A 53620-nucleotide genomic window follows, 5' to 3' on the forward strand; every position below is an offset into this window, starting at 1 on the left:
CGCACCAGTTGTCCAAGCTGGAAGCCCTGGAGGGCAACTGGACAGAAGGCAACACCGGCTTCGTCCTGTTCGCGATCCCGGACCAGCAGGCCGAGCGCAACCTCGCGGAGCTGAGCATCCCTTGCCTGGGCAGCGCGATCAACCGCGACCTGACCTGTCGGACGGCGATCCCCGGACTCGAGCTGACGCCGAAGGCTGATCGGCCCGACATGGCTGCGGTCTTCTGGGGATTCCGGGTCATGTTCCTGGCTGCGCTGCTGATGTTCGGCACCGTCTTCTACGCGACTGTCCTGCGCCTCCGCCGAAAACTGTGGACCTCGAGACGCTTCCACCGGTTCCTGCTCTGGACGACACCGGTGGGCATCCTCGCCGTTCTGGGCGGCTGGGCCACGGCTGAGACGGGTCGTCAGCCGTGGGTCGTGTTCGGTCAGCTGCGCACCGCGGACGCGGTCTCGCACCTGGCGCCCAGCGAGCTCGTGTTCTCCGTGGTGGGTTTCTCGTTGCTGTACGTCGTGATGCTGGTCGCGTACCTCGCCTACATCGTGCACACGGTGCGGATCGGCCCCGACCAGGTCGCTCCCGACGAGCGACACCCGACCCTCGACTCGGTACCGACGGCGAGTCTGGCCGGCGGGAGGGCGAACTGATGGCCACGGTCTGGTTCCTGCTCATTCTCCTGTGTCTGCTGATGTACGTCGTACTGGACGGCTACGACCTGGGTATCGGCATCGCCACCTTGATCGAACCGGACGCGAGTTATCGGCACGAGATGCTCGAACAGGTCGCCCAGGCCTGGGACGGCAACGAGACGTGGCTGGTCCTGCTCGGCGTGAGCCTGTGGGCCGGCTTCCCGGCCGCGTTCGGCACGATCCTCCCGCACGCCTATCTGCCGGTCATCGTCATGCTGTTCGCGCTGATCGTTCGCGGCGTCAGTGTGGAGCTGGCCTCACAGGCTCATCCCGCGCCTCGCTGGGAAAGGGCGTTCGGCGTCGCCTCGCTGATCGCGGCGCTTGCTCAGGGCATCGCCGTTGCGACCCTGACAGCGCACGTGACCGTGGTGGACGGGGCATTCTCCGGTTCTTCGTCAGGCGCGATCAGTTGGTTCTCGGCGCTGTCCGCCGTAACGGTCACCTGTGGCTATCTGGCGCTCGGGTACGCCTACACGAAGTGGAAGGCGACCGGTGAACTCCGTGCCCGGGCGGGCCACCGCGGCGTGGTCAGCGCAGTCCTGGCGGTGCTGCTGGTTGTCGGATGCCTCATAGCTGTGGGTGCGACCGCCACACCGCTCAGCATGCACGGTCCTGCGCGGGTCATCGCCTTCACCGGGCTCCTCCTGTTCGCCGCGGTCGGCGCGGTGACGGGCGTGATGACCTCGCGGCCGACTTCGCCGTACGACGGCCTCCCGCTCGCGGGCCTGGTCACCGCCGTCGTGGCACTCGTCGTTGCCCTGGTGGTGGCTCGCTATCCGGTGCTCGCTGCACCGGACCTGACCCTCACCAGCACAGCAGCACCGCCCGGCACGCTGGCGTTTCTCGCGGTCGGGATCGGACTCAACGTGCCACTGATCCTCTTCTACAACTGGTTCGCTCACCACGCCTTCCGAGGCAAGGCCCCGGCCAACCATCTCTCGAACGGAACGACAGGAGACGCTCGATGAGCGCTCGAACCCAGGGCGGACGCACAGCGCGCCGATTGCTCACACGGACGATGCTGACGGTCGTCGTTGTCGTTGTCGCCTTGTTCCTCTATTGCGTCTGCCAGGGGATGTTCTCCGGCTATCCCAAGGATCACGGCCATCTGCTGAGCACGGTGGGCATGCTCCTCATCGCCCTCGTCGGCGGGATCGCCTGGATTGTCGACGAACATCGGATGCACGATGACGACTGACCAGGCCGGAACGGCAACTGCGCGGTGGCTTGCTGCAGCCGCGAAGCCGGGCCGCCGGTGGCTGCTGAGTGCCGCCGGCTGCCAGGCACTGGAGACGGCGTTCACCATCGTCCAGTGGGCTGGTCTGGCATTGATCGCCGGCGAGGTTCTTGCCGGCGATCGGCCGAGCCGGCTGGGATTGTGCATCCTCTTCGGCGGTGGTCTCCTGGCGGCTGGAGCTGTCTGGAGTTCGGCGCGGTTCCAGGCAGTCGGCCGCCGGCGCATCGCCCACGCCATTCGGCGGGGCCTGGTGGCCGGGCTGCTACCGGCCGGGCAGCGGCATGCGGAGCCCGACCCCTCGACGGCCGCGCTCGCAACGGTGGAGTTGGCCGACGACATCGCCGACTTCCATGCGCGGAGCCTTCCCCAGCGACGGTCCGCTCCGGTGTCGATGGCGCTGATTCTTGGTATCACCGCGATGCTGCAGTGGCCGGCCGCAGTGATCCTGCTGCTGGCGAGCTTGCTCATCCCGCTGAACATGCGGCTTGCGGGCCTGTTCGCAAAGGAGGGCGCCGACGCCCGGGCGGCGGCCGGCACCAGGCTCGCCGCCGTCGTCCTCGACAGCTTCCGAGGTCTGCCGACGCTGCGGAACATCGGGGCGCTGGAACGACGCCACTCCGAGCTGGCCCGTGCGTCCGATGACCTGAACGCCACCACCATCGCGGTCATCCGGCGGGCATCGCTGTCCGGAGCGGTGATGGACGTCGTCATCACCTTCTCGATCGCGGCGAACGCGACGTACATCGGTCTCGCCCTGCTGGGCTACGTGCGGATCGGCGCTGCGCCCGGCATGACTCTGTTCCGTGGCCTGCTCGCTCTGCTGATCTGCCCGATGTACTTCCAGCCGCTGCGGACCATGGCTGCGGCGTTCCACAGCCGGGAACGGGCACTGTCGGCGGTACCGGCGATCAGCGGTTTGCTGGTCGAGCCTCCTTCGAATGCCGAACGTGTACCGCCCGCGGTCGAACCCGTAACTGTTGTCGTGAACAACGCCTCTCTTCGGTTCCCTGCATCCGACGAGCCAACGCTGAATGGTGTGAACCTGACCGTTCAGGCGGGATCATGGACGGTCGTGGCCGGACCGTCGGGCGCAGGCAAGACCACATTGCTGTCGCTGATTGCCGGCGTACGCACTCCGAGTCACGGGACCGTTCAGTGGCTGACTCCGACCGGTGGGTCGGCGCCGTGGCTCGGCGGCTGTGCCTGGATCGGTCAGCAGACGGTACTGCTCCCGGGATCGATCGGCGACAACATCCGGATCGGACGACCGGACGCCGGCCGGGCGGAGATCGAGAAGGCGGCCGCCGCGGCCGGGTTGGCCGAGGTTCTCAGACGGCTTCCGCAAGGCCTGGACACGCGGCTGGGGGAGGGCGGCTGGGGTCTGTCGACCGGCGAGGCGCGCCGCATCGCGATCGCCCGCGCGTTCCTCGGCGACGCGGGTCTGTGGGTCCTGGATGAGCCGACCGCGCATCTCGACGCGGACACCGAGGCCCAGATCATTGTTGCCCTACGCAACGCCACCCGGGGCCGCACCGTCATCGTGGCCACGCACTCCGCGGCTCTCGCCCGATCCGCCGACCTCCTGTTCGGTCTGACGGACGGGACGATCCATACCGTCCGCGAGGCGATGCAGGTATGAAAGCAAAGGCACTCGCCTCGTTCGGCCTGCTGCTGGCCGTTCTCGCGGAGGCCTGTTCCGTCGGGCTTCTCGGACTCTCCGGATGGTTCATTGCAGCTTCAGCTGTGGCCGGAGCCAGTGCCTACAGTGCGTTCTCCTACCTCGCGCCCAGCGGTGGGGTGCGCGCCTTCGCGCTCGGCAGGATCGCGACCGGCTATGCCAATCGGGTTGTCTTACACGCCGCGGCACTACGACGGATCAGCGCTGCCAGGCTCGCCGTGTACGACCAAGCCGCCGGTTCCGAAGGCACCGGTTGGTCCGGCCGGTCGCTGGATCGGGTCATGGCCGACGCGGACACCACCGGCATGGCGGTCATCCAGGCCACTACGCCTGTGGTCGTTGCCGCCGCGATGACGGCGGGGGGCTGCGTTGCAATCGTCCTCGCCGGCTGTCCACTCGCGGCGCTGACGCTGGCTGCAGCCGTGATCGCCTGTGCCGTCCTCGCAGTGGCTTCTGCGTGCCGGACGGATGACACGGCCCGTACCCGTGGTCTGCTGAGGACCGAACTGGTGACCGCGGTCGAGGCATGGCCCGAGATGGCGTCGCTGGGCGCTACAGACCAGTTGGCGCACCGCACTCTGCAACGCCTGGAGGCCTTCGAGGGTGGGCGAAACCGCGACGCTGCGACAACCGCGCATGCTCTGGGCGGCGCCCGCGCAGTGACGGCTGCCGCGCTGCTGCTCACAGTGCTGCTCACCGCGCGGTCCGGCGCCACGATCGCGACGTTGGTCTTCGTCGGTCTGCTCGCCGCCGGTGTCATGGCCAACGCCGAGCGTCTGGTCGCCGCCACAAGCGCGTGGATCCAACTCCGCCAGGCCAAGGCCCACCTCGCGGCAGCCGGAGAGGACGAAACCTGCCGGCCGGAGGTCGCCACGACCTTCCGGGCGACGTACGACGGTCGCAGCCTCGCAGTCTCCGGATACCAACTGCCGGAGACACCCACACGGGATGAACGCGAGATCGCATTCACCGTCGCCACCGGCCAGACCCTCGTCATCACCGGCCCGTCCGGCAGCGGAAAGACCACTCTCATCGCCGCCATCGCTACAGCGCTGCGGCGACAACCCGGTCCCGCCGTCGTCACCGCCGTACTGGCCGACGACTATCTGTTCACCGGCACGATTGCCGACAACTTCCGCCTGGCCAACCCCGCCGTGAACCACGCCGAAGTCACCGACCTGCTGATCGCTATGGACCTGAACCGCGCCGGACTGGAACCGCAAACCACCATCGGCGTCGGCGGGCGCAACCTGTCCGGCGGCGAACAGCGACGACTCCACCTTGCCCGCGCGCTGGCCACCGAGCCCGACGTCCTCCTCATCGACGAGCCGACGACCGGCCTGGACGCGGACACCGCCAGGCAGATCCTGCACGCCGCACGCCGCCGGCGGCCGCACGCGATCCTGCTGCTGGCGATGCACCAGCCGCCACCAGACACGCACCCTCTCGGCCCTCACTGGACCGCACTGTCGGTCGAATGAGCAGCGGAGCCCGCCGGCGGCACTGGCGGCGACCTTGTGGGTTGCCGTCCGACGCGACCGCCACCGCTCCGTACTCACGCAATGGGCCACAAACCTCCTCGGTTGTGGAACGCCATTGAAGGACGGGCGTACAGCGTCGTACAACGCGCGAACCTGCCGGTAGGTCATCGACCGATAGCTTGGGCAAGTTGTCGGCCTGAGTTCTTACGCGGCACCACGGGCCCTCACTCGTGGGACAGTTGCCGAACGATGACGATCTTCACGTTTCACCTTGCGGAGCTCCGTCCGGCGACGACGGCGGGGGCGTTGTGGAGGGCGCCGGCTGTGTCTTCCACGCCTGGGTTGCGGTATGCCGAGTGCCTGGCGCTGATGCGCCTCGGTGCGCCGACGGTTTCGCCGGCTCGGATGCAGTTGCGTCGGATGGTGATGTTCGCGCGGTGGGAGGACGAGGCGGCGGTCGAGACGTTTCTGGCGGATCACCGGTTGGGCAGGGAGTTGGCTGCGGGTTGGCATGTGCGTATGCAGTTTCTTCGTCGTTGGTCGCGGCTTGCGGCGCTGCCGGACCTGCCGGCGAGGGCGGGGGAGTGGGATCCTGCCGAACCTGTCGTGGCGGTCACGTTGGCTCGGATGCGCCTGCTGGAGGTGCCGAGGTTCCTGAAGTGGGGCAAGCCGGTGGAGCGGCTGGTTCGTGACCATCCGGGGGCCACGTTGGCGCTGGCCGCGATGCGCCCGCCGCGGACGATTTCTACGTTCTCTGTTTGGCGGACGGTGGGCGAGATGGAGGAGATGGTGCACGGCCATAGCAGTGTTCCGGAGCCTGACCGTCATGCTGCCGCGATGGCCGAACGCCGGCGCAGGGACTTCCACCATGAGTTCGCCACGCTCCGGTTCCGGCCGCTGTCGGAGCACGGTTCGTGGCAGGGGCGCAGCGGCATCGTTCCTCGCTAGACCCGGCACGTTGTCCCACGCCTGGAAGAACGGAATGATGCGGCCCATGAAGTACACGGTCTCCATCGAGATCGCCCTGCCGCGGGAGACGGTGGTCGGGCTGCTCGAGGACCCGGCACAGCGGCCGAAGTGGCTGCGGGGTCTGGTGCTGCACGAGCCGCTGAGTGGGGAGGACGGGCAGCTGGGCACCAGGTCGCGGGTCGTGATGCAGATGGACCGGCGGAGGTTCGAGGGCACCGAGACCATCACACGCCGGGAGTCGGCAGACCTGCGCGAGCTCCAGACAACGAGCGTCGTTCACTTCGACCGCGAGATCGTCGGCGAGGGCATGTGGAGCGCCGCGCGCGAGCGGCTGACCGAAGCCGGCCCGGAAACGACGCTGTGGGAGAGCGAGAACGAATACCGGTTCAGCGGTTTTCTGATGAAGCTGGTGGGACTTGTGATGCCCGGCGCCTTCCGCAAGCAGTCGCTACAGCACATGCAGGACTTCAAGGCGTTCGCCGAGCACGGAACGGACGTCCGCGAAGCCACGAACTGATCCGCCCTGACCGGTCAGGCGTCTGACGGCGTGTCGTGTAGATCGTGCCTTCACTGATCGCAGCTTTGTAGACCGGCGTACTGACGATTGATCGCATCGGCTGCGCTGTGCCTTGACTCAGGCACCGCTCGCGCGTTGGTGGGTGCAACTTTCGGTGGGCTGGGTGCATCGAGGCTGTTGTAGGGGGAGAGCGCAGCGACGGGCAGATGCGGTGTGGAGGGGGTGATGAGCCTGGTCGCCGGTTCTTGGCTGTCACGCTCGGCCTGATTTCTCAGGTCGGGACTTCTTCGATGAGGTACGACGGTGAGCGGACCGCCCACGCGGAAGGCCGCGGGCTCGCCGGAGGCACGACGCACGGTCTGGCTTGGACACTGCCTGGCTGGTGCGTCCTGCAGGACCGGGCGGGAGAGGCGTCCCGTCCAGGTGTAGTCCCAGGGCGGGTGTAAGGGGGTCCGCCCAGGGCGTGAGCCTTGGCTCTGGTGATTGCGGCCAGAGCCTCGTGACCGTCGCTGTTCTCTGGCGACGGTGGGGGAGGACGACTCATGCGATTCAAGCGCACTGCCGGTGCGGCTGTAGGAATCGCCGCTCTGGTCCTGGGGGCCGGAGCGGCGGCAGGTGAGACCAGAAGTCCGGCGGCGCCGTCGCCCGGCATCCTGATCGTGGAGGCGCCGGAAGGGCCGGGCGAGGCGCAGTTCGTGCCGGGGCAGTCCAACGTCGTACCGGCGACTGGACCGGTGGCCACGGACGTCGGGCAGAACAAGATGCAGTCGCTGGCGGCGCCGTTTTATGCGTGTCCTGGTTTCAGTGGGTTGCAGACCACGAATCCGTTGGCGAACCTCTACAAGGATGTGTTCACGTGGGGGCCGTACGCGCCGTACAGGGTGGGTAACGGTGGCGGGAACATCAACTGGGCGCTGAACCCGTACAGGAACGCCAGTTGGTACATGTGGTTGCACTCGTTGCGGTGGCTCGGTCAGGGGATTACTGCGGCGGGTCAGGGGGATTTGACCGCGCTGACGCGGGTGAACACGATCGCGTACGACTGGTATCGGGACAATCCGTATTCGTGGAAGGGCAACGTTGGTGCGTGGGAGTCCACGATGCACCGGACGAATGTGCTGATCTGCCTGCGGCAGGCGATCCTGTCCGGGCTGCAGGTGGGCGCGGTGCCGACCCGCTACGCGTGGGTGGATGCCGCGCTGTTGAGTCATGCGCGGTTCCTGACGAACTATTGGAGCGGGGCGTGGAATCACGGGACCGACGAGTCCATCGCTTTGTTCGGGGTCGGTGTCACGTTGAGCCGGGCCGATTACCGGAATCTGGCGCAGCAGCGGTTGGCGGCCGCGATCACGACGTCGATCGATGCGCAAGGGTCGACGAACGAGCAGTCGACGGGGTACGCGGCGTTCAACTACTCGCTGTGGGGGCGGGCGATCGCGGTGTTGCAGAACGGCGGTGTCGATCCCGGTACGACGATGGTGACCCGGCGGGCGTTGCTGGCCAAGTGGCTGGCTTTGGCGACGAACTCGCTGGGCAAGCTGCACCAATTGGGTGACACCGAGTTGCAGGCGACGTACCCGTGGGTGGGGACGCCGATGGAGTACGCGGGTTCGCTGGGCACGAGGGGTGCGGCGCCGCCGTGGCGGGTCGGGGTGTATTCGGCGGGCTACGTCTTCGGCCGGACGGGTTGGGGCACCGATGCTGCGAGGGGGTTCAGGGGTGAGTCGACGTACAGCATCAGGTACGGGCCGGCGCGGGCGTTCCATGGGCACAGCGATCACACCAGCATCACCTACACGGCGCGGGGCCGCGACATCGTGATCGACGGCGGCTATGCGGCGTACTCGGCCGGCGTGTGGCGTGCCTGGGTGGTCAGTGCGGCGGCGCACAGTGTGCTGACGACGCCGCTGGCGAAGGCGACGAACCCGGCGACGAGGCTGACGGCGTACTCGGTGAAGGCGAACGCGGAGTCGTACACGTTCACCGATGCGCCGGGGACCGGGGTCAGCCGGGTGCGTTCGGTGCTGGTGCTGAAGGACCCGGATCTGATCGTGACCTGGGACCGTGCGTCGGCGACGACGGCGCAGGCGTTCCAGACGCTGTGGCACTTGCCGCCGGATCAACGGGCCAGCGTGTACTCCCGGACGACCGCGGTGGCGATGGCGGCGGGGGACACGACCAGAACGGTGGTGTTCCAGCTCCCGTTCAAGCAGGCGCTGCCGCCCGGCGCGACCCTGATCAAGCAGGCCCAGACCAACCCGATCCAGGGTTGGCACTACCCGAGCAGCTACGTTCGCAAGTCGGCGCCGACGATCATGATGGCCCGGTCCGGCCGGACCGCGTCGATCCTGTCCTTCATCGTCCCGGTGCGCGCCAGCGGGTCGGTCACCTACACCACCCGGTGGTCCGGCACGACGTTCATCATCAACCTCAACGTCGGCGGCGCACGTGCGGCGATCGCCATCTCCGGCGGCGGATCCCTTTACCGGGCGGGCTAGCAGCCTGAGTTTGCGCCAAACCTAGTGCCCTCCGGTCCTTCGACTGGATGGGCACTAGGTTCGGCCTGCACCGGACCGCTTCGATCTCGTTAGGGTGCTGGGCAGGATGGATCGACGCAGGCGAAGGAGATGCAGATGACCGAGGCCACGACTCGTTCGATCGAGGTACCGGGCGCCGTACTGACCTATGACATCCGGCCCGGCAGTGATGCGGACAAGATCCCGCTGGTGATGGTTGCGTCGCCGATGGCCGCCGCCGGGTTCACGACGTTGGCCGGCCACTTCACCGACCGCACGGTGGTCACCTACGACCCGCGGCAGAGTGAGCGCAGCGAGCTCACCACCGATGCGGATCCCACCCCGGAGACCCACGCCGACGACATCCATCGAGTGATCGAGGCCGCGGTGGGTCCTGGTCCTGTCGATGTGCTGGCGAGCAGCGGCGGCGCTGTGAACATGCTTGCATTCGTCGCCGCGCATCCTGACGTGGTCCGCATCCTGGTAGCTCACGAGCCGCCGCTCGTGTCGGCGTTGCCCGACCGCGAGGCAGCGTTCGCAGCAGTCCACGATGTCCGGAACACCTACGAGCGCGATGGCCTGGGGCCGGGGATGGCGAAATTCCTGATCCTGGTCATGCACAGCGGCGAGATCCCCGCCGACTGGACGGATCGGCCTGCTCCCGACCCGGCCCAGTTCGGGTTGCCGACCGACGACGACGGCTCGCGCGAGGATCCGATGCTCGGTCGCGGACACATCGTCAACACCACCGGGTACGAGCCTGACTACGACGCGATCAGGGCTGCCCCGACCCGGGTCGTGCCGGCGTACGGCATCGAGTCGGACGGGCTGATCACGCAACGCGCCACGATCGCCGTCGCCGATGCGCTCGGGGTCGAGCCGACGATCTTCCCGAGCGACCACGGCGGTTTCCTGGGCGGGGAGTACGGGCAGACCGGCGACCCGGACGCCTTCGCCACCCGGCTACGCGAGCTGCTCGACGGCTGACCTCCCGAAGCAACGCCAAGTCTGATCCGCCCGTCTTGCCACAGACTTGCGGACGGCATCACCCGTGGCCGGGGGAGTCAGAGGGAGCCGGCGAGCCAGGACCAGGCGACTTCGAACTTTGCTTCGAGGCGGGTGCGGACGGCGTCGGTGACGATGCGCTCGAGGCGGGGCCCGAGGACGGGCGTCGAGGCCGTGACGTGGAGGTCGAATTCCTGGGTGGTGGAGTGACCGGTCGGGACCAGGACGGTGCGGCCGACCAGTTTCACGCGGGCGCCTGCGAGTTCGCCCTCGACGTGGGCCTCCCGTGCGCCGTCCTGTCCCGCCGGGTGCCAGGTCTTGGTCTGGACGAGGTTCAGCATGTCGCCGACGAATCGTCGTGCGACGACTGGTACGTCGTCGGTGGCGGTCTCCCATTGCACCCGGAGCAGTACGTCGTCGCCTGCGTTGCGGACGGCAACGTCGTAGGAGTGTGCGCTGAACCTCCGGAACACCTGTTCCTGGAACGTCGCGTCCGTGATGAGCGCGAACACTTCCTCGGGTGTCGCGTCGTACGACGTGATCAGGTTGAGATCCATCGACCCATCATCCCAGCGAACAGGCCGACCAGGCAGATCCGCGGCATCCGTCGCTGACCCCTGCGCCCGATCCTGCATCCCATCTCGCCGGTGGCTTGCACGGCCGGCGGCCGGACGGTGCTGCCTAGTGGGTCGGCCAGACGACTTCAATGAGGTGGTCGTCGGGCTCGAGGTTCCAGGCCGGGCTGGTGTGATTGGTCCAGCGCGGCTCGCCGTCGAGGGTCAGGCCGTTGTGTTCGGCGTACTCGCGGAGGCGTTGCACCACGGCCTTACCCGCGGTGAGGTGGATGTCGTCGCGGTAAAGCGCGGAGACCGCCTCGGTTGCCGGCAGCAGGCTCCTGCGCATGCCGTCGGTGGTCACGGTCGTCGGCGCCCCAGACATCCGTCAAAACTGTCAGGCCGGCTGCGCGTAGGTCAAGTGCTCTTGATCCGGTGAAGGGGCTGGACCGCATCCGCATCGAAGGTCGCGATTCGGCCGTGAGGTGCAACCTCGAACCAGGCGTCGCCGAGGCCAGCCGCCCGGTTCTCGCGACGGGTCGGAGTACTGGTCACACTCCAGTGACTTCGTAGCGCAAGGGGTCGCTCCCGTTGTTGGTGCTGGCGGTTGGGCGACCGGCTCAGGTCAGGTCGTGGGGTGTGTCGGCCTCGGCGTTGATTCCGTGTTCGCGGGCGAGGTGGAGGAGGCTGTCGAGCTCGCCGGCGTAGACGCGTTCGGCGTCGAGATCGCCGGCTTCCTGGGCTGCGCGGACGGCCTCGCGGGCGTCGGTGATCCTGCGGTGGAGCTCGTCGGCGAACGCGTTCATGGTCTCCCGTCCCGGGGTGCCGGCAGTGGGCTGTCGCGTCAATCTACACATCAGTTGCAGAATTCTTCAATTCATGATCGCATGGATTGAGGATGGCGTGAAGTGATGGGAAGGCGTGCGCGATGACGACACCGCTGCACCAGCTGAAGGCGGAGTTCTTCAAGACGCTGGGGCATCCGGCCCGGATCCGGGTGCTGGAGTTGTTGAGCCAGCGTGAGATGGCGGTGAGTGAGTTGCTGCCGGAGTTGGGTCTGGAGGCGTCGAATCTGTCGCAGCAGCTCGCCGTACTCCGTCGGGCCGGTCTGGTCACGACGCGCAAGGAGGGCTCGCAGGTCTACTACTCGTTGACGAGTCCGCATGTGGCTGAGTTGCTGGCCGTGGCACGGACCATCCTCACCTCGGTGCTGACCGAGCAGGCCGAGTTGCTGGACGGGTTGAAGGCAGACGCGCAAGCGTCGGGCCGGGCGCGGGCGCGGGTGCGGCGGGCGGTGCGGTGAGGGCGCTGCTGCGGAAGATTCGGTCGACGGGCAGGGTGGCCGAGCCGGCCCCGGAGCGGTCGGGCGGCCGTGACGAGGCGTTCGCCGGCTCCGTTCAGGTGCGGCACGTCGATGCGGGGTCGTGCAACGGGTGCGAGGTGGAGATCGGTTCGGCGTTCGGGCCCGTGTACGACGGTGAGCGGTACGGCGCCCGCCTGGTCGCATCCCCGCGGCACGCCGACGTGCTGCTCGTGACGGGCCCGGTGACCCGGAACATGGCCGAACCGCTGCGCAAGGCGTACGACGCCACCCCGGCGCCGAAGCGTGTGGTCGCGGTGGGGGACTGCGCACACGACTGTGGCGTGTTCGCCGGCGGATACGGGGTCGAGGGTGCGGTCGCTGATGTGATCCCGGTCGACGTCGTCGTACGGGGATGCCCGCCGGAGCCGCCGCAGATCATCGGGGCGTTGCGAGATCTGACCGGGCGATGACGATCGGTTGGGCGCTGCTCGGCGTACTGCTGGGCGCTGGACTCGGTGCGCTGGGCGCTGTCGCCGCAACTCCGCGACCACGTGCACTCGTCGCGGGCCTTGCCACGTGCGCTGTCGGAGCTTTCGGCGCACTGGCCGGTGTGCTGGCGCTGAGCGGCGAGACGTTCGCTGCGGCCGTTCCGCAGCTGCTGCCGTTGAGCGAGGCCGCGATCGCAGTCGACGCGCTGTCCGGTGTGTTCTGTGTACTGATCGGTGGAGTCGCCATCATCGCCGGGTTGTACAGCATCGGCTACTCCGGTGGGGATCACGCGGATGGCGTCGGTGCCGGTTCGCGGACGGCGCAGGGGCTGCTGCCGGTGTTCGTGGCGACGATGATCCTGGTCCCGGTCGCGGGGAACGTGACGACCTTCCTGGTCCTGTGGGAGCTGATGGCGCTCGCGTCCCTGGCATTGGTCTTCGCCGAGCACAGGGTGCGGCCGGCGGTCCGCGACGCCGGAGTCTGGTACGCCGCGATGACGCACGCCGGCCTGGTGGCGATTCTGCTCGGTCTCGTGTTGTTCGCGTCGAACGCCGGTGGCGAGTCGTTCGAGACACTGCGTTCCGCGGATGTCTCGGCGTCGATCCGCGCTGTCGTCTTCGTTCTTGTCTTCGTGGGGTTCGGGTCCAAGGCGGGCCTGGTTCCGCTGCACGTGTGGCTGCCGCGCGCGCATCCGGAGGCGCCGAGCCCGGTGTCGGCGTTGATGTCGGCGGCGATGGTGACACTCGGCCTGTACGGCGTCCTGCGTGTGGGCTTCGACCTTCTCGGTGGTGGCCCGCGCTGGTGGTGGCTGCTGGTGCTGATCGTCGGCGGGGTCTCTGCGCTGTACGGCGTACTGCAGGCCAGCGTCGCGGTGGATCTGAAGCGCCTGCTGGGCTACTCGACAACCGAGAACATGGGCCTGATCATGCTCGGGGTCGGCGCGGGTGGAATGTTCGCTGCCGACGGCAACCGGACGCTGGCGAGCCTGCTGGTCGGCGCCGCGCTGCTGCACGCGCTCAACCACGCCGGGTTCAAGACCGTGTTGTTCCTCGGTGCGGGATCGGCGCTGCGATCGACGGGCACGCGCCATCTCGACAGCCTGGGCGGCCTGGTGTCGCGGATGCCGGTGACGACGGCGCTGTTCGGCGTCGGTGCACTCGCTGCCGCCGCGCTGCCTCCGGGGAACGGGTTCGTTTCGGAGTGGCTGTTGTTGCAGGGCCTGATCCACGGTCTACCCGGTGCGGACGCGGTCGTCGCGGTGGCGATGCCGCTGGCTGTCGGTGTGGTGGCGTTGACCGCGGGCCTGGGGGTGGCGACTTTCGTCAAGGCGTTCGGGGTGGGATTCCTGGCGCGGCCGAGATCCGCGGCAGCGGCAGCGGCGAAGGAATCGCCGCGGACGATGCTGGTCGCGATGCTGCTGGGGGCAGTCGCCTGCGCTGTGCTCGCGATCGTGCCGGCCGCGGTCGCTCCTGCGTTGACGAAGGCCTTGGCCGTGCTGCCGACGGTCGAGGTCGGTGCGCCGTTGAGCGGTGTGGTGACGTTGCGGCTGACAGGGATCGAGGGGTCGATGTCGCCGCTGCTGATCCTGGTTGGTTTGCTCCTTGCCGCGTTTCTGGTGGTGGCGCTGGTTCGCCGTGGGTTGCCGCGTCGCGAGTCGCTGGTGTGGGGCTGCGGCGGAACCAGGCTGGATCCGCGGATGGAGTACACGGCGACGTCGTTCGCGGAGCCGCTGACCCGGGTGTTCGACGACGTGCTTCGCCCGGAGTACGACGTCGACGTCACGCATCATGTGGAGTCGCAGTACCTGATCGAGAGCGTCCGCTACCGGCAACGTGTCGACGATCGGCTGGAGGCGGTGCTGTATCCGCCTGTCCTTGCCGGCAGCACCCGGATCGGCGCGACCCTGAGCCGGCTGCAGAACGGAAGCGTGCACAGGTATCTCGCGCTCGGGCTGCTCGGTCTTGTCGCCGTCCTGGTCGTCGTGGGGCTGACCACATGAGCGTCGTCGGAGTCGTCGTCCAGCTCGTTGTGCTGATCGTGCTGGCTCCTTACCTGATCGGCCTGATGAGGCAGGTCAGAGCAGTCCTCGAAGGCCGGGCGGGCGCCGGCATCGGGCAGCCGTGGCGGGACCTGCGCAAACAGTTCCGCAAGGAGCCGATCACCCCTGAGGGGTCGAGTTGGGTGTTCGCCGCGGCTCCTGTCGTCCTTGTCGCGTCGACGCTGGTGATCGCGGCGGTGGCACCGTTCATCGCGACGATGTCGCCGTTGGACGGGGTCGCGGACCTGTTCGCGGTCGTCGCGCTGCTGCTGCTCGGCACCGTCGCCCTGGCCCTGGCCGGTCTGGACACCGGTACGGCGTTCGGCGGGATGGGCGCGAGCCGGGAGATGACGGTGGCAGCCCTGGCCGAGCCGACGATCCTGCTGGCCGGGTTCGCCTTGTCCGCGCGGGTCGGGTCGACGAACCTGTCGGCCATCGTGGAACGCGGCCAACAGTCGCCTGGCGACGTGTTGTCGCCGGCCACGTTGCTGGCCGCGGTTGCGCTCGCAGTGGTAGTCATCGCGGAGGCCGGCCGGCTGCCGGTCGACAACCCGTCGACTCATCTGGAGCTGACCATGATCCACGAGGCGATGGTGCTCGAGTACGCCGGTCGCGACCTCGCGCTGGTCGAGTTCGCGTCGGCGCTGCGGTTGACGGTGCTGCTGGGGTTGTGGGCGAACCTGTTCCTGCCGTGGGGAGTCGCCGCCGAGGCGTCGGTTGGGGCGTTGTTGCTCGGTGTCGTGGCATTCGTCGCGAAGGTCGCCGTACTGGGTGCCGTGCTGGCCGCTGGTGAGGTGTTCATGGCGAAGCTGCGGTTGTTCCGGGTGCCGGAGTTGCTCGCGGGGTCGTTCCTGTTCGGTGTCCTTGCTGTCTCGTCGTCCTTCTTCCTGGCGTGATCGTGATGACCCAGTTGCTCTATCTGATCTGCGGCGGCCTGCTGTTGTCGTCGGTGCTGGTGTTGTGGCGGCGTGAGCTGTCGGCGATCGCGCGGTTGCTGGTGGTTCAGGGACTCCTGCTGGGCGCGCTGGCCGCGGTGCTGGCGGTGCGACTGGGCAGTTTCGAGTTGGTGCTGGTCGCGATCGGTGTACTGGCATTGAAGGCGGTCGTCGTACCGGGCATCCTGCGCAAGGTGCTGCGGGACAGCAGCGAGGCGCGGGAGACCGAGCCGCTCATCAACGTGACCGCGTCGATCGTCGCCGCGGCGTTGCTGACGTTGCTTGCGTACGCCGTCGCCCGGCCGCTCGTGCGGCTGGCGCCGTCGGCCGAGACCGAGGCAGTTCCGGTCGGCCTGGCGATGGTCCTGCTCGGCTTCTTCGTGCTGGTCACGCGGCGGCGGGCGCTGTCGCAGATCGTCGGATTCCTGCTGCTAGACAACGGTATCGCGACGACGGCGTTCCTGATCACCGGGGGAGTGCCGGGGATCGTCGAACTGGCCGTCTCGCTCGACGTGTTGCTGGTCGTGCTGGTGTTGCAGGTTCTGACCGCGCGACTGCGTGCGACGTTCGGAGGGACGGACATCGACGAGCTACGGGAGCTGCACGACTGATGAGTCTCACCGGTGTCCCGGCGGTGCTGCTCCTCGCCGCCCCGATGATTGCCCTGGTCCTCGCTTCCGCCGCAGCGCTGCTGATGGGCTGGCGGCGATCGGTGGCTGTCGCGACCGTCGCGGCAGCTGCAGTCGTCCTGGTTGTCGGTGTGCTGGCAGCGGCCTGGACCGCCGGCGGCGGCGTGGTTGCTGCCGGCACCTTGTTGCGCATCGATGCGTTGTCGGGCGTGATGCTGATCGTCATCGGCGCGGTCGGTGTGGTGGCGACCTGGGCAGGTATCGGCTATCTGGACGGCGAGCTCGCGTCGGGTCGCACGGATGCGGCGGGTGCTCGGCGGTACGGCGTACTCGTGCCGCTGTTCCTGGCGTCGATGGTGTTCGCGGTGTCGGCGAACAACCTGGGGCTGCTGTGGGCCGCGGTCGAGGCGACGACGATCGTCACCGCGTTCCTGGTCGGGCACCGTCGGACCAGGAAGTCTCTGGAGGCGACCTGGAAGTACGTGATCATCTGCTCGGTCGGCATCGCGCTGGCGTATCTCGGGACGGTGCTGGTCAACTACGCCGCCAAGCAGGCGGGCATCACCGAGCACGGGACCCTTGACTGGACCGAGCTCGTCGCGCACGGCGGCGAGCTCGACCCGGGCGTGATGAGGCTCGCGTTCGCGTTGCTGGTGCTCGGATTCGGCACCAAGGCCGGGTTGTTCCCGATGCACAGTTGGCTGCCCGACGCGCACAGTCAAGCGCCTGCGCCGGTCTCCGCGCTGATGTCCGGCGTACTGCTGCCCGTGGCGGTCTACGCGCTGGCCCGCTATCGCGTGATCGCGGTCGCCAGCGTCGATCCGCGGTTCGTCCGGGGGCTGCTGCTGGCCGTGGCGCTGGCATCTCTGCTGCTCGCCGCCGGGTTGCTGCTGGCACAGCGTGATTACAAGCGGCTGCTGGCCTACTCGAGTATCGAGCACATGGCGCTTGCTGTCGTCGGTGTCGCGATCGGCACGCCGTTGGCGATCGCTGCGACGCTGCTGCACATCGTCGGCCATGGACTGGGGAAGGCGGTGCTGTTCTGCGGAGCAGGGGAGATCCTCGCGCGTGAGGGCAGTACGCGGATCGATGCCGTCCGGGGGTTGTTCTTGCGCGCGCCGATGCTCGCCGGTCTCTTCGCGGCTGGACTGGCGGCGCTGCTCGGGTTGCCGCCGTTCAGCCTGTTCGTCAGCGAGATCGGGCTGATTCGCGCGATGATCAACGAGGACGTCGGCTGGGCGGCCGCCGTCGTCCTGGTATTGCTGCTCGTGGTCTTCGTCGCGGTCGTCGCGAAGGCCGCCGGTCTGCTGCTGGGGCCTGGTCAGCCACGCGAGGTGGCTGGCGGAGCGAACGTGACCGCGCTGCCTGTGATGACGGTCGTGCCGTTGACGGCCGGGCTTGTGGCCCTCGCCGTACTGGGGATTGCGGACTGGCCGCTCGGCCAGCTGCTGCAGACTGCCGGCCTGATCGTGGGGAACCGATGAGCTCAGATCCCAGGACCTACCCCAACCGCCGTCAGGTCACAGTCGCCGCATCCACGGTGGCAGACCGCGCGTCGGCACTGCTGCTCGACGGCTACCGCCTCGCACTGGTCGCCGCACACGACGACGCCGAGGAGTTCCGTGTCGTCTACCTCTTCACCGCCGCGAACCCCGACCGGCGAGTGGAACTCATCCTGCCCACCGACCGCATCACACCCCTGATCCCCAGCCTCGCTGCCCTGTCGTTCCCGGCGAGCCGCTTCGAACGCGAACTGCGCGACCTGTTCGGCATCGAGGTCGCGAACCACCCCCTCCCACGCCGCCTCGTGCTGCACCAGCATTGGCCGGACGACTGGTTCCCGATGCGTCACAACGCGGGACACCCACCCACCTTCGGCGACATCGACGAGCCGTACCCGTTCCTGACCGTCGCCGGAACCGGCGTCTACGAGATCCCGGTCGGGCCGATCCACGCCGGCCTGATCGAACCCGGTCACTTCCGGTTCTCGGTAGTCGGCGAGACGATCCTGAAGCTGAAGGCCCGGTTGTGGTTCGTCCACAAGGGCATCGAAAAACTTGCCGAAGGCAAACTGCTGGCCGACGTGCTGCCGCTGGCCGAACGGGTCTCCGGCGACACGACCGTGGGCCACACACTGGCGTTCTGCCTCGCGGTCGAGGAAGCCCGAGACTGGCCGGTGCCGCCGCAGGCACAGACACTGCGGGCGATCCTCCTCGAGCTCGAGCGGCTCTACAACCACGTCACGGACATCGGTGCCCTCTGCAACGACGTCGGCTACGGCATCGCGAACGCGCACGCCCAGCGCATCCGCGAGCAACTCCTCCGCCTCAACAAGCAGGTCACCGGACACCGCCTGCTGCGCGGCGCGATCACCCCGGGCGGGACGCACATCCGTGCGCTCCCCGAACCCGGTCAGCTCGCCGTCATCGCCGCCGACATCCAGCAGGTCGTCGACATCGCCCTCGGCCACAGCGTCGTACTGGACCGCATGACCGGTACTGCGATCCTGTCGCGCGACCAGGCCCAAGACATCGGCACCCTGGGGTACGTCGCCCGCGCCAGCGGCATCGATCACGACGCTCGCCGCGACCACCCCTTCGTGCCAGAGACAACCGCAGTTGTCGCGCCCACGCACACCGCTGGGGACGTTCTGGCCCGCCTCCTCACCAGAGCAGAGGAGATCCAGAACTCCGTCGCCTTGATCGCCGAGCTCGTCGCCGGCCGGCCGCCGCTGGGTGCGGAAGCGCCGAAACCGACGTGGCTGGCCGCCGGCCGCACCTCCGGCATCGGGCTGGTCGAAGGCTGGCGCGGCACGATCGCCCACCGGATCGAATTCGCACCCGACGGGACCGTGACCCGCCTGAAGATCGTCGACCCGTCGTTCTTCAACTGGCCGGCCCTCCCCGTCGCCCTGGCCGACACGATCGTCCCGGACTTCCCGCTGACCAACAAGAGCTTCAACCTGTCCTACGCCGGGAACGACCTGTGAGGCCCGCAGGAAGATCGAGACAGTCCAGCGCTGGGTGGCCTCGGTGATCCTCACCGGCTTCTACCTCTTCACGTGAGCGAGGCTGGACGCGGCGACACGTGGAGAGCACGCTGGGGGAGAGGCTGGAGAGACTGTTCGGCGGTGATGGTGATGACTCAGCAGTATGTTGCCGGTGAAATGTCGCTGCTGCTGGCGCACCTGCGATCGGTGGCCACGGACGAGGAGTCCGCGCGAGAAGTCGACAGCTTCCGTCGCGAGGCGGAGACCATGCCACTCGCGACACTGGCGTCCGTCGCCGAGCGCGCGATGGCGCTTGCCGACGCGATGTGCTGGGCCTCGATCGCCCGAGGAGACGCGACAGGCTTCAGCCGCCTGGCCGAGGTCTCGGCCCACCTGCACGAGTTCGGCACCTGCGCCGGCCTACTCTGCGATCAGATCCCCGACAGCCGATCGGTCACCTAGCCCAGCCGCCGCAGCCGTCCGTAGACCGCCCAGCGCGAGCGTGGCGAGTGAGCCTCCCATCGCGGGCGGCCGCCCTGCTGGGGGACAGGTGGAGGGTAAGCAGAGCGGCCGCGGTCTTTAGGGTGGCGGACCGCCGACGGCCTGGCCGACAGGTTCGCGCAGGTCGTCCAGGAGCTCTGCTTGGTCGGTCAGGACTCCGGTCAGGATGCGGCGGGCGACGCTCAGTAACTCCGCGACGTACGGGGAGGTCGGTGAATAGATCACCGTCGCCCCTTCCTTGCGTGAGGTGACCAGCCCGGAACGACGGAGTACGGCGAGGTGCTGGGACAGGTTCGCGGGCTCGATGCCGACCTCGCGCACCATCTCCGCAACCGAGTGATCCCGCTGGCTGAGCAGCTCCAGGACACGGATCCGGGCCGGGTGGGACAGGTTCTTGAAGAACTCCGCCTTCAGCTGGTACAGCGGCCTCGTCATCCGGCCCTCCTCCATGCTGTCGGCTTCCCGTCGCCCTTGCGGACTTGCTAATCTTAGCAAGTCCGCAAGCGAGGTGAGACCGATGCTCGAGCCTGTCGTCGCCACGTTCATGACTCGGTCGCCGGTGACGGTGACGGACGACACGCCGTTCAAACTGGTTGCCTGCGCCTTGCTCGCTTCCGATGCCCCGGCGGTTCCCGTCCTGAGCGGGAATCGCCGGCCCGTCGGGCTGATCACCGAGAGCGACCTCCTGGTGAACCTCGAGTACCACGGCGGCATCGATCCGCCGCCGTTGCTCGGCGGTGTCGCCGGCCGCAGACGACGCCGCAAGTCCACCGCTCTGACGGCGCGCGAGTTGATGAGCTCACCGGTCAGCACGATCGGCGCCGACGCACCGATCGGCGTTGCCGCGCGCAGCCTGACCAACCCCGGAGCTCCACCCCTGTGTGTCGTCGACGACAACCTGACACTTGTCGGCCTGCTCACCAGACGCGATCTGATCTGCGCCTATCGACGCCCGGACGTCGACATCGCTGCCGACATCGACCGCGCAATCAACAGCGACCGCCGGCGTCCGGCGCGCTCCCCGGCAGAACTCACGATCCAGGTCGACAACGGCGTGGTCACCCTGACCGGACAACTCGCCTACCGCAGCCAGGTAGAACACGCGATCGTGGCCGCCTCCAGGATCGCCGGCGTCGTCGCCGTACACAGCACCCTCGTCTACGACATCGACGACCTACTGGTCACCGGCTTCTGACGACAGGCGGCCCTGCTCTTGCGGTGGTCTGGTTGCTACGCAGACGAACTAGTGCCCGAATGGGTTGAGGTGCAGGGTGGGGCGGGCCAGTCGCAGGCCTGCAGAGCGCAGCGTCGCCGCGGCTCCCGCATACGGATGCCGACGACGCAGGCGCCTCGAGCGCCGCACCGTCGGGTGCAGGAGCAGATCGGCAAGGCATATGCGTCCGCCCGGGCTCGGCACGCGTGCCAGCTCACCGATCGCCGTATCCAGATCAACGAGGTGCCTGAGCGCGGCCGTGCAAGAACGACAGCTCAGCTCCGGGGCAGGAGGCGGTAGCGAACCGGTCGCCTCGACCGACTCAGTGGGTCAGATGCTCTCGACCTCGTTCGGTCGGCTGACGCACCATCGAGGTATGGCCCGGTATGACGTGACTGTGCGGATCAGGACCGGCTGGCCTCCGTCGGCGTCGGATCTGTTCGCGATGCGCAGCGCCGGCCGCCACATGCCTGGGCCGATGCGCCTCCGATCTGTCGTGTCCTGCCTGGACGGCGACAGCGAACTGGTACTGCGAACCCGCGGCCTGCCCGCCGGAATGGCGATCCAGCAGGCACGTATGGCGCTGCCGATCCTCGGACTACGCCGCGACGCAGTACGCCGGATCGACGTACGAAGCGTCCACCCGCTCGACTCCCGCCGCCAGCTGCTCGCCAGTTGGCAACCAACACCCACCGATCGCCAATCCCCGCCGCCCGCTGGACCGCCGCCCGCCCGCGTCACCGTGCTCGGCTCCCGCACACGCCGGTCATAGACCGCTGCCGGACCAGCCAGCGGTCGAACCAACGATTGGTGACGCTCTACGCCGGCGACCCGGGCATTACACCAGTGCCAAACGTTTTGGCGTCGGCTGCGGTGTTGACCGGGTAGGTGTCGCTCGGAACACTCTCTGCCAAGACGTTTTGCCAAAACGTTTAATCAGGCAGTCGGGGAGAATCGGAGTCGGAGTGATGAAGTTTCGCAGGGCGGGCGATCGTCAAAGCATCGGCGTATACCTCACGGCCGCTGTCACAGCTCTGGTGCTTGTCGCCGCCGGATGTGGTGCGGGCGGTGGCTCCGGGGCCGAGAGCAGCACATTGACCGTACTCGTGGAGGGTGGGGGCAAGGCCGAGCTGCAGCCGGTCGCCGACCTGTACAAGAAGGAGACAGGTACGACGGTCGAGTTGGTCGAGCTGCCGTACGACGGCCTGTACGACCGGGTCCAGACCGAGCTGGGATCGGGGAAGGCGTCGTTCGACGTGGCCGCGCTCGATGCGATCTGGTTGAGCGCGTTCTCCGCCGGCGTCTCGCCGTTGGACGACCTGTTCACCGAGGACGTGAAGCGAGACCTGTTCCCGGGCCTGGTGACCGAGGCTCAGGTCGGGGGTTCGTACGTCGGTATGCCGGTGTGGACGAACTCGGAGATCCTCTACTACCGCACCGATCTGTTCGGTGATCCGAAGGAGAAGGCGGCGTTCCAGGCGAAGTACGGCTATCCGCTCGTGCCGCCGACCACCTGGAAGCAGTACCGCGACGCGGCGGAGTTCTTCACCCGCGACGCCAACCGCGACGGGCAGACCGACCTGTACGGCACGGACGTCAAGGGCGCCGTCGAGACAGAGTGGCTGGCGACGGTTTCGCAGACCGGTGCGAAGACGATGGTGCTCGATCCGAGCAGCGGCCAGGTCACCATCGACGACGGCCGGCATCTCGAAGCGCTGAACTTCTACACGAGCCTGTTGCCGTATGCGCCGTCGGGTGCGGCGCAGCTCGATTGGGCCGGCGCGCAGAACCTGTTCTACCAGGGGAAGCTCGCGATGATGCGGTTCTGGGGACATGCGTACACGCAGACCCCGGCGGATGCCTCGGTCAAGGGGAAGATCGGTGTTGCTCCGATGATCGCCGGACCCGGCGGGATCGCGGGTGTTCCGGGTGCGTGGTACCTGTCGGTGCCGAAGGCAACCACCAAGCAGGATGAGGCGAAGAAGTTCGTCGCCTTCGCGTATGCCCACAACGACCTGTCGATCAAGACGTCCCTGGGCCTGGTCTCCCGGATCTCGGCGTTCGAGTCGCAGGCCGGCGTGGCCGGGCGTGAGAACTACCCGGCGATCCTCGCGACGCTGAAGTCGCCCGCGACGGTCGCACGACCGGCGACGCCGAAGTGGCAGGAAATCGTGAACACCGTGCTGACGCCGATGCTGCAGAAGGCAGTTGCCAAGGGCGCCGACAACGCCGCTTTGCTCAAACAGGCCAAGGCCCAGATCGACGCGATCGTCCAGTAGCCCGATCCCGCCGACTTCGAAGGGTCCGCTTGTGCGCCTCACCGATCGCCGGTTCGCGCTGTTGCTGATGGCGCCGGCCGGGTTGTTCCTGCTCGCCTTCGTGGCGTGGCCTTTGATCAGATTCGTCTCGAACGCGTTCTACGAGATCTCGCCGATCGCCGGCGGGCCCCGGACGTTCGTCGGCTTCGACAACTTCGCCGCAGCCTTCAGCTCATCGGCGTTCCAGGGAGCATCGCTGCGCACGACCGTCTACACGCTTGTGGTTGTCGCCTTCGAGTTCACGTTCGGCATCGCTGTGGCCCTGCTGTTCACCGCACTGGGCAGCCGGTCGGCGGTGTTTCGTACCGTCTTCATGTATCCGCTGATGATCGCTCCGGTCGTCGCGGGCCTGTTGTGGCGATTCCTGCTCATCGACAACTTCGGCATCGTCAACGAGCTGCTGAGGCGCATCGGCGTACTGCAGAGCACCGATCAGATCGGCTGGCTGAGTGATCCGGACATCGCGCTGTTCTCGGTAGCCCTGCCGGACATCTGGCTGACCACGTCGTTCATCACACTCGTGCTCTTCGCGGGGCTCCAGAACATCCCGGGCGACGTGATCGAGGCCGCGCGCATCGACGGTGTGCGCTATCCGACGCTGCTGTTCCGGATCATCCTGCCGCTGCTCCGGCCGGTGATCGCCGTCGCGCTGATCGTCCGCGGCATCGATGCGGCGAGGGCATTCGACATCATCCTCATCCAGACCAACGGCGGACCTCAGGAGAGTACGACGACGCTCAGCCTGCTGATCTACCGCACGATGACGCGCAACGGCGATCCCGGTCTGGCGAGCGCGATGGGCACCGTGTATCTGATCGCGATGCTAGTGGTCGCTGCCGCGGCGATCCTCGCCATCTGGAGGCCGGGGAGCGAGCAGGCATGAACGGTCTCGAGACGCGCCGGCGTTCCACGCGCGCCCTGGTGTGGGGCGGACTGGCGGTCACACTGGTGCTGTACGGGTTCCCGTTCGTCTACCTGCTGCTGACCTCGTTCAAATCGCCACTGGACGCCATCGCCGTACCGCCGCACGTGTTGCCGTCGCAGTGGACGCTCGGCAACTACGTCGCGGCGCTGAGCAGGGAAGGCGTCGTACCGGCGCTGATCAACAGCGTGGTGACCGCGATCCTCAGTACGGCGTTCTCATTACTGCTCGGCGTGCCGGCCGCGTATGCGATCACTCGCTACCGCACACCGAGCGGACGGGTCTTCGTGATCGGCGCGCTGATCACCCGCATGGTGCCGACGATCGCGGTTGGCGCACCCTTGGTCGAGACGATGCGAACGCTGCGCATCTCCGACACCTCGATCGGACTCGCGATCGCGCACACCACGATCTCGTTGCCGTTGTCGATCTGGCTGATGTCGAGCTTCTTCGAGGCGGTGCCCGGTGAGCTCGAGGAAGCGGCGAAGGTCGACGGCAGCGGCCGGCTGGAGGCGCTGTGGTACGTCGTACTGCCGGTCGTCTCCGGCGGGCTCGCGGTGACGGCGATCTTCGCGTTTCTCGCCTCGTGGAACGAGTTCCTGTTCGCGCTTCTGCTGACGTCGGTGCGGGCGCAGACCACGCCGATCGTCATCGCGAACTTCCAGACCCAGTTCGGTCTCGACTGGGGCGGGATGACCGCGCTCGCGGCCGTCTACTCGGTCCCGGTCATCCTGCTCACCCTCGCCCTGCAGCGGCACATCGCCGCGGGCCTGACCCTTGGCGCGGTCAAGGGCTGACACCGCTCGAATCCGGAGAAGATATGGAATTCTGGCAACCCAACAGCCCGCTCGGCGGCCTGGCTCACGTCAAGTCCGGCCGGTCTCGACGCGAGTCGAGCTGGGACCACAGCGGCGGCAACCGCGACTTCGAGGTCGTGCCCGCCGGAGAGACCTTCGTCATCGCCGACATCGAAGGCGCCGGCCGGATCGAGCACATCTGGCTGACGACCCGCTGCTACTCGGAGAAGTACCTGCGCAAGCTCGTGATCGAGATGTTCTGGGACGGCGAGGACAACCCGAGCGTCCGCGCGCCGCTCGGCGACTTCTTCGGTGTCGGGCACGCGGTCGCGAAGCACTACATCTCGCTTCCGCTCAACGCCGTCTTCGGTCCACGCCGCGGTCCGAAGGGACCGTTCGCGGCCGCGATGAACAGCTACTTTCCGATGCCGTTCGGCAGCCACGCGCGGATCCAGCTCCGCAACGAGAGCGACCAGCCGATCGAGAACCTCTTCTACTACGTCGACTACGAACTGACCGACGAGCCGGTACCGGACGACGTGGGCCGGTTCCACGCGTACTACCGGCAGGAGAAGCCGGCAACCGCCGTGCGCCACACCGCCGAGGTCGAGAACCCGGCGCCGTGGGACCTGCCCGGGACGAATCTGACCGGCGACGACAACTACGTGATCCTCGATGCGGTCGGCAAGGGGCATTACGTTGGTTGCGTGCTGAGCATCGACAACTTCGACGCCTCCAACCAGGTGTTCACCTGGCCGGGGGAGGGCGACGACATGTTCTTCATCGACGGCGAGGTCTGGCCGCCGTCACTGCACGGGACCGGTACCGAGGACTACTTCGGCGCGGCCTGGGGCTTCCCGAGCGGCGAGTACGCCGGTCCGTACCACGGCATCACGCTCGGGGCGAGCCCGCAGGAGCACTTCGGGTTGTGGAGCATGTTCCGCTGGCACATCGAAGACCCGGTCCGCTTCGAGAAGAGCCTCCGCGTGTCGATCGAGCACGGTCATGCGAACGATCAGGGCAACGACTACTCGAGCGTGGCGTACTGGTACCAGGTCGGCGGGCACGCTCCACATGCCGAGCTGCCGCCGGTCGAGGAGCGGCTGCCGCGTCGCTGGCCGGAGCACGGGCTCTGGGACGAGTGAGGCCGGACCGATGAACAACGAGGAGACGGTGGTGCCGAAGGTCGGCATCCGGGATGTCGCGCGGGCCGCGGGGGTCTCCGTCACGACCGTTTCCCACGTTCTGAACGACACTCCGCACACCCGAACCAGCGAGGCGACCAGTGAACGGGTGCGGTCGATCGCGCGGGAACTCGGGTACACGCCGAACCGGCTCGCCCGTGGTCTGCGAACTCGTACGTCGGAGATGATCGGTCTGCTGACCGAGGAGATCGCGACGACTCCGCATGCCGGGCGGATAATCCTCGGTGCGCAGGAGGAAGCGAGCCGCCACAACCTGACGCTCGCGATCATCAACTCGCACCTCGACGCCGGCGCGGAGGCACGGCGGGCCGACGCCCGGGCGCTGATCGAGCGCCAGGTCGACGGCATCATCTACGCCACCGTGTTCCATCACGAGGTCTCGGTACCGCGCGAGCTGCGGGCCGTGCCGGCGGTCCTGATCGGCGCCCTCGACCGGCAGGGCGTCGTACCAGCCGTGCTGCCCGACGAGGCCGGCGGCGCTGCCGAGCTGGTGGCGCTGCTGGCCGAGGCAGGTCACCGCCGGATCGCGTTCGCCAACTCGAGCATCGAGGTGCCGGCAACGCAAGGCCGCCTGGTCGGCTACCTGCGTGGTCTCGAGACCGCTGGCATCCCGCGTGACGATCGCCTGATTGCCTCCGGTGTGTCAGAGGCAGCCGGTGGCTACACAGCTTGCCTCGAACTGCTCGACCGCGCAGACCGTCCGACCGCGATCTTTTGCTACAACGACCGGATGGCGATGGGCGCCTACCGCGCTGCCCAGGAGCTCGGCCTGCGGATCCCCGAGGACGTCTCGATCGTCGGCTTCGACGACCAGGCGCCCATCGCCGCGAGCGTCTATCCCGCACTGACCACGGTCGCTCTCCCGCACTACGAAATGGGCGCCTGGGCGGTCTCCACGCTCACCCGCCTCATCCAGAGCACCAGCACTGCCTGGTACCGGTCGACGGACCCGACGTGGCTTCCTTGCCCTGTCGTCGTCCGCGAATCGGTCAGCCCAGCTCCAGCTCGCCGTCGGGGCGTACGAGGACCGGGGTCGGGTCGGTCAGGGCGCCGATGAAGGTGCCGTTGGGGTCGTTGTGGAGGAAAGCGAGGAAGACCGGGTTGCCGGTGGTGGGATCGGTGATGAGCTTGCCGGCGTACCGGGAGGCTGACTCGTCGGCGGCGAACAGGTGGTCGGAGAGGGGCTTGAACGGGCCTGTGATGGCGTCGCCGACGTAATAGTGGGTGCCGGTGGTAGGTGCGACGCGGGTGGTGCGGCTGGTGCTGTTGGCGAAGGCGTAGGCGCAGAAGAGGAGGTAGTACCGGCCGTCGAGGGGGACGACTTGGGGGACTTCCAGGTGGCCGAAGTCGCCTGGTTCGGTGACGGGGCCGATGGGGGTCCAGTCGGTGAGGTTCTCGGATCGGAGGAGGGCGACCACACCGCGGCCGTCGGGTGGGCCGTCAGGCACCCGGGCCGTGACGAGCATCGCGTACCCGCCGTCCGGGTCGGCGAAGACGCACGGGTCGCGCCAGCACAGGTCGGGCCAGACCGAGACGTCGAGTTGCTCGAAGTACGCCGGATCCGCCTCGAGCACGAAGGCGTCGTCCTTGGTCCAGGTGATGAGGTCGGTGCTGTGCGCCCGGCCGATGCGCTGACGCAGGCCGTCGTCGCCGTGGCAGATGCCGGTGTAGTACATCCACCAGCCGTCGTCGACGCGCAGTACTGAGCCGGTCCAGGTGGCGAGGTCGTCCCAGGCACCGGCTGGGCCGGGGACGAGCGCGTCGGGCAGAACGGTCCAGCTGCGTAGGTCAGTGGAGACAGCGTGGCCGATCCGGGCGTTGCGGTGCCGGAGGTCGGGATCGCCCAGCGCGCGGGGCGCCTTCAGGAAGAAGAGGTGGATGTCCGGGCCGTTCTCGGCGAACCAGAAGTCCCAGGTCCAGTAGTCGTCCAGTGCAAGCACAGGCAGTCCTTCTCAGTTGTCGGCGCCGGCCAGTTGCCAGGCCCGGCAGGAGGTGTACGGCGTACTGATGCTCAGCTCGGGTGGTCCGGCGCTGACGTCGATGCGAGTGGTGATGCTGATGTGGTCGCCGACGTACGCCTCGACCATCGAATGGTCCACGAACAGACGCAGGCGTACGTCGTCGGCGGGCACCACTGCCGGACCTTCCTCGTACTCGTCCGGACGCCAGACGTCGTACGCCGAAGCGCCTGGGCGTCGAAGGCGGACCAGTTGACGGGTGGCGTCGATCGTGAGCTCGAGAGCAAGCAGCCCGGCGACGGTGAGGCTGACCACCAGCGGGTCGGCTGAGGCCTCGGCGGTCACCTCGCACTCGAAGGTCATCCCGCCGATGTGCCCGGGGTCCAAGGGTGCCGTCCGGAGTGATTCGAGCTCGCGGATCGGGCTGATCGCGAGCCGCTGGTCGGCGAATCCGAGTTCGAGTGGCAGACCGGCGTTGTGGGCCCAGCCGCCTGCACGCTGGGCCTCCGGAGTCCGTCCGTCCTGGGCGATCGACCAGAGGATCGTGCGGCCGTCCTCCAGCACGGTCCCGCTCGGCCCGGTGAAGTGCCGGCCCAAGTCGAAGCGCCGGGGCTCGGGGTGGTCGGGTGTGAAGGTGGCGGACTCGGGGTCCCAGCGGCCGATCCAGTGCACCACCTCGACAACCTGGTCCACCGGCCGCTCCTGCCACCAAGGGCACACCAGGAAGACATGCCGGCCCCCACCTATCGGGAGCAGGACCGGCAGTTCCCACATCTGTCCGGTTTCCGGGTGGCGCGATCGATCACCGACAAGGAGCCGGCCGTACGACGTCCACGCCCGGCCGTCGGGGGACCGGTACAGCAACGCCGTGCCACCGTGATCGACGACACCGGCGCCGACGAGCATGAACCAGCCCGAGGTTTCCCGCCATACGAATGGATCCCGGAACTGCCCGGCGACGAGGTCCGGATCATCCGGCATCTCGACGAGCGGAGCCTCGTCGGCGATCCAGCCATCGCCGGACGGACGGGCCAGCGCCACCGACTGATCCGGAGTACGGCTGAAGTCTCCTGCGGTGAAGTAGAGCAACGGCTCGCCGCTCTCTCCGAGAACGCTGCTGCCGCTCCACACGCCGTCTGGCGCGACGGTGGTCCGATCAGGGGTGAGTGCGGGCGGTAGATGAGTCCAGTGAACGAGGTCCTTGCTGATCGCGTGGCCCCACTCGATGGCTCCCCAGAACGGTCCGCGGCGGTTGGCCTGGTAGAAGAGGTGGTGCACGCCGTCCACCTGGATCGGGGCGTGCGGTTCGTTCATCCAGTGCGCCGGCGGCATGAAGTGGTACTCCGGCCGATTCGGATCCTCACCGCGCAACGCCCGCAACTCGGCCACCACGTCCAGATCCGGCAAGGCTGGTGAACCCGCCGCGGCTCGTCGGCGAGCCTCGGCGGGGTCGCACACCACCTCGACGTCGGCGAGCCGCCCGCAGCAGGACTCGTCCGCGCCTTCCGCTTGGTCGGCCCGTCGGCCGATGACCGGCGTACCCGTAGGCAGCGGACCGTGCCAGCCGGCGCTCGCCGCCGTCCTGCCGTCGACCAGGAGCTGCAATTCGGTGCCGTCGGCAAACAATGCCAGCCGCACCCATCGCCCCAGCGCGAGCGGCTTGTCGGCGACCAGCTGACAGTCGCGGGAACCGTCGCTCACTTCGGCCGAGGGCCGGCCGAAGCGGTCGTATCCCAGCGTCAGGTGGGCGTCTCCCTGACCCCAGCTGACCAGGCCCGAGGGACGCCCGGTCAGCGAGGTCAGGGACAGCGGGGCGAACGCGGCCTGGACGAGAACGGTCACTTCGTTCCCCGGTGGCGGTCGTACGCCGTCTGGTAGATCTGCACCAGATCGTCCAGCCCGGCGGCCTTCAGTTGCTTCACGTAGTTGTCCCAGTCCTTCTCGACCCCGCCCCGGACGATCCACGAGGCGCGCTTCTCGTCGACGAGTGCCTTGATCTCGGTCTGGATCTCACCCGAACGCTGCAGTTCTTCCTGTGTGAAGAAGACGAGCGGGTACGACTGCTTCTCGGCGTACGGCAGGTAGATCTTCTCCAGGTCCGTCTGCCGCTGAGCGGCCCGCGGCTCCGGCGCCACGACGGACTTGAAGTCCTCCTTCAGGATCACGCGCGGTCCACCCGGCGCGATCCGCTGCTTGCGCTCACCCGCGCTCTCACCGGGCTTGTCCGGCATGCTCACCAGGACACCGGACGCGTTCTTCTGCAGGCCCTCACCGGCTGGTCCCCACGCGACCTGCGCGGACATCACCGGGTCGTAGAGCCGGTCCACCCAGCGCATCGTGACTTCGGGATACTTGTTCGCGCGCGTGATCGCGAACGCGTCGCGGCCGTAGTCGCCGCCGTTGGCCCGCCCGACGAGCTTGCCCTTCGGCCCCTCGAGCGGACCCATCAAGGCGTAGTCCTTGGTCCGCGGTGCGCCGACGACCTCCTCGGTCTCCCACCACACGAACGAGCCGAGAACCTCGTCCTTGCTCTTGCCCTTGGCGAGGTACTGCTTGTCGGTCTGTGTGAACGTCTCCGGGTCGATCAGCCCCTCGGAGTACCACTGGTGCAGCGTCGAGATCGCCTCCCGGTACTCCGGTTGTGCCGCGGTGTAGATCACCTTGTCGTCGCGGACGATCCGGTGATCGGGGTTGTCCGGCACGCCCGAGATCGCGGCGAACAGGTCGCCGGCGTCGGCGCACCACCAGCCGCCGATGAAGCTCAGCGGGATCTCGTCGGCCTTCCCGTTGCCGTTCGGGTCCTTGGTCTTGAACGCCTGGAGCGTCTGGTGGTACTGCTCGAGCGTCTGCGGCATCGGCAGCCCGAGCTTCTTCAGCCAGGCGGTGTTGATCGAGTAGAAGAACGGTACGGCGCCGATCCCGAGCTCCTCGGCCGCCGGCAGGGAATAGATGTGGCCGTCGGACGCGGTGACCGCGGCCTTGATCTCCGGCCGCTTCTCGAAGATCTTCTTCAGGTTCGGCGCGTACTTGTCGATCAGGGACTCCAGCGGGATCAGGGTCCCGTTGGCGCCGTACGTCGCGATGTCGGAGTCGGTGAACCCGGTGTTGTAGAACGCGTCGGGCAGGTCGCCGCTGGCCAGCAGCAGGTTCTTCTTCTCCTTGTAGACGTTCTCCGGCAGGTTCTCCCACTTGATCTGTACGGCGGTGTCCTGCTGCCACTGCTTGACCAGCGTCATGCTGTTGTAGTCGGGGGCGAGCGGCGCCTTCTGGCCGGAGAATCTCAGCGTGACCGGCTTGCTCACCAGGGGCAGCCCGCTCTCCTGGAAGCCGACTGCGGCGGCCTCGCCGGACACCTTCTCGTCGTTCCCGCCGGAACAGGCGGTGAGGAGTCCGAGCGACAGGACCATCGCGGCGGACAGGACCTTCTTCATGACCAACCTCCTGCGAGGAGTTATACGTATGATGTTCAGCCCTTGAGGGCGCCCGCGACGCCGCCGCGGGTGAGGTACTTCTGCGCGAACGGCGACACGATCAGCAGCGGGAGGGTGGAGACGACGATCATGCCGTACTTGACCAGCTCGCCGACGCGTTGTTGTGCGGCGTACGACGCCAGGTCGCTGCTGAGGTTCCCGTTCGCGGACAGCTCGGACTGCACCAGGATGTTGCGCAGCACGAGTTGCAGCGGGAACTTCGACTCGTCGGTGAGGAAGATGAGCGCGTCGAAGAACGCGTTCCAGTTCCACACCAGGTGGATCAGTACGAGGACGGCGACGAGGGGCTTCGCCAGTGGGAGGACGATCCGGAAGAAGTAGCCGAACTCGCTGGCGCCGTCGAGCTGGGCGGCTTCGCGCACCTCCTCCGGGATCGCGGACCGGAAGTAGGTGCGCGCGATCAGCAGGTTCCAGACGGCGACCGCGTTCGGCAGGACCATCGCCCAGAAGGTGTTCAGCAGGCCGAGCTCCTTGACCACGAGGTAGCGCGGGATCATGCCGCCGTCGAAGAACAACGTGATCAGGAACAGGCCGGTGATGAGGTTCCGGCCGGGCAGGTCCTTGCGGGACAACGCGTAGCCGGCCGAGAGGACAAGAGCAACGCTGATCGCCGTGGCAAAGCCGGTGTAGAGCGCGGAGTTCGCGAAGCCTTGCCAGACGCGGGAATCGCTGAGCAGCCGCTCGTAGCCGTCGAGCGTGAAGCCCGCCGGCCATGCCCAGACTTGCCCGTTGTTGACCGCGTCGGGCTCGCTGAACGAGGCGACGAGGATGAAGTACAGCGGGTAGACGATCGCCAGCACCGCCGCGCCGAGAACGGTTGCGGCGACCACGGTGTATGCGTGGTCCGCCAGTCCGGAGCGGTTGCGGCGGGTACGTCGTACGGTCGTTGCCGCGAGTGTCGTCGTACCCATGTCACATCACCTGCCCGCGGCGAGCCCGCCGTACGACGAGGTGGAAGGTGACCAGGAGAGCCAGATTGATGACCGAGTTGAACAGGCCGATCGCGGCGCTGTAACTGAACTGTGCTTGCTGGAGTCCGGCTTGGTAGACGTAGGTCTGGATCACCTGGGAGGACTCGCGGTTGAGCGGCGTCTGCATCAGGAGCGCTTTCTCGAAGCTGATGTTCATCAAGTTGCCGACCGCAAGCATGAAGAGGACCACCACGGTCGGCAGGATGCCGGGCAGGTCGATGTGCCGGATCCGCTGCCAACTGTTCGCGCCGTCGACCCGCGCCGTCGACCCGTGCCGCGTCGTGCAGCGCCGGGTCGATCGCGGACAGCGCGGCCAGGTAGATGACCAGTTGGAAGCCGGATTCCTGCCAGACCGTCGACCCGACGAACAGCGGACGGAACAACTCCGGCGACCCCATGAACAGGATCGGCTGACCGCCGAGCAGGGTGACGAGGTGGTTGATCAGCCCCGATCGTGGCGAGAGGAGGACGTACATCATCCCGACCACCACGACGGTGGAGATGAACGTGGGGGAGTAGAGGACGCCGCGGACGAAGTTGCGCAGCCGGCCCTCGCGGAGGTTGTTCACCATCAGGGCCAGCAGCACAGGCACCGGGAAGGCGACCAGCAGGTTGATCACCGCCAGCGACAACGTGTTCTCCAGAACACGTTCGAACTGCGGTGAGCCGAAGAACCGCTCGAAATGCTGCCAGCCGGCGAAGGGGCTGGCGCTGAAGCCGTCGATCGGGTTGTAGTTGCGGAACGCGATCTGCACGCCGTACATCGGCCAGAACTTGAACACGGCGAGGTAGACCAGCGCGGGCAGGACCAGGAGGTAGACCTGCCACAGGCGGCCCATCCTCCGCGCCAGTCCGGGCCTGGAGACACGGGCTTCCATACTCATCCCAGACTCCTGACCGACGCCCGCTCCACGAGTGGGCAGGTCACAGCCTCGACCTCGGTCCCGCGCTGACCCGACAGCAGCCGGGCGACGCCCTGCCGGCCCATCTCGGCGAACGGCAGAGCCATGGTGGTGAGTCCCGGGCGCAGGTGCGCGGCGATGAGCTCCTGGTTGTCGAAGCCCATCACCGAGACGTCGTCAGGGATCCGCAGCCCGAGGTCGGCCGCCGCCTGGTAGGCGCCCCACGCCGTACGGTCGTTGGCGCCGAAGATCGCGGTCGGCGGTCGTTTGCGATCGAGGAGCCGGCGAGCGTGCTGGTACGCCGTCTCCGCGTCACCGTCACCCCGCTTCACGAGGGTGCGGTCGATCTTCAGCCCGGCTGCGTCGACCGCGTCCAGGAATCCTCGCTCGCGATCCACCACAGCGGGGAGCCGGGACTCCAGGGTGTTGATGTTGATGAACCCGATGCGCTCGTGACCGCGGTCGATCAGGTACTGCGTGGCCGCGCGACCGCCGGCGTACTCGTCCGGAACGACGGCCGGCAGCGAACCGTCCTCGGTCTCGGCGTTCAGCACGACCGAGGGGACCTCGCGCAACGCGGCCGGAACCTTCAGCCGCCGGTGGTACATCGCGGCGTAGACGATCCCGTCGACCTGGCGAGACAGCAGCGAGTCGATCGCGCGCTCCTCGAGATCGCGGTCGCCGCCTGTGTTCACGATCAGCATCAGGTGACCGTCGGCCCATGCCCGGTCCTGCGCCGCTTCGATGATCTCGCCGGCGAACGGCGTACTGGCCACGATGTCGCCGATGAACCCGATCAGCCGGGAGTGTCCCTCGCGCAGCGACTTCGCCGCCGAGTTCACCCGGTACCCCAGGTGGGCGACGGCCGCCAGCACGCGCTCCCGGGTCTCCGCCGAGACCCGGGAGCCCTCGGCGTCGTTCAGCACCAGACTGACCGTCGCCTGGCTGACCCCCGCCGCCCGAGCCACGTCGTGCATGGTCGGACCGGACCGCCTCCGTGTCACCTGGCACCTCCGCAGTTATACGTACAACCGAACTTTCGCCGCTGAACGTACGCCGACTTCCGGCATCACGTCAACAGCTCGCACGAACAGTTGACACTCTGCCGTCGTGCGCGTACAAACCTTCACCAAATCGTTTTTGCACCCGGACGGTGGCGCACGAGGCTCAGCTCAGCTGACGGGCGGATGCGCGGTGGATGATGGGGCAGGGGAGCTTGACGGGGAACGGGCCGTTGGGTGTGTTGCGCTCCTCGATCAGGTCGAGGAGCGTGTTGGCCGCCCAGCGGCCCATGTCGGCGTGGGGGAGTGCGACAGTTGTCAGCTCGGGGTGGAGGCCGTCGGCGATGTTCTCCTGGTCGTCGTACCCGATCACCGACAGATCGTCGGGGATACGCAGGCCGAGCTCGGCGGCCGCACGGTACGCACCCATCGCCATACGATCGTTGAAGCAGAAGACCGCCGTCGGGCGATTGCGTAGCTGGAGCAGCTGGGAGGTCGCGCGGTAGCCACCGTGTGCGTTGGCGTCGTCGACGGCGACCAGGCGCCCGTCGTACCTGATGCCGGCGTCCTTCAGCGCCGCGCGATACCCGGCGAGGCGGCCGGTGGTGGCGGGGATGTCGTCGCGATTGAGCGCGAAGCCGATCCGGCGGTGCCCCAGCCGGAGCAGCTCCTCGACCGCGGTGCGTCCGACGCCGACCTCGTCCGGGACCACCGACGGGACGGTCCGCTCGCGGCTGCGAGCGTCGAGCAGGACCGTGGGGAGCCCGGCCAGGTTATCGGGCAGTTCGATCTCGCGGTGGAACATCGTGGCATAGAGGACGCCGTCGACCTGATGCTGCAACGTCGTCTCGATCGCCCGCTTCTCGACGTCCGGATCGCCGCCGGTGTCGAACATCAGGACCGTCCAGCCGCGGGCGAACGCGGCCTCCTGGACGCCGAGGACCATCCGCCCGGCGTACGGCGTGGTCGCGACCCGGTCGCTGATCAACGCCAGCAGATGCGACCGCTGCAACCGCAACCCACGCGCAAGCCGGCTCGGCGTATACCCGAGCCGCTCCGCCACCGCCCGGATCCGCAACCGGGTGTCCTCGGAAACCCGCGTCCCCTCGACCTCGTTGAGCGCATGCGACACAGTCGTCACCGAGACCCCAGCGGCCTCCGCCACATCCTTGATCCCCACCCGCCGCTGCGCCATGCCCACATCCTCACATCCGCCCGCGGACGTCCAACTGGGTACCCACTGCTTCCGTCGTGAAAGACTTCGACCCGTGGCTGATGGGTTCGGGGCACGTGTGCGACGGGCTGTCGAAGGGCTCACGCCTGGCTACTTCGCGCTGGTCATGGCTTCCGGCATCATTTCGGTCGGTATGCACCTGGAAGGTTTCCTTCTCCTGTCTCGGATCTTGCTGGTCGTCTGTTGTGCGGCATTCGTCGTGCTGCTGCTGTTTACCGGATGGAGGTTCGTCGCGTACCGCGCCGCGCTGGTCGAGGACTTCATGGATCCACGCCGGGCGTTCGGCTTCTTCACCTTCGTTGCCGGCATCAACGTTCTCGGCGTCCGGCTCGGCCTGTCCGGATGGTTCACTGCCACGGCCGTCCTGCTCGTCGTCGCCGGACTGGCGTGGCTCGCCTTGGGGTACGTCGTACCGTGGACGGCTGTACTCGGCCGTCAGGAGCGGCCGGTGGTGGCGACCGCCAACGGCACCTGGTTCATCTGGGTGGTAGGCAGTCAGTCCGTCGCGGTCGCGGCGGCCACAGTCGAACCGGTCTTCGAGCCGGTACGGCGGGAGCTCGCGGTCCTGGCGATTATGTCGTGGTCGGTCGGAGTGTTCTTGTACGGGGCTACCGGCATACTCGTCGCGCTGCGACTGATGCTGTACGAGTTCGGGCCCGAGGAGCTGACCCCGCCGTACTGGGTCTCTATGGGGGCCCTGGCCATCACGGTGCTCGCGGGTGCGCGCATCGTCGAGATGGCCGACGCGCCGATGGTGACGGTGACGCGCGACCTGATCGCGGGTCTTTCGGTGGTGTTCTGGGCGTTCGCGACCTGGCTCATCCCGGTGCTCGTTGCCGCGGGCTGGTGGCGTCACGTCCGGCGCCGGGTGCCGCTGCGGTACGAGGCAACCCTGTGGAGCATCGTCTTCCCGTTGGGCATGTATGGCGTTGCAGGGATCTACCTGGGCCGCGCGGATCGTCTGCCGGTGGTGGAGGTAGTTGGCCGCACTGAGCTGTGGGTGGCCTTCACGGTGTGGGTGCTGGTCTTCGCGGCGATGACAAGGCACGTGGCCCGCACGGTCTTTGCGTCGCGACGGACCTGATGGGCCGCATCGAGTCCTTGATCGTGCTGAGCGCGCCGTGCTAGCCGACCGAGGGCGTGATTGGTTTGCTGGATTTCGCCACCGTTCGCCCGTGCGTGCCACAGAGTCGCTTCCGGGCTCCGTCCAAGTGTCTATCGGCTGCTGTCGGCTGGATCGAGCAGGTGAGCGTCAGCGAGGCCGTAGCGGATGTACGCCAGTCCTAGCGGGTTGCCTTTGTTGAGGAGGGCGAGGCGGGTTGCTCGTAGTGCGCTGCCCAGGCTGGTGCCGCCCAGCAGCGCGTCGAGGAAGGTGAGGGCAAAGGCGTAGGCGAGGCTGGTGAAGATGTCTGAGCGCCCACCAGCCGTGACAATATGCCCGCGAAGAGTGATCATGAAGTCGAGTAGGGATGTGAGGTCGTGGCGACGGATCTGCGGCCCGGTGTTCGGGCCGGTCTCGGGATCGGCGGGCTGGTGCTCGTCGTGGTGGGGGTTCTGCTCGCCTTCCGAGGCGCCAGCGACCTGACCTCGCTCGGAGCATTGATCGTCGGCGCGGTGCTCGGCGTGGCTGCCATCAGTGGGCGACTCCCGAACGAGGTCGGCCTGCAGCGGGTGACCTTCGGGGCCCAGGACCGCAGTGCCCAGTCCTATCGAGAGGCGCTGTACGGCGCTGTCCGGGAAGCCTTGCCGGAAGTGAGTCCACCGAGCCGCGACACAGACTGGCATCCGCGACGGCCGACGTACTGGGTCGACGAACTTCAGCTTCGCGTGGTGATCCGCTGGGCGCCGGACCGGTCGGTCGCCTTGGACGTGTCCACGATCGAGGCCGACTTCTCAGGCACGCGGGATGCTGTTGCGGTACTGCTCGTCACGAACGTCGATGAGGTCGACGACCTGCAATCCGCCGTGAGGTCCAGCATGGGAGAACGTGCCGCGGTCGTGCGCTGGCGCTCGACAGACGACAACGCCGTCCTTCGCCATGTCGCGCGCGGACTCGGCGCGCCGAAAGGCCCGCTGCAGTAGGCGCACTCACCCCTCAGACGTGGTAGTGACGGCCGTCCACCTGCCCCGCGCAGTCCGTGAAGTCGCGGCGGCAGCGTCGCGAACAGTGTGGCGAGGCCTGCGAGAGGGCGGACGAGAACGCTCCCGAGCACAAGTGGTTCGGTGGTGTCGATGTCGTCGAGGTAGTGCCGGCAATCGCGTGTCGGCAACGGGGCATCAGCTGGCCGGGCCAGCCCGCGCCTGGTTTCCAAGGACGGCGTACGCCGCGCCGAGGCCATCCTCGGCGCGCGCCAGATCCGGTACCCAGCCGCTGCCCACGTTGTTGCCACGGCAACTGTCCGGTGATCGAGCACCCAGCCCTGACTCATCCCGGTCACCTGCGCCGCACGAGATGGTGTTCGAGGAGGAACACGCACCCTGACAACACGCCTCGAGCTCGACGGTAGTGCAGCGGCTCGAACCTCGTAATCGTGATCTGCAGCCGGCCCTGATCGTTGGTTGCCGCCGCCTCGCGATGTTGCCCTGACCGTCGGTTTCTCCAGGTCGCGATGTCGACGCATCTGGTCGTGAACACGTCCAGCGGCCAGCGATGCGTGATCGGTGGCCGCTGGCAACCAGTACGGCGGATGTACGCCTGACTGGGACGCTCGGGACCGGTTTGTCAGCTCGTCTGGCCGGGCAATGGGATCGCGATGACCTCGCCGGTGTCGGCACAGACGCCGCAGTTCGAGACGTATGCCTCGCCGTCCCGGATCGCCAGCCCGGTCGGCATCGTGAGACCTTCGCCGGCGATGAGCGTGCGCGAACCGTTCTGGTCCACGCGGATCAGCGCACCCGTCGGATCACCTGACAGCAGGCCGTTGTGGGCGATCTCGAGCACGTAGAGCGAGCCGTCCGGACCGAACGCGATGTCGATGATGTTCGTGAACCCGCCGGCGACGACCTCAGGTGGTTCGCCCGGCTCGACCCGGAAGATGTTCGCGCCGCCGACCGGGAACGGGAATCCGGTGAGCTGACCGACGTACAACTCGCCGTCCGGGCCGCGGGTCACGGTCGTCGGCACGGCCTGCATCGGGATGTCCGGGCCGCCGAACGGGTTGGGCACCAGCCGCGGTGGGAAGACGGCCAGCGTCGAGATGCGTCCGGCTGCGCTCACCCTCAGTAGCGAGTTGCCACCGGCGTCCGCGACCACCTGGCCGGCCGCGGTGGTGAGCAGGCCCTGCGGGTTGCTGTCCGGGAGTCCGCCGTCCGGGTTGTCCGAGAGCTCGAAGCCGCCGAGGTCCGCCACCAGCCGGAACGTCCCCTGCGCCGGCTTGGCGCGGACCAGGGTCGCGGCCGTCTGCCCCTCCGCGGGCAGCGCCGCGCGGACGGCCGGGTCGGCGCCGAGGCCGAGCGTCACGAACAGGTTGCCGCTTCCGTTCAGTGCCACGTCGGACGGTCCGAAGACCTCTGGTGTCCCCTGCAGTTCGAACGACGGGAGTCCGGTGAGGACCCGCGTCTGATCCCCTCGCTTCACCTCGGTGACCGCGCCCGTGGCGCCGTAGCAGATCTGTCCGAGCGGATGCGGCACGCAGGGACCCGCCCCGCCCACACCCGCCTCGGCGACGTACAAGGTGCCATTCGGGGCGAACGCCAGGCCGCGAGGGCTGTCGAGCCCCGATGCGACCACGCGCCACGGTGAGTCCTGACCGGCCGCCGGCAGAGCCGGTAGGACGGCAAGACTCAACCCGGTGCTCAGCGCTGTGCCAATGATCATCGCGCGTCGAAACATGTCCCCTCCCCTGGAAGTCCCCGCTCCCGAGTCTGCTCACGACCGTCCCAGCCGTCCATAGCTCGGCGCGCCTGCCGTACAGGCGCACGGCCCGGCGGGCGACGCGCAGATCGATGTCGGGGTCGACCGGTTCGAGCGGGACCCCCCGCGCGATTTCGGCCGTCGTGGTCGCCGCGTACCCGCTGGCCGCGAACGCCTGCACCGCGGCCTGCAGGACCTCAGTACGCCGTTCGGCCGCCGTGAGCCGCATCCTCGTTCCCAGCGCGTTTGTGGACTGCGGCCGGATCAGGCGATCGAGTTCAGCAGGTCGGCCGGCACGTCGGGCCGCTCGAGGGCGATGAAGTGGCCGGCCTTCGGGACCTGGGTGAACTCGGCGTTGGGGAGTTGTTGCCGGTTGGCCTGCCGGTCGGTCGGCCGGGACCAGTCCTGCTGGCCGTAGATGAGGTGGATCGGTGCGGTGACCTCGGGGTAGCGGTCGCGGGCGGCGATGAGGCTGGGCAGGTTGCGGTACACGGCGCGGGCGACGGTCGGGTAGCCCGGGTGGCGGCCGACGTTGAGGAGTTCGTTCAGGTAGTCGTCGCGGAGTGCGGCCGGGTCGGCGAGGCCGCCGGTCAGCATGGCGCGCATGACGGGCCTGGGTTCCAGCCGGGCGAGCAGCGGACCTGCCGCCGGCGTGATGACGCCGGTGACGATCAGACGTGCCAGGAGACTGGACCTGGCGATTCCTCCGGGATAGTCGTAGGCGTTGACCGCCACGACGCGGCGGACCCGGTCGGGGAGGTCGGCGGCGGCGGTGAGTGCAAGTACCGCTCCCATCGACTCGCCGAGCAGCGTCACGTCGCGCAGATCGAGGTGGGTGATGAGTCGTACGACGGCCGCGCGCATGGCGGGTTCGTCGTACGAAGCGCCGGGCACGATCTGCGAGTAGCCCATACCGGGCAGGTCGAGCGCGTACACGGTGTATCGCTGCTGAACCAGCGGGATGAGGTGGCGGAAGTGCTCGGCCTGGGTGCGCACGGTGTGCAGCAGGACCAGGGGCGCGCCGCTGCCGCCGGTGAGGTAGCGCAACTGTCCCTGCCGTTGGTCACCTGCCCCGGTCGGGTCGAGGAAACGGCTGGTTGTTCCGGGGACGCTGATTCCGGGTTCGCTGTTGGCGAGGGTCGGCATGTGAGTCTCCAAGGGTGTGTTGCGTTTTCCTACCGACTGAGGGTCACGGTAGACCAGTGAGTTGGAAATGACAACACACTCGGTCTAGGTTGGTGCCCATGACCGATCCCGAGCCGTTGAACGGCATTGACATGGCTGAGCTGCCCTTGGGAGTCCGTCCCTGCTCGCTGGCCGCGGCTCTGGACGTCCTCGGCGAGCGGTGGTCGCTCCTGGCGCTGCGTGAGATCGGGTACGGCGTGCACCGGTTCGCCCGGATCGCCGGGTACACGGGCGCATCCCGCGACATCCTGGCTGACCGGCTGCGCAAGTTGGAGGCTGCCGGGGTCATTGAGCGACGCCAGTACAGCGAACATCCGCCGCGTCACGAGTACCACCTGACCGAAGCCGGCCGGGAACTGTTCCCGGTCATGCTCGCCCTGTCCCAGTGGGGTGACAAGTGGGCGGTGGACACCCCATTCCTCACCCGGCGACACTCCTGCGGCCACCCGGTCCAGGTCGACCTGGTCTGCCACCACTGCGGCCGGCCGATCACCCACGACTCCGTCCACGCCCAAGTGACCGGTGCCTGACCGTCGCCCGAGGCTGACCCTCGGACGCAGCGGCGCCCAGCTCGCAGTGCTGACGTCGCCGGGCGATGGAAGGAGGCTCCGGGACAGGCCTCCGCGTTCACCCTGGTGATCGAGCGAGCAGCTCGTTGATCACCCCCCCAGAAAAGCGTCGGCCGGAGCATCGCGCTCCGGCCGGCTCACTTGTGCGGGCCGGCGCTAGCGCCGGCTGCGCATCTCGTCGGCGAATGACTCCTGGGCCGCCCGGATCTTCGACAGTTCGGCCTGGTCCGCGAACACCTCGCCCAGTGTGCTCGGGTCCACGTCGTACAGGTGCGTCTGCAGCCACCACACGTTGCCCACCGGATCCTTGATCCGGCACCCGCGGTCTCCGGTGACCCTGGACTCGGCCAGCTCGGTCACCACCGTCGCCCCAGCCTGCAGCGCCCGCGCGAACACCTTGTCGACGTCGTCCACGTACACGCTCAGGAAGGCCGGGGTCTCCGGCCAGTCCGGCTGCGCGTCGAAGGCCATCAGGACCGACTGGCCGACGGTGATCTCCGCGTGCCCGAGAGTGCCGTCCTGGTTGGGTACCGCCAGCGAGCTCTTGACCTCGAAGGTCTGCTCGACGAACTCGAGGAAACGCGCCGCACCCTTCGCAACCACGTACGGCGTCACCGTCGACTTGCCGCCGGGAATCTGCTGTGTTGTCGTCATACGTCTGATCCTGCCTGAGGTAGAGGCCAATCTTTGTCCTCTACCTCGCGCAGTCACCGCCGCTGTCCGCTGTTGATCCTGGGAACGGTGTGGAGCTGTCGCCAAACCGCCCCGGCGCTGCGTCCGCTGGGCCGACGTGACCAGCGCCTCGGCCATGTCTCCAGCAGTGCCGGCGGATCGCCCCGGATCCAGCCGCCTACCGAGTGACAGATCGGTTCGCCTGCTGGTGATGACGCTGGGACTGATACCCATGGCGCTTCGCAGATGACCAGGGTGACCGCCAGGGACTGATCCGGGCGCGAATCCGCCCACGGCGAGGTCATCGTGATACCAGCACACCCGCCGTCGGCCCGCTGTCCGAGCTGCTCACGTTCGCTATCACGACGGCGGTCGGCCGGTGCGTCGGCCGTAGATCCAGCATCCTCATGGCGCGATGCCGCCAGTACACCTTCAGGTCGAGGGCGCCGCGAGGCCTGATCCCGACAGGAGAACGACATGAGCGATGTGATCGTGCGGAATCGACGGGCCGACAGTTCGGCCAACGCGGACCTCACCGAACTCGCACGCCGTGGCGCCGCAGCGTTCGGTTACAAGGCCGACCTTCGGATCGACCGCCGGCTCGCCGAACTCCTGCGCCTGCGGGTGTCTCAGATCAACAACTGCACGTACTGCCTGAACGTCCACTACGAGGCCGCCCGCGACTTCGGTGTCCGCCGGGAGGTGATCGACACCCTCACTGCCTGGTGGGAGACCGAGTTCCACGACGCGGCCGCCCGTGCCGCCCTCGCGTACGCCGAGGCGTTGACGCGGCTGGCCGATGCGACGGTCGCCGACAGCTTCGCCGCACGGCACGACGCTCTCGCCGAGCATTTCTCCCCCGATGAGATCCTCGAGATCATCGGGATCGTCATCAACATGAACGTGTGGACCAGACTCAAGGTCGCCGAGGGAGCTGTCCCTGGGCCGGGCTGACAGGGTTCGCCGCACGTCCCGCACCTTTGCGCGTGACGCTCTGTGACTCCGTCAAAGTCTGTGCCCGCTGCTGTGTCCTCCGCTGGTTGCCCGCACCTTGTTCTGGGCCGCGCTCTCGGAATCGCGCGGTACCACCCGAAACCGCGGTGCAGCGCGTCGCCGCCGGGCTGGAGCATGCTGTCCTCTTCCAGCACCTTGGTGGGTCTATAGGCAGGCGCGGGAGGGACCGTAGGCCCTGTGACGACAGTTGGGTTCCGCGCACGCTGGGGCACATGAACGTCTCTGTGTGGTCGCTGGCAGGTCCTCCGCGTGATCCCTGGTTCCGGCATCGTCCGATACCCACTCTTGCTGTCGCGGGTGCGCTGTACGCGGTGGTGCTGGTGCTGCGGCTGCTCTCCGGGGATCCCGTGGACGCGTATTCGATGCTCTACGTGTTTCCCGTGGCCTTGGTCGCGATCACGTTCGGAGCGCGCGCCGGCGTCGGAGCGGGTTTGATCGCGGTGGCGCTGATGGTGGTCTGGGTTGTCGTACGGGACGTGTCGCTCACGGCTACCGGATGGGTATCGCGCGTCCTGCCGATGCTGCTGCTCGGTCTGTTGCTCGGGGATGCGTCGGATCGACTGAGCCGAGCTGAGACCGAGCGGCGCCGGTTGGAGGCTGCGGCGCTGCTGCACCGCGACGCCATCGAGATCAACGACTCGTTGGTGCAGGGGATGGCCGCCGCCCGGTGGTCGCTGCAGGCCGGTCGCATCGACGCCGGCATGCGCACCCTTGACGAGACGATCGATGAGGCCCAAGACCTGGTCTCCGGCCTGATTCGGCAGGCCGGGATGGGTGGCCAGACCGAGCAGCCCGCCGGTGCGGCGCCAAGCGCCTCGGTGAGGCCCCCTGAACGGGTCAGCGAGAGTGAATCGGGCACCGGCTAGCTCGCACGAGGTGGCGTTGAATCGCGGTCCGTGGCTGCCGACCATCGCGATGAGATCAACCACCCGCGAGTACCGGATGAGGATCCCGGCTGAATCGGCGAGCCGGTCGTGTCCGTGATCCGCCGCATATTTTACACGGCTTTCAGTGTAGTAAAATATGCCGTGGAGCGCCGTTGAGTTGGAGGACAAGGGAATGTGCGAGCACTGCGGCTGCCGGCAGATGGAGCCGATCGCCGAGCTGATGGATGAGCACTTCGTGCTGCTCGACCTTGCTGGGTCGGTACGTCGAGCGCTGGCGGCCGGTGACCGCTCCCGAGCTGTCGAGGTGCTGGAGTCGCTCTCCAGCCGGCTCACGCAGCATGTCCGGCGCGAGGAGCGAGGTGTCTTTGCGGCGCTGAGGGAGCAGGGCGACTTCGCGTACGCGGTCGACGAACTCGAGAACGAGCATCTGACGTTCGACCAGCGCCTCGCGGCGATCGATCCGGACGACGCGGGCTTCGCCGAACACCTAGCCGCATTGCTCGACGAGTTGAAGGTGCACATCGACAAGGAGAACCTCGGGGTCTTCGCGGTCTCGGTGGTGACCCTGGGAGCCGACGGCTGGGAGACCGTGAGCAAGGCCCACGCGGAGCTCCCGACCTTCCTCTCGACCCCGACACCTACCTAAGCCGGCCGCCGACCTGCTCGTCCGGTGCAGACGACCTACCCGGTGACGCGGACGACCCCGTGGGCTCCACGTTCGGCGTCGATCATGAGGTGGGAGACGAAGGGGTAGTCGCCGGGTCCGGGGAAGGCGAGTTCCACGAAGCCGCCCTGGGCGGGCTGCAGACCCAGGCTCTGTGCGCCTGCCTGGCCGTTCTGGCGGAGTGGCCTGTGGTCGTACTGGTTGGCGTAGCCGTTGAATACCACCGCGTCGGTTGCTCCGACTTCAGCTTCGTGGCGTCGACCATGCCTGCCTGGTCACCGAGGTAGAGCTCGGACTGGACCAGCGGCCAACACGCCGCACGAGAGCAGCAACGTCGTCGTCCCGACCGAAGGGCCGAGGCTCAGCCGGGCGAGCTCGAGGCGCTCGCCGCAGATGGTCAGCACGACGAACCCGACCAGCCATGGCAGGAGCACGGGTACGGCGACTCCGCCGAGCCAAAGCACCGAAGCACCCAATGCGACGACGGCTCCGAGTGCCTAAATCAGCGCGGCGTTGTCACGCTGACGACGCCAGAGCGGCACAGAGCGCGCTACCAGAGCGCCGGTTCCTGCGACAAGCAGGCACTTGCCGACGGCAAGCGAGGCGGGCGAGAGCAGCACCACGGCCCTGAGACCAAGCAGCGCCGGTGCGGCATAGCCGAGTGGTTGGCGGCAGGCGACCGACGCGCACCGGAGCGGGGACGCAAAGCAGGATCAAGGCGGCGTCGAGGCCTGCCGCGAGGGCAAGGCCGGCAGGAACGAGCAGTGCCAGCCGGAGCGGCGTCGACCCGCCCCGCGGCGATCGTCCCTGCGCTGATCGTGCCGAGGCTGATGGTCCCGGCGCTGATCGTGCCGGCAGCGATCGGGCAGGTGCTTGGGCCGGTGTCGCTTGGGTCGTTGTCGATCTCCGCGGGCTTCTGGTGGAGCGTATGAGTGGGCTCATCGGGGCCGGGTCTTCAGGTGAAGTCGGCAGGCTCCTGGCTCGGCGAACGGCAGCAGTTCGGTGCCGTTGTCGTCCGCGCCGTACTCCTCCAGTGCTCCTCGAGCGAGTCCGAGGTGAACTCCACAGACGACGTCAGGGTACTTGTGTGCTGCCTCGAGCAACGGGCACCTGGTGAGGCGCACCACGTTGTTGCGGGCGTCTGCTTGCGGTGCGAACCCGATTTCGTCGAGCAGAGAGACGACCTCTCGCCGGGCGGCGGCAGGACTAGAGGTAGGGCCGGCGTTGCGGGCGCGGGCGAGTTGGTGGCCCCAGTCCAGGCCCGCGGTTACGGCGTCCTCGCGTGGGGTGGTGCTGGTGCGGTGGATGGCGGCCGCCAGGGCGCTGGCGAGTCCGGCGTACTCGGGTGCGGCCGCGGCGTCGCTGCCGGTGGCTTCGTACAGCCAAGCGGGCCGTCCGCGGCCGGCAGGTGGCGCCTGGTGCCGGTGGGCGAGGCCGTCGCGCACCAGTGCGTCCAGGTGTTCGCGGACGGTGTTGACATGCAGCCCGGTCGTCGCGACGAGCGCGTTGAGTGTCGTTGGTTCGGTCTGTGCGCGAAGCGTCTCCAGCAGAGCGGCGCGCGACTTGGACAGTGGTGCGCGGCTCCGCCCGGTGCCGGCTGATGGGCCGTACGGCGGTGATTGCGCCGGCCGATTATTTTCCACGGATATGAGTGTAGTAAAGCTTCGAGCGCGTCGGCTCCGCCCAGCCGAGCCCCTCGGCGGCACCGATCAGGTGGACGAGTCCGTGGATGATGACGAGTCCGACGACCAACCGGCGCGCGGCCCTCATCCGAGCGTCTTCTCGGGTGTGGGCTTCCCTCGGGCCCGTGAGCGAAGCCCAAGGCGGCCCCCGGTGGCGATCAGAAGTGTCACGACGGCGGTGAGGTAGACGCCCAGGATCACCCAGTCGGGCCTGTCCAGGGTCGATGTATAGGCCAGGTCTCGCGGGAGGAGGATCAGTTCGTCCTGGGCCGGGGTGAAGCTTGCGTGGAGGACGATGGCCAACAGAATGCTGCCGGTCCTGTTCCACAGGTAGGTGTAGGAGAACGCGAGCACCAGCGGGACCACGAAACCGAGCGGACCGTAGACCGGGATGTGCCACACGCCCCACACGAGCCCGAGAATCAGCGTCGCACGGACCGGTGAGTGCCTTTCCAGCAAATGCGGAAGCCCGAACCCTCGCCATCCGGGCTCCTCCATCGCGCCCCCGAGCAGAAGCACGAACACGAACCCCGCGACGTACGACGGGAGTCGGTCAACGGCCAGGCTCCAGTCGACCGGGGAGCCGATCAGCTGCAGCACCAGGGACACGAGACCGAACAAGAGGGCCGGCAAACCGAGTGCATACGCCCACCAGCGGAATGACACACGCCAGTGCAGCACTGGCCGCAACCATGCTCGAACCGAGCCGCCCGTCCACCACGTGACGAGCCCCGCCGCGGTCAACGGACCCAATACACCCAGCAGGAACGGAACTTGGCCGCCGCCCAGGTAGAACGTCACCCACAGCGTCCACGAGATCCCGTAGGCGATGATCACGAACGCGGCGAAGGGATGCCGGGCGACGAGATCTCGTGGCCCTCGGCCCGCGGGCAGACCGGGCTCGGCCCGCGACGTGACCTCCGGTGCTGGGTCTTCGCCCGGGCGGGGTCGGGCGCGTTCGCCACGCCATGCTCGGATCCGAACGAACTCAGCCATGTCTCATCCCCTCCCGCCGTTCGTCGGCTCCCGGCGAGTGGCTCGTGCGTGCCGGTCGAACTGAGGACGCTGCTCTTTCCACAGGACTCCCGGCAACGACGAAGCACAGCCCTGCCAACAGCAAGGCGACCGGACCGAGCAGGAACCTCTCCCACGGACTCTGCGACGCGAAGTTCGCCAACGCTCCGAGCGTCAGCAGCACCACCAGCACCCAGGTGCCGACTCGCGCGACCATGCTTGGAAGCCGAATCCCAAAGCCCGAACGCCGCAGGACCACCGCGGCCGCGCCGGCGTAGACAACGACGGAGATGGCACTGCCGACCCGGAGGCCGGCCGGGAGCCGGCCCTCCGTGTTTCCACCCCAGGCGGCTTCCCCGTACGGCGCGCCCGCCGCCAGCAACAGCTGGAAGACCGCCAGCCCGGCAAACCCAATGGCGGCGGCGATCGCGGCCGTCCTCGCACTCGCTCCACTCATCATTGCACTCACCTCTGACCAGGCGCGCTGACTCGTCGCGAACCCGGGACGGTCTCAGCGTCCCGCTCGCCCGTCGGCACCCATCAGGGCACGACGCCCCACCGCCTCCGGGCCTTTGGTCACGGATCCGTCGCCGTGCCCTCAGGTGGCGCGTTGTTCGGGGCGACGCCCGTACGCCGGACAGCGGTACCCGATGGGCCCGCCAGGTTCCTTCGACCGGAACGCCGTCGACCTCCTGCGGCCCGGTCCACCCCTTCGGCGTCCGGAACACGATCATGGGCCAGGGTCGCCGAGGCGTAGCCGGATCGGGCCCGGGACTCGTCCTGGATGCGCTCGGCGAGCTCGAATCCCCAGAGCAGGAGGGCCGAGCCGATGAAGGTGGCCTGGTGGCTCAGGTAGAGCGCTACGAGTGTGATCACCAAGCCGGTGGCGAGCAGGTCCTGCGGAGGACTGTCATGTCAGTGGATGCGGACAGCGACGACACCTTTGACGGTGCCGGCCAGCACGTCGGCGAGCTTGCGTTCGTGCGGGTCGGCCGGCCCGGAGACCGTGACGACTCCGTCGTGGACGTCGACCTGCCAGTCCGGGCACTCGGCGGCGAGGAGCTCACGGACCTCGGCGCGGATCCGGTCGTCGCGGCCGGCCAGCAGGTGGACGACGTCGCTGCGGCTGATCATGCCGACGACCCGTCCTTTGCCCAGCACCGGCAGGCTTTTCACCATCGTCGACCACATCAGGTCGAGCGCGACCTCCAGATCGTCGTCGGCATCGACAGTGGCGACCAGGTGGCTCATAACGTCGGCCACGCGGCGGGGCGGCGTGTCCGCCGTCGTCCGGACAGCGGCGATGGGAACACGGTCGTTCAGCAGGTCGGCGTCCTGCACCAGGTCCGCCTCGCTGACGATTCCTTCGAGTACGCCGCCTTTGCCGACGACTGGCATCGCGGTGATCTTGCGCTCGTCCAGGAGTCGCAGCGCCGTACCGATCGGCGTCTCGGCGGTCACAGTGACGGCCGGCGTGGTCATCAGGTCCCGGATCAACATCGTCATCACCTCGTCGTGCGAAAGGGCTTCCGGGGAGGTCAGCCTCCGGCCGCGGCGGCCGGAATCACGGCGGCCGGGCTGGTGGCGTGGTGCAGAACGGCCTGGCTGACCGAGCCGAGCAGCAGGCCGGCGAAACCGCCGCGGCCGCGGGCACCGAGCACGATCAGGCTCGCGTGTCCGGACAGCCTCAGGATCTGCGCGGCGGCCTCGGCTGCGGCCCACCTGATCGCGGCCTCCGCGGCGGGCGACCCGTCGACCCCCACCACCACTCGTCCCTTGGTCATCGTGACCTCCTTCAACGTGACGATCCCGCGCCGGAGACCTTGCTCCCAGAGCCGAAGGTCCCGGCCGCACCGGTCTTCGGGCCGCGGGCATCGGCCCCGAGACGTAGGGTTCTGCGGCACCTCCTGCGGGGACGAGCGGCTCTGCTCCGTCAGCCTTCGGCAGCCGGACGATCGACATGGGAACGACCGGACAGGACAACGATGATGACGATCAGGCCGAACCGGCGCCAGGCTCTGGCTCCCGTGGCGGTGCCTGATCGGCACGCCCGGATCACCACCGCTGCGGGGCGGGTCGAGAGGCAGGCAGAGATGAGCACCTGGAACCGGGGTGGTCCGGTTGTGGTCGAGGTCGACGGCAGCGCCGAGAACCTGAACGTGGTGCCAGTCGCAATCGTCCCGCACCACACGACTGCCGAAGAGCTCGTACCGACGCAACCCGACGCGCGACGGGTTCAGCTTGTCGTTCCGCCTCCGAACACGAACTGGACCTCTGACTGTCGTCCGAACTGCGGAGGTCAGTCGGCAACGACGCCGTGCCACTTTCCGCTGTAGCCCTTGAAGTAGTACTCAGTGCCGTCCTTGACGGGTCAGCAGGCGACGTACGACCCCTGCCCGGGAGCGTTCGGTCACCAGGAGCGGATGCGGCGGCCGGTGATTCGGTGGGGGGCGATGGCGACGTAGGTGTCTCGGGTGCCGCCGGCCCAGGGGTCGACTCGGCTACCTGCCGCTTCGGCTTCCCCGTCGGTGGCGGGACGGACCGTGCCGTTCACCAGGACGCTCCAACCGTCCATCACGCCCTCGTCGATGGAGTCCAGCTCGAAGGCGATCGGAGCAACGTCGTACTGCGCGACGGCGCTGTCGGCCGCGGTGCGGAAGATGATGAGGTCGTTCAGGTAGCAGTAGTTGATCGGGATCACGATCAGTTCGTCGTCGCGGTTGAAGGCGATCCGGCCGACAACTCCGGACTCGATCAGCTCGACGCATTCGTCGCGGCGCATCGGCTCGAGCAGGGGTACGAGTCGCGTCGCCCTGGCTGTCCGGGGCCGCGGCGGGGCGCACAGGTCGCTGACCGTGGTGTCGAGCGCGTGGGCCAGCCTGACCAGGTCGCGGGCCGTCAGCATGCCCGGGCTGGTCTCGATCCGCTCGATCCGGCGAGCGCTCATGTCGGCGCGTTCGGCGACCTCCGCCGTACTCAGGCCGAGTGCCGTTCGGCGTTGCCTGACCCTGATGCCGAGGTCACCCGGCACGTTCAGGGAGCGCGACCCGGTGCCCATGGGGATGCCGCCTTCCGCTTGGTTCCTGCAGCTCCAGACAACCAGGAATCCGTCGAGGCGAGCAGGGCAGGACGACCCGAGGCAGCAGGGCCGGATGGCCACGTTCTCATGACGATCAGGGTCCTTTTGCTCGACGACCACGAGGTCGTCCGGCTCGGCCTTCGCCAGCTGCTGGAGGACGAGCCGGCATCGGTGATTCGCCGACGCTTGGACGAGAGATCTCCCAGATCAGGTGACTACTGAACAGTGAACGTGCGGGTGGCGTAGCCGCTGTAGCCGTAGGGCCCGCTCCCGAGGTTGGTGGTCTGGATCTGGAGCGTGTGCCGGCCACTCGACAATCCGGTCGCCGTGAAGGGCGACGTACACGAGCCGAGGTACTCGCCGTCGAGGTAGCACTGAACGAACTCGCCGATCAGGGCGGACCTGTCGAACGGGATCGACACGTCCGGTCCAGTGGTTGCCGGGGTGTCGCCGATGACGACATTGCGGCCCTGCCAGGTCAAGTCGGCGAACGTCTCGGTGGTCGTGTTGTAGATGCCGGCTCCCAGGTCGACCTGACCACCGCCGAGAACGTGCAACGCGTTGAAGGAATGGATGATGTCGCGTCCGGAGCTCTTGCTGAGTACGCCGAGGCGCACGCCGACGGTGTCCCACGCGAGATCGGCGATGACCGTGCCCTGCACGAATCCAAGGTCGACCATCGTCGCCGCCCCACCGTCGCGCGGCAGGAGAGCGACCTGACCAACGGTGCCCTGCGGCACATACGCCAGCCAGCCGCCCGCCGGCGAAGGCGTCGGATGCGTCGCACCCTCGGAACCGTCGATGATTGCGATCCGCGCGCCCTGTTCGCTCGCATCGACGCGGGCGAGCGGCGATCCGGGCAGGCTGCTGTCCTGGACGATCAGCGAGTGGTTGTCGGTGTGCCAGATCGGATGGTCGAGATTGCAGCCCACTCTGATCACGGACGAGTCGGCCAGCGTCATGACGTCGAGTCGGTTCCCGTCGTACTGAACGCGATCCGCCTACCGTCCGGCGACCACGCCGGATGCGCGAGCCCCGGAGCGGACTGAAGCAGCGACTGCGGGGCACCGAGCGCCGTCCTAGGTCGCCGTACGACGGCGGGCTGCGAGGGCTGCGAGGCCGAGGAGAGTGGGGACTGTGATGGCGACGGGGAGTGCGCCGGCGGTGTCGAGGGCTTCGCGGTTGGAGACTGTTATGTGGACCGGTGGGCCGGCGACGAGTTTGCCGGTTCGGGGAACGAGGACGACGTAGACGACGAAGCGGCCGGGGTTGACGGCTTGGAATTCCCAGTCGAGGTGGGTTTCCGCGCCGGGTGGTACGGGTTTGGTGACGTCTTGACTCCAGTCTTCGAGGTCGACGTACACGCCGTCGACGCTGGCGACGTTGAGGTGGGCGATCGCCGGTCCGGAGTCGCTGATGACCGACTCCACCGTGACTGTCTGGCCGACGACGGCGCCGAGTTCGTCCTGATTCATGCTGATGGCCGGGTCAGGTGCGGTCAGGAGCAGTATCGCGAGCAGGTTCATTTCAGCCCCGCGGTCAGCCGGGCGAGTCGAGGGCCGGCCAGGATCAGGACGGTGGCGGCGACCAGGGCGACCACGACCGGAGCGGCAAGGTAGCTGAGGTCGTGTGTCCAACCGCGTCGGCTCACGAGGATCTGGGAGATGTAGTGCAAGGCCGACCCGATCGGGTTGGCACGGGTGATCGCCTCGCCGATCCCGGTCTTCGGCAGCGCCGGAAGCTGGGTCGGGGCGAACAGCACGAGCAGTAGCAGCAGTCCGCAGGCGAGGCTGGTCTTGTTGGAGTTCGTGATCGCGCTGATCAGGAGACCGATCCCGCCGAGGCCGACCGCGACCAAGCTGCCGACGGTCAGGGCGAGTACCGCGGCCGGGCCGGCGCCCGCGACGCCGCGGCCGAGCACCCAGAGGTAGGGGAGTGTGATGACGAGGCAGGACAGCCACATGGTCGACGCGGCTGCGAGCTTGCCGACCACGATCGCACGTCGCGACACCGGTGTGAGCAGCAGCGTTTCGAAGGTGCCGCGTTCCCGTTCGCCACTGATCGCGTCGGCGCTGACCACGACGGTGAGCAGTACGCCGACCGCGAGCCCGACCTGGACGGTGAGGTTGACCGCCTCACGCTGCTCGAGGAAGTTCATCGCCTGGTTGGTCGCGGCCAGGTAGGTCATCGCGCTGAGCAACACGCTGTACCCGAACACCAGCACAGGCCCGCGTCCGCCGACCCACAGGTCCCGACTCTCGCGCTCGGCGATGACTGTCCAGCTAGTCATGGCCGGCCTCTGTGAGCTCGAGGAATGCCGCGCTCAGGCTTCCGGTACCGGCGACGACTTCGTCGGTCGCTCCGGCCGTGCGCAGCTTCCCGTGGTCGAGGACGACGACGCTGCTGCAGACCTGCTCGACCTCCGGCAATGTGTGTGTCGACAACACGACGGTCGCGCCTCCACGTGCCGCGAGGTCGGAGATGGTGGTGAGGATCTCGCGCTGGCCCGCCGGGTCCAGGCCGAGAGTCGGCTCATCGAGGAACACGACCGCGGGCTCGTTGATCAGGGCCCGAGCGATGCCGAGCCGTTGCCTCATGCCCCTGCTGTACGACGAGATCCGTGCGTCCGCGCGGTCACTGAGTCCGACGTCGCTGAGCAACCGTTCGGCAACAGTGCGTGCGTCTCGGCGGCTCCGGCCGAACAAGCGGGCCGCATAGCGCAGGTACTCGCCACCGGTCTGCCGGCCTGGATAGCCCGCGCTCTCCGGCAGCACGCCGATCCGGTGCCTGATCCGGGCTGCTTGATCGCCTGGAATGCCCGCCACAGAGAAGGTCCCGCTCGTCGGCTCGAGAATCGTTGTGAGCAGGCGGATCGTGGTCGTCTTCCCCGCGCCGTTCGGGCCGAGCAAGCCGATCACCTCGCCGGCGCTCGCGGCGAACGTGAGTCCGTCGAGGGCGTTGCGCGCGCCGTACCGCTTGCTGAGCCCGATCGCCTCGATGGTCTTCATAGGCGGACGATAGGCCGGGGGTGCTGAACCCGAGCTGAAACGGTGCATTCAGCCGGGATTCAGCGAGAATGGGAGAGGATCGGCTGGAGGTGGCTGATGCGCGCTCTGGTGGTGGAGGACGAGCCGCGGCTCGCGACCGGTCTGCGGAACGGGTTGGAGGCGGAGGGGTACGCCGTCGACGTGGCGCTGACCGGCACCGACGGGTTGTGGTTCGCGCGCGAGCACGGGTACGACGTCGTCCTGCTGGATCTGATGTTGCCGGAGATCGACGGGTTCGAGATCTGCGCGACGTTGCGGGCCGAGCGGATGTGGACACCGATCTTGATGCTCACGGCAAGGGATGCTGAGACCGATCAGATCCGGGCGCTGGACGCGGGTGCGGACGACTACCTGACCAAGCCGTTCTCGTACGCCGTCCTGATCGCAAGGTTGCGGGCGTTGGTACGGCGAG

60 protein-coding genes and 1 pseudogene (2 of these 61 running past the window's edge) are annotated in these 53620 nt (G+C 67.9%); 33 read left to right on the forward strand and 28 right to left on the reverse strand.

Going from position 1 to position 53620, the window contains the following annotated elements; genetic code table 11:
* The 9 genes from ACIBGM_RS03985 to ACIBGM_RS04025 all read left to right on the forward strand — a co-directional run.
* Positions 1–647, forward strand: the final stretch of a protein-coding gene (locus ACIBGM_RS03985) for a cytochrome ubiquinol oxidase subunit I (RefSeq protein ID WP_360517312.1). 730 nt of this gene lie to the left of the window's left edge; 647 of the gene's 1377 nt are visible here — the last part of the coding sequence; its start codon lies beyond the left edge, outside the window; it ends in the stop codon at positions 645–647.
* On the forward strand, positions 647–1657 hold the full coding sequence (locus ACIBGM_RS03990; RefSeq protein ID WP_360517315.1) for a cytochrome d ubiquinol oxidase subunit II: 1011 nt from the start codon (positions 647–649) through the stop codon (positions 1655–1657). The genes ACIBGM_RS03985 and ACIBGM_RS03990 overlap by 1 nt, the downstream gene beginning before the upstream one ends.
* The gene (locus ACIBGM_RS03995) at positions 1654–1887 is read left to right on the forward strand and encodes a hypothetical protein (protein ID WP_396384415.1); all 234 of its coding nucleotides are present in this window, start codon (positions 1654–1656) and stop codon (positions 1885–1887) included. Before ACIBGM_RS03990 ends, ACIBGM_RS03995 begins: the two co-directional genes overlap by 4 nt.
* Positions 1877–3565 (forward strand): ATP-binding cassette domain-containing protein, encoded by a 1689-nt coding sequence (locus tag ACIBGM_RS04000; protein WP_360517321.1) that lies wholly within the window; start codon positions 1877–1879, stop codon positions 3563–3565. The genes ACIBGM_RS03995 and ACIBGM_RS04000 overlap by 11 nt, the downstream gene beginning before the upstream one ends.
* Positions 3562–5085 (forward strand): ATP-binding cassette domain-containing protein, encoded by a 1524-nt coding sequence (locus ACIBGM_RS04005; RefSeq protein WP_396384416.1) that lies wholly within the window; start codon positions 3562–3564, stop codon positions 5083–5085. The genes ACIBGM_RS04000 and ACIBGM_RS04005 overlap by 4 nt, the downstream gene beginning before the upstream one ends.
* Positions 5086–5334: 249 nt before the next feature.
* Entirely contained in the window at positions 5335–6033 is a 699-nt protein-coding gene (locus ACIBGM_RS04010; protein WP_396384417.1) for a hypothetical protein, read from the forward strand.
* Positions 6034–6079: 46 nt separating this feature from the next.
* The gene (locus tag ACIBGM_RS04015) at positions 6080–6571 is read left to right on the forward strand and encodes an SRPBCC family protein (protein ID WP_396384418.1); all 492 of its coding nucleotides are present in this window, start codon (positions 6080–6082) and stop codon (positions 6569–6571) included.
* Between the two features lie 542 nt (positions 6572–7113).
* On the forward strand, positions 7114–9069 hold the full coding sequence (locus tag ACIBGM_RS04020) for a heparinase II/III family protein (protein ID WP_396384419.1): 1956 nt from the start codon (positions 7114–7116) through the stop codon (positions 9067–9069).
* Positions 9070–9204: 135 nt separating this feature from the next.
* On the forward strand, positions 9205–10074 hold the full coding sequence (locus ACIBGM_RS04025) for an alpha/beta fold hydrolase (protein ID WP_396384420.1): 870 nt from the start codon (positions 9205–9207) through the stop codon (positions 10072–10074).
* 77 nt (positions 10075–10151) lie between these two features.
* Here ACIBGM_RS04025 and ACIBGM_RS04030 read toward each other — a convergent pair whose 3' ends face one another.
* The 3 genes from ACIBGM_RS04030 to ACIBGM_RS04040 form a co-directional block, all read right to left on the reverse strand.
* On the reverse strand, positions 10152–10649 hold the full coding sequence (locus tag ACIBGM_RS04030; protein WP_360517339.1) for a DUF2505 domain-containing protein: 498 nt from the start codon (positions 10647–10649) through the stop codon (positions 10152–10154).
* Between the two features lie 124 nt (positions 10650–10773).
* The gene (locus ACIBGM_RS04035; protein ID WP_396384421.1) at positions 10774–11031 is read right to left on the reverse strand and encodes a hypothetical protein; all 258 of its coding nucleotides are present in this window, start codon (positions 11029–11031) and stop codon (positions 10774–10776) included.
* 235 nt (positions 11032–11266) lie between these two features.
* Positions 11267–11452 (reverse strand): hypothetical protein, encoded by a 186-nt coding sequence (locus ACIBGM_RS04040; protein WP_360517342.1) that lies wholly within the window; start codon positions 11450–11452, stop codon positions 11267–11269.
* Positions 11453–11574: 122 nt separating this feature from the next.
* Here ACIBGM_RS04040 and ACIBGM_RS04045 point away from each other — a divergent pair, with 122 nt between their 5' ends.
* The 8 genes from ACIBGM_RS04045 (at position 11575) to ACIBGM_RS04080 (ending at position 19491) form a co-directional block, all read left to right on the forward strand.
* Entirely contained in the window at positions 11575–11949 is a 375-nt protein-coding gene (locus ACIBGM_RS04045; RefSeq protein ID WP_360517345.1) for a metalloregulator ArsR/SmtB family transcription factor, read from the forward strand.
* Positions 11950–11984: 35 nt separating this feature from the next.
* The gene (locus tag ACIBGM_RS04050) at positions 11985–12419 is read left to right on the forward strand and encodes an oxidoreductase (RefSeq protein ID WP_360517348.1); all 435 of its coding nucleotides are present in this window, start codon (positions 11985–11987) and stop codon (positions 12417–12419) included.
* On the forward strand, positions 12416–14437 hold the full coding sequence (locus ACIBGM_RS04055; protein ID WP_396384422.1) for a proton-conducting transporter membrane subunit: 2022 nt from the start codon (positions 12416–12418) through the stop codon (positions 14435–14437). Before ACIBGM_RS04050 ends, ACIBGM_RS04055 begins: the two co-directional genes overlap by 4 nt.
* Positions 14434–15372, forward strand: a complete 939-nt coding sequence (locus ACIBGM_RS04060) for a respiratory chain complex I subunit 1 family protein (protein WP_396384423.1) — start codon at positions 14434–14436, stop codon at positions 15370–15372. Before ACIBGM_RS04055 ends, ACIBGM_RS04060 begins: the two co-directional genes overlap by 4 nt.
* A 5-nt stretch (positions 15373–15377) precedes the next feature.
* The gene (locus ACIBGM_RS04065) at positions 15378–16022 is read left to right on the forward strand and encodes a hypothetical protein (protein ID WP_396384424.1); all 645 of its coding nucleotides are present in this window, start codon (positions 15378–15380) and stop codon (positions 16020–16022) included.
* Positions 16022–17524 carry a proton-conducting transporter membrane subunit gene (locus tag ACIBGM_RS04070; protein ID WP_396384425.1) on the forward strand — a complete coding sequence of 501 codons (1503 nt, stop codon included), beginning with the start codon at positions 16022–16024 and terminating at the stop codon, positions 17522–17524. The genes ACIBGM_RS04065 and ACIBGM_RS04070 overlap by 1 nt, the downstream gene beginning before the upstream one ends.
* Positions 17521–19029 carry an NADH-quinone oxidoreductase subunit C gene (locus ACIBGM_RS04075; RefSeq protein WP_396384426.1) on the forward strand — a complete coding sequence of 503 codons (1509 nt, stop codon included), beginning with the start codon at positions 17521–17523 and terminating at the stop codon, positions 19027–19029. The genes ACIBGM_RS04070 and ACIBGM_RS04075 overlap by 4 nt, the downstream gene beginning before the upstream one ends.
* A 150-nt stretch (positions 19030–19179) precedes the next feature.
* Positions 19180–19491 (forward strand): hypothetical protein, encoded by a 312-nt coding sequence (locus ACIBGM_RS04080; RefSeq protein WP_360517363.1) that lies wholly within the window; start codon positions 19180–19182, stop codon positions 19489–19491.
* A 117-nt stretch (positions 19492–19608) separates the two neighbouring features.
* On the opposite strand, the gene ACIBGM_RS04085 is transcribed toward ACIBGM_RS04080, so the two are convergent.
* Positions 19609–19965: a metalloregulator ArsR/SmtB family transcription factor gene (locus tag ACIBGM_RS04085; protein ID WP_360517366.1), complete on the reverse strand. Its 357-nt coding sequence runs from the start codon at positions 19963–19965 to the stop codon at positions 19609–19611.
* Positions 19966–20047: 82 nt separating this feature from the next.
* Here ACIBGM_RS04085 and ACIBGM_RS04090 point away from each other — a divergent pair, with 82 nt between their 5' ends.
* The 7 genes from ACIBGM_RS04090 (at position 20048) to ACIBGM_RS04120 (ending at position 27042) form a co-directional block, all read left to right on the forward strand.
* Positions 20048–20725: a CBS domain-containing protein gene (locus ACIBGM_RS04090; RefSeq protein WP_360517369.1), complete on the forward strand. Its 678-nt coding sequence runs from the start codon at positions 20048–20050 to the stop codon at positions 20723–20725.
* Positions 20726–21119: 394 nt separating this feature from the next.
* Positions 21120–21515, forward strand: coding sequence for a hypothetical protein (locus tag ACIBGM_RS04095; RefSeq protein ID WP_360517372.1), 396 nt, complete (start codon positions 21120–21122; stop codon positions 21513–21515).
* A gap of 322 nt (positions 21516–21837) precedes the next feature.
* On the forward strand, positions 21838–23022 hold the full coding sequence (locus ACIBGM_RS04100; RefSeq protein WP_396384427.1) for an extracellular solute-binding protein: 1185 nt from the start codon (positions 21838–21840) through the stop codon (positions 23020–23022).
* Positions 23023–23053: 31 nt separating this feature from the next.
* Entirely contained in the window at positions 23054–23944 is an 891-nt protein-coding gene (locus tag ACIBGM_RS04105; protein WP_360517378.1) for a sugar ABC transporter permease, read from the forward strand.
* A complete protein-coding gene (locus tag ACIBGM_RS04110; RefSeq protein ID WP_396384428.1) occupies positions 23941–24780 on the forward strand; it encodes a carbohydrate ABC transporter permease in 840 nt (279 codons plus the stop codon). Before ACIBGM_RS04105 ends, ACIBGM_RS04110 begins: the two co-directional genes overlap by 4 nt.
* Before the next feature lie 23 nt (positions 24781–24803).
* Positions 24804–25925 (forward strand): glycoside hydrolase family 172 protein, encoded by a 1122-nt coding sequence (locus ACIBGM_RS04115; protein WP_360517384.1) that lies wholly within the window; start codon positions 24804–24806, stop codon positions 25923–25925.
* A 10-nt stretch (positions 25926–25935) separates the two neighbouring features.
* The gene (locus tag ACIBGM_RS04120) at positions 25936–27042 is read left to right on the forward strand and encodes a LacI family DNA-binding transcriptional regulator (RefSeq protein WP_360517387.1); all 1107 of its coding nucleotides are present in this window, start codon (positions 25936–25938) and stop codon (positions 27040–27042) included.
* Here ACIBGM_RS04120 and ACIBGM_RS04125 read toward each other — a convergent pair.
* The 5 genes from ACIBGM_RS04125 to ACIBGM_RS04145 are packed head-to-tail and all read right to left on the reverse strand — an operon-like array spanning position 26975 to position 32634.
* Positions 26975–27925: a hypothetical protein gene (locus ACIBGM_RS04125; RefSeq protein WP_396384429.1), complete on the reverse strand. Its 951-nt coding sequence runs from the start codon at positions 27923–27925 to the stop codon at positions 26975–26977. The genes ACIBGM_RS04120 and ACIBGM_RS04125 overlap by 68 nt on opposite strands.
* Before the next feature lie 12 nt (positions 27926–27937).
* The gene (locus ACIBGM_RS04130) at positions 27938–29785 is read right to left on the reverse strand and encodes a LamG-like jellyroll fold domain-containing protein (RefSeq protein WP_396384430.1); all 1848 of its coding nucleotides are present in this window, start codon (positions 29783–29785) and stop codon (positions 27938–27940) included.
* A complete protein-coding gene (locus tag ACIBGM_RS04135) occupies positions 29782–31374 on the reverse strand; it encodes an ABC transporter substrate-binding protein (RefSeq protein WP_360517396.1) in 1593 nt (530 codons plus the stop codon). Before ACIBGM_RS04135 ends, ACIBGM_RS04130 begins: the two co-directional genes overlap by 4 nt.
* Positions 31375–31409: 35 nt before the next feature.
* Positions 31410–32345 carry a carbohydrate ABC transporter permease gene (locus tag ACIBGM_RS04140; RefSeq protein WP_360517399.1) on the reverse strand — a complete coding sequence of 312 codons (936 nt, stop codon included), beginning with the start codon at positions 32343–32345 and terminating at the stop codon, positions 31410–31412.
* Position 32346: 1 nt separating this feature from the next.
* Positions 32347–32634: a hypothetical protein gene (locus ACIBGM_RS04145; protein WP_396384488.1), complete on the reverse strand. Its 288-nt coding sequence runs from the start codon at positions 32632–32634 to the stop codon at positions 32347–32349.
* Between ACIBGM_RS04145 and ACIBGM_RS04150 the strand changes: the two genes are divergently transcribed.
* Positions 32624–33070 carry a hypothetical protein gene (locus ACIBGM_RS04150; RefSeq protein ID WP_396384431.1) on the forward strand — a complete coding sequence of 149 codons (447 nt, stop codon included), beginning with the start codon at positions 32624–32626 and terminating at the stop codon, positions 33068–33070. The genes ACIBGM_RS04145 and ACIBGM_RS04150 overlap by 11 nt on opposite strands.
* A gap of 215 nt (positions 33071–33285) precedes the next feature.
* On the opposite strand, the gene ACIBGM_RS04155 is transcribed toward ACIBGM_RS04150, so the two are convergent.
* A complete protein-coding gene (locus ACIBGM_RS04155) occupies positions 33286–34284 on the reverse strand; it encodes a LacI family DNA-binding transcriptional regulator (RefSeq protein ID WP_360517405.1) in 999 nt (332 codons plus the stop codon).
* 190 nt (positions 34285–34474) lie between these two features.
* The gene (locus tag ACIBGM_RS04160) at positions 34475–35503 is read right to left on the reverse strand and encodes a LacI family DNA-binding transcriptional regulator (protein ID WP_396384432.1); all 1029 of its coding nucleotides are present in this window, start codon (positions 35501–35503) and stop codon (positions 34475–34477) included.
* 73 nt (positions 35504–35576) lie between these two features.
* Here ACIBGM_RS04160 and ACIBGM_RS04165 point away from each other — a divergent pair, with 73 nt between their 5' ends.
* Positions 35577–36626: a tellurite resistance/C4-dicarboxylate transporter family protein gene (locus ACIBGM_RS04165; RefSeq protein WP_360517411.1), complete on the forward strand. Its 1050-nt coding sequence runs from the start codon at positions 35577–35579 to the stop codon at positions 36624–36626.
* A 131-nt stretch (positions 36627–36757) separates the two neighbouring features.
* Here the strand turns inward: ACIBGM_RS04165 and ACIBGM_RS04170 are convergent, their stop codons facing one another.
* The gene (locus ACIBGM_RS04170) at positions 36758–36997 is read right to left on the reverse strand and encodes a hypothetical protein (RefSeq protein ID WP_396384433.1); all 240 of its coding nucleotides are present in this window, start codon (positions 36995–36997) and stop codon (positions 36758–36760) included.
* Between the two features lie 24 nt (positions 36998–37021).
* Between ACIBGM_RS04170 and ACIBGM_RS04175 the strand changes: the two genes are divergently transcribed.
* Positions 37022–37624 carry a hypothetical protein gene (locus ACIBGM_RS04175; protein ID WP_360517417.1) on the forward strand — a complete coding sequence of 201 codons (603 nt, stop codon included), beginning with the start codon at positions 37022–37024 and terminating at the stop codon, positions 37622–37624.
* Between the two features lie 640 nt (positions 37625–38264).
* Here ACIBGM_RS04175 and ACIBGM_RS04180 read toward each other — a convergent pair.
* Positions 38265–39374 carry a ScyD/ScyE family protein gene (locus tag ACIBGM_RS04180; RefSeq protein WP_396384434.1) on the reverse strand — a complete coding sequence of 370 codons (1110 nt, stop codon included), beginning with the start codon at positions 39372–39374 and terminating at the stop codon, positions 38265–38267.
* 285 nt (positions 39375–39659) lie between these two features.
* Positions 39660–40541 (reverse strand): alpha/beta fold hydrolase, encoded by an 882-nt coding sequence (locus ACIBGM_RS04185; RefSeq protein ID WP_396384435.1) that lies wholly within the window; start codon positions 40539–40541, stop codon positions 39660–39662.
* 98 nt (positions 40542–40639) lie between these two features.
* Here ACIBGM_RS04185 and ACIBGM_RS04190 point away from each other — a divergent pair, with 98 nt between their 5' ends.
* The gene (locus tag ACIBGM_RS04190; RefSeq protein ID WP_360517432.1) at positions 40640–41110 is read left to right on the forward strand and encodes a helix-turn-helix domain-containing protein; all 471 of its coding nucleotides are present in this window, start codon (positions 40640–40642) and stop codon (positions 41108–41110) included.
* A gap of 195 nt (positions 41111–41305) precedes the next feature.
* Here the strand turns inward: ACIBGM_RS04190 and ACIBGM_RS04195 are convergent, their stop codons facing one another.
* Positions 41306–41803, reverse strand: a complete 498-nt coding sequence (locus ACIBGM_RS04195) for a VOC family protein (RefSeq protein ID WP_360517435.1) — start codon at positions 41801–41803, stop codon at positions 41306–41308.
* Between the two features lie 495 nt (positions 41804–42298).
* Here ACIBGM_RS04195 and ACIBGM_RS04200 point away from each other — a divergent pair, with 495 nt between their 5' ends.
* The 3 genes from ACIBGM_RS04200 to ACIBGM_RS04210 all read left to right on the forward strand — a co-directional run bounded on the left by ACIBGM_RS04200 (position 42299) and on the right by ACIBGM_RS04210 (position 44368).
* Complete coding sequence (locus ACIBGM_RS04200) at positions 42299–42775, forward strand: carboxymuconolactone decarboxylase family protein (RefSeq protein WP_396384436.1); 477 nt, start codon at positions 42299–42301, stop codon at positions 42773–42775.
* Between the two features lie 371 nt (positions 42776–43146).
* The gene (locus ACIBGM_RS04205; protein WP_360517442.1) at positions 43147–43701 is read left to right on the forward strand and encodes a hypothetical protein; all 555 of its coding nucleotides are present in this window, start codon (positions 43147–43149) and stop codon (positions 43699–43701) included.
* A gap of 193 nt (positions 43702–43894) precedes the next feature.
* The gene (locus tag ACIBGM_RS04210; RefSeq protein WP_396384437.1) at positions 43895–44368 is read left to right on the forward strand and encodes a hemerythrin domain-containing protein; all 474 of its coding nucleotides are present in this window, start codon (positions 43895–43897) and stop codon (positions 44366–44368) included.
* 35 nt (positions 44369–44403) lie between these two features.
* On the opposite strand, the gene ACIBGM_RS04215 is transcribed toward ACIBGM_RS04210, so the two are convergent.
* Entirely contained in the window at positions 44404–44610 is a 207-nt protein-coding gene (locus ACIBGM_RS04215; protein ID WP_360517448.1) for a hypothetical protein, read from the reverse strand.
* Positions 44611–44661: 51 nt separating this feature from the next.
* Entirely contained in the window at positions 44662–44850 is a 189-nt protein-coding gene (locus ACIBGM_RS04220; RefSeq protein WP_396384438.1) for a hypothetical protein, read from the reverse strand.
* A gap of 300 nt (positions 44851–45150) precedes the next feature.
* Between ACIBGM_RS04220 and ACIBGM_RS04225 the strand changes: the two genes are divergently transcribed.
* Entirely contained in the window at positions 45151–45318 is a 168-nt protein-coding gene (locus ACIBGM_RS04225; RefSeq protein WP_396384439.1) for a hypothetical protein, read from the forward strand.
* A 6-nt stretch (positions 45319–45324) separates the two neighbouring features.
* Here ACIBGM_RS04225 and ACIBGM_RS04230 read toward each other — a convergent pair whose 3' ends face one another.
* The 11 genes and pseudogenes from ACIBGM_RS04230 to ACIBGM_RS04280 all read right to left on the reverse strand — a co-directional run bounded on the left by ACIBGM_RS04230 (position 45325) and on the right by ACIBGM_RS04280 (position 53169).
* On the reverse strand, positions 45325–46029 hold the full coding sequence (locus ACIBGM_RS04230) for a helix-turn-helix transcriptional regulator (RefSeq protein WP_396384440.1): 705 nt from the start codon (positions 46027–46029) through the stop codon (positions 45325–45327).
* A 123-nt stretch (positions 46030–46152) separates the two neighbouring features.
* Complete coding sequence (locus ACIBGM_RS04235; protein WP_396384441.1) at positions 46153–47064, reverse strand: CPBP family intramembrane glutamic endopeptidase; 912 nt, start codon at positions 47062–47064, stop codon at positions 46153–46155.
* Positions 47057–47539 carry a hypothetical protein gene (locus ACIBGM_RS04240; protein WP_396384442.1) on the reverse strand — a complete coding sequence of 161 codons (483 nt, stop codon included), beginning with the start codon at positions 47537–47539 and terminating at the stop codon, positions 47057–47059. The genes ACIBGM_RS04235 and ACIBGM_RS04240 overlap by 8 nt, the downstream gene beginning before the upstream one ends.
* Before the next feature lie 202 nt (positions 47540–47741).
* Positions 47742–47816 (reverse strand): annotated as a pseudogene (locus tag ACIBGM_RS04245) (hypothetical protein); the annotation flags it as partial.
* 181 nt (positions 47817–47997) lie between these two features.
* A complete protein-coding gene (locus tag ACIBGM_RS04250) occupies positions 47998–48582 on the reverse strand; it encodes a CBS domain-containing protein (RefSeq protein ID WP_396384443.1) in 585 nt (194 codons plus the stop codon).
* Between the two features lie 38 nt (positions 48583–48620).
* Entirely contained in the window at positions 48621–48866 is a 246-nt protein-coding gene (locus ACIBGM_RS04255) for a universal stress protein (protein ID WP_360517466.1), read from the reverse strand.
* A 626-nt stretch (positions 48867–49492) separates the two neighbouring features.
* Positions 49493–50140, reverse strand: a complete 648-nt coding sequence (locus ACIBGM_RS04260; RefSeq protein ID WP_360517469.1) for a pyridoxamine 5'-phosphate oxidase family protein — start codon at positions 50138–50140, stop codon at positions 49493–49495.
* A gap of 236 nt (positions 50141–50376) precedes the next feature.
* Positions 50377–51123 carry a hypothetical protein gene (locus ACIBGM_RS04265; protein WP_396384444.1) on the reverse strand — a complete coding sequence of 249 codons (747 nt, stop codon included), beginning with the start codon at positions 51121–51123 and terminating at the stop codon, positions 50377–50379.
* A gap of 117 nt (positions 51124–51240) precedes the next feature.
* Entirely contained in the window at positions 51241–51687 is a 447-nt protein-coding gene (locus tag ACIBGM_RS04270; RefSeq protein ID WP_396384445.1) for a hypothetical protein, read from the reverse strand.
* Positions 51684–52451, reverse strand: a complete 768-nt coding sequence (locus tag ACIBGM_RS04275) for an ABC transporter permease (RefSeq protein WP_396384446.1) — start codon at positions 52449–52451, stop codon at positions 51684–51686. The genes ACIBGM_RS04270 and ACIBGM_RS04275 overlap by 4 nt, the downstream gene beginning before the upstream one ends.
* Positions 52444–53169 (reverse strand): ABC transporter ATP-binding protein, encoded by a 726-nt coding sequence (locus ACIBGM_RS04280; protein ID WP_396384447.1) that lies wholly within the window; start codon positions 53167–53169, stop codon positions 52444–52446. The genes ACIBGM_RS04275 and ACIBGM_RS04280 overlap by 8 nt, the downstream gene beginning before the upstream one ends.
* A gap of 96 nt (positions 53170–53265) precedes the next feature.
* Here ACIBGM_RS04280 and ACIBGM_RS04285 point away from each other — a divergent pair, with 96 nt between their 5' ends.
* Positions 53266–53620: the 5' portion of a response regulator transcription factor gene (locus ACIBGM_RS04285; RefSeq protein WP_360517484.1), read on the forward strand. 314 nt of this gene lie beyond the right edge of the window; 355 of the gene's 669 nt are visible here — the first part of the coding sequence; the start codon lies at positions 53266–53268; its stop codon lies off the right edge, out of view.

It is taken from the genome of Kribbella sp. NPDC050470, from assembly GCF_044458365.1.
In the GTDB taxonomy this organism is placed as follows: Bacteria; Actinomycetota; Actinomycetes; order Propionibacteriales; family Kribbellaceae; genus Kribbella.

What these genes read in the sequence shown, in the direction of transcription:
- ACIBGM_RS04065 (WP_396384424.1), top strand. Translation starts at nt 15,378, where the DNA reads ATGACCCAGTTGCTCTATCTGATCTGCGGCGGCCTGCTGTTGTCGTCG.
- ACIBGM_RS04005 (WP_396384416.1), top strand. Translation starts at nt 3,562, where the DNA reads ATGAAAGCAAAGGCACTCGCCTCGTTCGGCCTGCTGCTGGCCGTTCTC.
- ACIBGM_RS04140 (WP_360517399.1), bottom strand. Translation starts at nt 32,345, where the DNA reads ATGGGTACGACGACACTCGCGGCAACGACCGTACGACGTACCCGCCGC.
- ACIBGM_RS04150 (WP_396384431.1), top strand. Translation starts at nt 32,624, where the DNA reads ATGTGCCGGATCCGCTGCCAACTGTTCGCGCCGTCGACCCGCGCCGTC.
- ACIBGM_RS04085 (WP_360517366.1), bottom strand. Translation starts at nt 19,965, where the DNA reads ATGACGAGGCCGCTGTACCAGCTGAAGGCGGAGTTCTTCAAGAACCTG.
- ACIBGM_RS04095 (WP_360517372.1), top strand. Translation starts at nt 21,120, where the DNA reads ATGGCCCGGTATGACGTGACTGTGCGGATCAGGACCGGCTGGCCTCCG.
- ACIBGM_RS04045 (WP_360517345.1), top strand. Translation starts at nt 11,575, where the DNA reads ATGACGACACCGCTGCACCAGCTGAAGGCGGAGTTCTTCAAGACGCTG.
- ACIBGM_RS04110 (WP_396384428.1), top strand. Translation starts at nt 23,941, where the DNA reads ATGAACGGTCTCGAGACGCGCCGGCGTTCCACGCGCGCCCTGGTGTGG.
- ACIBGM_RS04015 (WP_396384418.1), top strand. Translation starts at nt 6,080, where the DNA reads ATGAAGTACACGGTCTCCATCGAGATCGCCCTGCCGCGGGAGACGGTG.
- ACIBGM_RS04055 (WP_396384422.1), top strand. Translation starts at nt 12,416, where the DNA reads ATGACGATCGGTTGGGCGCTGCTCGGCGTACTGCTGGGCGCTGGACTC.
- ACIBGM_RS04040 (WP_360517342.1), bottom strand. Translation starts at nt 11,452, where the DNA reads ATGAACGCGTTCGCCGACGAGCTCCACCGCAGGATCACCGACGCCCGC.
- ACIBGM_RS04010 (WP_396384417.1), top strand. Translation starts at nt 5,335, where the DNA reads ATGACGATCTTCACGTTTCACCTTGCGGAGCTCCGTCCGGCGACGACG.
- ACIBGM_RS04070 (WP_396384425.1), top strand. Translation starts at nt 16,022, where the DNA reads ATGAGTCTCACCGGTGTCCCGGCGGTGCTGCTCCTCGCCGCCCCGATG.
- ACIBGM_RS04000 (WP_360517321.1), top strand. Translation starts at nt 1,877, where the DNA reads ATGACGACTGACCAGGCCGGAACGGCAACTGCGCGGTGGCTTGCTGCA.
- ACIBGM_RS04280 (WP_396384447.1), bottom strand. Translation starts at nt 53,169, where the DNA reads ATGAAGACCATCGAGGCGATCGGGCTCAGCAAGCGGTACGGCGCGCGC.
- ACIBGM_RS04135 (WP_360517396.1), bottom strand. Translation starts at nt 31,374, where the DNA reads ATGAAGAAGGTCCTGTCCGCCGCGATGGTCCTGTCGCTCGGACTCCTC.
- ACIBGM_RS04270 (WP_396384445.1), bottom strand. Translation starts at nt 51,687, where the DNA reads ATGAACCTGCTCGCGATACTGCTCCTGACCGCACCTGACCCGGCCATC.
- ACIBGM_RS04195 (WP_360517435.1), bottom strand. Translation starts at nt 41,803, where the DNA reads ATGACGACAACACAGCAGATTCCCGGCGGCAAGTCGACGGTGACGCCG.
- ACIBGM_RS04075 (WP_396384426.1), top strand. Translation starts at nt 17,521, where the DNA reads ATGAGCTCAGATCCCAGGACCTACCCCAACCGCCGTCAGGTCACAGTC.
- ACIBGM_RS04025 (WP_396384420.1), top strand. Translation starts at nt 9,205, where the DNA reads ATGACCGAGGCCACGACTCGTTCGATCGAGGTACCGGGCGCCGTACTG.
- ACIBGM_RS04035 (WP_396384421.1), bottom strand. Translation starts at nt 11,031, where the DNA reads ATGTCTGGGGCGCCGACGACCGTGACCACCGACGGCATGCGCAGGAGC.
- ACIBGM_RS04020 (WP_396384419.1), top strand. Translation starts at nt 7,114, where the DNA reads ATGCGATTCAAGCGCACTGCCGGTGCGGCTGTAGGAATCGCCGCTCTG.
- ACIBGM_RS04185 (WP_396384435.1), bottom strand. Translation starts at nt 40,541, where the DNA reads ATGCCGACCCTCGCCAACAGCGAACCCGGAATCAGCGTCCCCGGAACA.
- ACIBGM_RS04115 (WP_360517384.1), top strand. Translation starts at nt 24,804, where the DNA reads ATGGAATTCTGGCAACCCAACAGCCCGCTCGGCGGCCTGGCTCACGTC.
- ACIBGM_RS04090 (WP_360517369.1), top strand. Translation starts at nt 20,048, where the DNA reads ATGCTCGAGCCTGTCGTCGCCACGTTCATGACTCGGTCGCCGGTGACG.
- ACIBGM_RS04260 (WP_360517469.1), bottom strand. Translation starts at nt 50,140, where the DNA reads ATGGGCACCGGGTCGCGCTCCCTGAACGTGCCGGGTGACCTCGGCATC.
- ACIBGM_RS04250 (WP_396384443.1), bottom strand. Translation starts at nt 48,582, where the DNA reads ATGTTGATCCGGGACCTGATGACCACGCCGGCCGTCACTGTGACCGCC.
- ACIBGM_RS04190 (WP_360517432.1), top strand. Translation starts at nt 40,640, where the DNA reads ATGACCGATCCCGAGCCGTTGAACGGCATTGACATGGCTGAGCTGCCC.
- ACIBGM_RS03990 (WP_360517315.1), top strand. Translation starts at nt 647, where the DNA reads ATGGCCACGGTCTGGTTCCTGCTCATTCTCCTGTGTCTGCTGATGTAC.
- ACIBGM_RS04235 (WP_396384441.1), bottom strand. Translation starts at nt 47,064, where the DNA reads ATGGCTGAGTTCGTTCGGATCCGAGCATGGCGTGGCGAACGCGCCCGA.
- ACIBGM_RS04160 (WP_396384432.1), bottom strand. Translation starts at nt 35,503, where the DNA reads ATGGCGCAGCGGCGGGTGGGGATCAAGGATGTGGCGGAGGCCGCTGGG.
- ACIBGM_RS04255 (WP_360517466.1), bottom strand. Translation starts at nt 48,866, where the DNA reads ATGACCAAGGGACGAGTGGTGGTGGGGGTCGACGGGTCGCCCGCCGCG.
- ACIBGM_RS04030 (WP_360517339.1), bottom strand. Translation starts at nt 10,649, where the DNA reads ATGGATCTCAACCTGATCACGTCGTACGACGCGACACCCGAGGAAGTG.
- ACIBGM_RS04240 (WP_396384442.1), bottom strand. Translation starts at nt 47,539, where the DNA reads ATGAGTGGAGCGAGTGCGAGGACGGCCGCGATCGCCGCCGCCATTGGG.
- ACIBGM_RS04275 (WP_396384446.1), bottom strand. Translation starts at nt 52,451, where the DNA reads ATGACTAGCTGGACAGTCATCGCCGAGCGCGAGAGTCGGGACCTGTGG.
- ACIBGM_RS04080 (WP_360517363.1), top strand. Translation starts at nt 19,180, where the DNA reads ATGACTCAGCAGTATGTTGCCGGTGAAATGTCGCTGCTGCTGGCGCAC.
- ACIBGM_RS04060 (WP_396384423.1), top strand. Translation starts at nt 14,434, where the DNA reads ATGAGCGTCGTCGGAGTCGTCGTCCAGCTCGTTGTGCTGATCGTGCTG.
- ACIBGM_RS04120 (WP_360517387.1), top strand. Translation starts at nt 25,936, where the DNA reads ATGAACAACGAGGAGACGGTGGTGCCGAAGGTCGGCATCCGGGATGTC.
- ACIBGM_RS03995 (WP_396384415.1), top strand. Translation starts at nt 1,654, where the DNA reads ATGAGCGCTCGAACCCAGGGCGGACGCACAGCGCGCCGATTGCTCACA.
- ACIBGM_RS04210 (WP_396384437.1), top strand. Translation starts at nt 43,895, where the DNA reads ATGTGCGAGCACTGCGGCTGCCGGCAGATGGAGCCGATCGCCGAGCTG.
- ACIBGM_RS04155 (WP_360517405.1), bottom strand. Translation starts at nt 34,284, where the DNA reads ATGCACGACGTGGCTCGGGCGGCGGGGGTCAGCCAGGCGACGGTCAGT.
- ACIBGM_RS04200 (WP_396384436.1), top strand. Translation starts at nt 42,299, where the DNA reads ATGAGCGATGTGATCGTGCGGAATCGACGGGCCGACAGTTCGGCCAAC.
- ACIBGM_RS04180 (WP_396384434.1), bottom strand. Translation starts at nt 39,374, where the DNA reads ATGTTTCGACGCGCGATGATCATTGGCACAGCGCTGAGCACCGGGTTG.
- ACIBGM_RS04265 (WP_396384444.1), bottom strand. Translation starts at nt 51,123, where the DNA reads ATGACGCTGGCCGACTCGTCCGTGATCAGAGTGGGCTGCAATCTCGAC.
- ACIBGM_RS04170 (WP_396384433.1), bottom strand. Translation starts at nt 36,997, where the DNA reads ATGATCACTCTTCGCGGGCATATTGTCACGGCTGGTGGGCGCTCAGAC.